Annotated in this window: 54 protein-coding genes (1 of these 54 only partly in view); 25 read left to right on the top strand and 29 right to left on the bottom strand. The window is 64.9% G+C overall.

Features of this window, described 5'->3' with window-relative positions:
* Together ACTEK7_RS24935 and ACTEK7_RS24930 are read left to right on the top strand one after the other, a co-directional pair.
* Positions 1 to 142, top strand: partial view of a hypothetical protein gene (locus ACTEK7_RS24935; protein WP_036039910.1) — the final stretch only. It extends 218 nt beyond the left edge of the window; only the last 142 of its 360 coding nucleotides appear in the window; the start codon falls outside the window, past its left edge; it ends in the stop codon at positions 140 to 142.
* 438 nt (positions 143 to 580) lie between these two features.
* The gene (locus ACTEK7_RS24930; protein WP_036027050.1) at positions 581 to 1,594 is read left to right on the top strand and encodes a TorF family putative porin; all 1,014 of its coding nucleotides are present in this window, start codon (positions 581 to 583) and stop codon (positions 1,592 to 1,594) included.
* Between the two features lie 140 nt (positions 1,595 to 1,734).
* On the opposite strand, the gene ACTEK7_RS24925 is transcribed toward ACTEK7_RS24930, so the two are convergent.
* The gene (locus tag ACTEK7_RS24925) at positions 1,735 to 3,486 is read right to left on the bottom strand and encodes an ABC transporter ATP-binding protein/permease (protein WP_225147335.1); all 1,752 of its coding nucleotides are present in this window, start codon (positions 3,484 to 3,486) and stop codon (positions 1,735 to 1,737) included.
* Between the two features lie 387 nt (positions 3,487 to 3,873).
* Between ACTEK7_RS24925 and ACTEK7_RS24920 the strand changes: the two genes are divergently transcribed.
* The gene (locus ACTEK7_RS24920) at positions 3,874 to 4,272 is read left to right on the top strand and encodes an META domain-containing protein (protein ID WP_057027626.1); all 399 of its coding nucleotides are present in this window, start codon (positions 3,874 to 3,876) and stop codon (positions 4,270 to 4,272) included.
* A 125-nt stretch (positions 4,273 to 4,397) separates the two neighbouring features.
* Here ACTEK7_RS24920 and ACTEK7_RS24915 read toward each other — a convergent pair whose 3' ends face one another.
* From ACTEK7_RS24915 to ACTEK7_RS24905, 3 genes are all read right to left on the bottom strand, one after another.
* Positions 4,398 to 5,603, bottom strand: a complete 1,206-nt coding sequence (locus ACTEK7_RS24915) for a hypothetical protein (RefSeq protein WP_225147336.1) — start codon at positions 5,601 to 5,603, stop codon at positions 4,398 to 4,400.
* A gap of 197 nt (positions 5,604 to 5,800) precedes the next feature.
* Entirely contained in the window at positions 5,801 to 7,432 is a 1,632-nt protein-coding gene (gene groL, locus ACTEK7_RS24910) for a chaperonin GroEL (RefSeq protein WP_036014289.1), read from the bottom strand.
* Positions 7,433 to 7,550: 118 nt separating this feature from the next.
* A complete protein-coding gene (locus ACTEK7_RS24905; protein WP_008544107.1) occupies positions 7,551 to 7,847 on the bottom strand; it encodes a co-chaperone GroES in 297 nt (98 codons plus the stop codon).
* A 313-nt stretch (positions 7,848 to 8,160) separates the two neighbouring features.
* On the opposite strand from ACTEK7_RS24905, the gene ACTEK7_RS24900 reads away from it, so the two are divergent.
* Positions 8,161 to 8,682, top strand: a complete 522-nt coding sequence (locus tag ACTEK7_RS24900; RefSeq protein WP_036014287.1) for a hypothetical protein — start codon at positions 8,161 to 8,163, stop codon at positions 8,680 to 8,682.
* A 234-nt stretch (positions 8,683 to 8,916) separates the two neighbouring features.
* Here the strand turns inward: ACTEK7_RS24900 and ACTEK7_RS24895 are convergent, their stop codons facing one another.
* The gene (locus ACTEK7_RS24895) at positions 8,917 to 9,702 is read right to left on the bottom strand and encodes a protein phosphatase CheZ (RefSeq protein ID WP_225147337.1); all 786 of its coding nucleotides are present in this window, start codon (positions 9,700 to 9,702) and stop codon (positions 8,917 to 8,919) included.
* A 316-nt stretch (positions 9,703 to 10,018) separates the two neighbouring features.
* On the opposite strand from ACTEK7_RS24895, the gene ACTEK7_RS24890 reads away from it, so the two are divergent.
* Positions 10,019 to 10,849, top strand: coding sequence for a L,D-transpeptidase (locus tag ACTEK7_RS24890; RefSeq protein WP_225147338.1), 831 nt, complete (start codon positions 10,019 to 10,021; stop codon positions 10,847 to 10,849).
* Between the two features lie 649 nt (positions 10,850 to 11,498).
* On the opposite strand, the gene ACTEK7_RS24885 is transcribed toward ACTEK7_RS24890, so the two are convergent.
* The 6 genes from ACTEK7_RS24885 to ACTEK7_RS24860 all read right to left on the bottom strand — a co-directional run bounded on the left by ACTEK7_RS24885 (position 11,499) and on the right by ACTEK7_RS24860 (position 17,530).
* Positions 11,499 to 12,314 (bottom strand): DUF2076 domain-containing protein, encoded by an 816-nt coding sequence (locus tag ACTEK7_RS24885; RefSeq protein ID WP_036014279.1) that lies wholly within the window; start codon positions 12,312 to 12,314, stop codon positions 11,499 to 11,501.
* A 124-nt stretch (positions 12,315 to 12,438) separates the two neighbouring features.
* A complete protein-coding gene (locus ACTEK7_RS24880; protein ID WP_225147339.1) occupies positions 12,439 to 13,284 on the bottom strand; it encodes a ChbG/HpnK family deacetylase in 846 nt (281 codons plus the stop codon).
* Positions 13,281 to 14,318 carry a glycosyltransferase family 2 protein gene (locus ACTEK7_RS24875; protein WP_036014274.1) on the bottom strand — a complete coding sequence of 346 codons (1,038 nt, stop codon included), beginning with the start codon at positions 14,316 to 14,318 and terminating at the stop codon, positions 13,281 to 13,283. The genes ACTEK7_RS24880 and ACTEK7_RS24875 overlap by 4 nt, the downstream gene beginning before the upstream one ends.
* Before the next feature lie 86 nt (positions 14,319 to 14,404).
* Positions 14,405 to 15,382 (bottom strand): ATP phosphoribosyltransferase, encoded by a 978-nt coding sequence (gene hisG, locus ACTEK7_RS24870; protein WP_036014272.1) that lies wholly within the window; start codon positions 15,380 to 15,382, stop codon positions 14,405 to 14,407.
* A 3-nt stretch (positions 15,383 to 15,385) separates the two neighbouring features.
* The gene (locus ACTEK7_RS24865) at positions 15,386 to 16,537 is read right to left on the bottom strand and encodes an ATP phosphoribosyltransferase regulatory subunit (RefSeq protein ID WP_225147340.1); all 1,152 of its coding nucleotides are present in this window, start codon (positions 16,535 to 16,537) and stop codon (positions 15,386 to 15,388) included.
* A 237-nt stretch (positions 16,538 to 16,774) separates the two neighbouring features.
* Positions 16,775 to 17,530, bottom strand: coding sequence for a 16S rRNA (uracil(1498)-N(3))-methyltransferase (locus tag ACTEK7_RS24860; protein ID WP_225126875.1), 756 nt, complete (start codon positions 17,528 to 17,530; stop codon positions 16,775 to 16,777).
* A 209-nt stretch (positions 17,531 to 17,739) separates the two neighbouring features.
* Here ACTEK7_RS24860 and ACTEK7_RS24855 point away from each other — a divergent pair, with 209 nt between their 5' ends.
* On the top strand, positions 17,740 to 18,402 hold the full coding sequence (locus tag ACTEK7_RS24855; RefSeq protein WP_057027638.1) for a hypothetical protein: 663 nt from the start codon (positions 17,740 to 17,742) through the stop codon (positions 18,400 to 18,402).
* Complete coding sequence (ubiA, locus tag ACTEK7_RS24850; RefSeq protein ID WP_225147341.1) at positions 18,399 to 19,331, top strand: 4-hydroxybenzoate octaprenyltransferase; 933 nt, start codon at positions 18,399 to 18,401, stop codon at positions 19,329 to 19,331. Before ACTEK7_RS24855 ends, ubiA begins: the two co-directional genes overlap by 4 nt.
* A 119-nt stretch (positions 19,332 to 19,450) precedes the next feature.
* On the opposite strand, the gene ACTEK7_RS24845 is transcribed toward ubiA, so the two are convergent.
* Positions 19,451 to 19,969, bottom strand: a complete 519-nt coding sequence (locus tag ACTEK7_RS24845) for a DUF6101 family protein (RefSeq protein ID WP_074448043.1) — start codon at positions 19,967 to 19,969, stop codon at positions 19,451 to 19,453.
* Positions 19,970 to 20,233: 264 nt separating this feature from the next.
* Here ACTEK7_RS24845 and ACTEK7_RS24840 point away from each other — a divergent pair, with 264 nt between their 5' ends.
* From ACTEK7_RS24840 to lpxK, 6 genes are read left to right on the top strand one after another with little or no spacing between them, the layout of a single operon-like run.
* Positions 20,234 to 21,625 (top strand): TldD/PmbA family protein, encoded by a 1,392-nt coding sequence (locus ACTEK7_RS24840; RefSeq protein WP_036027073.1) that lies wholly within the window; start codon positions 20,234 to 20,236, stop codon positions 21,623 to 21,625.
* On the top strand, positions 21,612 to 22,430 hold the full coding sequence (locus ACTEK7_RS24835; RefSeq protein ID WP_225147342.1) for a 3'(2'),5'-bisphosphate nucleotidase CysQ: 819 nt from the start codon (positions 21,612 to 21,614) through the stop codon (positions 22,428 to 22,430). The genes ACTEK7_RS24840 and ACTEK7_RS24835 overlap by 14 nt, the downstream gene beginning before the upstream one ends.
* Before the next feature lie 60 nt (positions 22,431 to 22,490).
* Positions 22,491 to 22,733, top strand: a complete 243-nt coding sequence (locus ACTEK7_RS24830) for a DUF4170 domain-containing protein (RefSeq protein WP_036039955.1) — start codon at positions 22,491 to 22,493, stop codon at positions 22,731 to 22,733.
* The gene (locus ACTEK7_RS24825; RefSeq protein ID WP_036039958.1) at positions 22,730 to 23,449 is read left to right on the top strand and encodes a lysophospholipid acyltransferase family protein; all 720 of its coding nucleotides are present in this window, start codon (positions 22,730 to 22,732) and stop codon (positions 23,447 to 23,449) included. Before ACTEK7_RS24830 ends, ACTEK7_RS24825 begins: the two co-directional genes overlap by 4 nt.
* A complete protein-coding gene (locus ACTEK7_RS24820; protein WP_225147343.1) occupies positions 23,412 to 24,758 on the top strand; it encodes a 3-deoxy-D-manno-octulosonic acid transferase in 1,347 nt (448 codons plus the stop codon). Before ACTEK7_RS24825 ends, ACTEK7_RS24820 begins: the two co-directional genes overlap by 38 nt.
* On the top strand, positions 24,751 to 25,767 hold the full coding sequence (gene lpxK, locus ACTEK7_RS24815; protein ID WP_225147344.1) for a tetraacyldisaccharide 4'-kinase: 1,017 nt from the start codon (positions 24,751 to 24,753) through the stop codon (positions 25,765 to 25,767). The genes ACTEK7_RS24820 and lpxK overlap by 8 nt, the downstream gene beginning before the upstream one ends.
* A gap of 217 nt (positions 25,768 to 25,984) precedes the next feature.
* Here the strand turns inward: lpxK and ACTEK7_RS24810 are convergent, their stop codons facing one another.
* The 5 genes from ACTEK7_RS24810 to ACTEK7_RS24790 form a co-directional block, all read right to left on the bottom strand.
* Positions 25,985 to 26,182 carry a hypothetical protein gene (locus ACTEK7_RS24810; protein ID WP_036009319.1) on the bottom strand — a complete coding sequence of 66 codons (198 nt, stop codon included), beginning with the start codon at positions 26,180 to 26,182 and terminating at the stop codon, positions 25,985 to 25,987.
* A 339-nt stretch (positions 26,183 to 26,521) separates the two neighbouring features.
* Positions 26,522 to 26,899: a TadE/TadG family type IV pilus assembly protein gene (locus ACTEK7_RS24805; protein WP_225113339.1), complete on the bottom strand. Its 378-nt coding sequence runs from the start codon at positions 26,897 to 26,899 to the stop codon at positions 26,522 to 26,524.
* Complete coding sequence (locus ACTEK7_RS24800) at positions 26,896 to 27,336, bottom strand: TadE/TadG family type IV pilus assembly protein (protein ID WP_225147345.1); 441 nt, start codon at positions 27,334 to 27,336, stop codon at positions 26,896 to 26,898. Before ACTEK7_RS24800 ends, ACTEK7_RS24805 begins: the two co-directional genes overlap by 4 nt.
* A 74-nt stretch (positions 27,337 to 27,410) precedes the next feature.
* Entirely contained in the window at positions 27,411 to 28,706 is a 1,296-nt protein-coding gene (locus tag ACTEK7_RS24795) for a pilus assembly protein TadG-related protein (RefSeq protein ID WP_225147346.1), read from the bottom strand.
* Positions 28,707 to 28,950: 244 nt separating this feature from the next.
* Positions 28,951 to 29,175, bottom strand: coding sequence for a DUF2093 domain-containing protein (locus tag ACTEK7_RS24790; RefSeq protein WP_057027643.1), 225 nt, complete (start codon positions 29,173 to 29,175; stop codon positions 28,951 to 28,953).
* Between the two features lie 194 nt (positions 29,176 to 29,369).
* On the opposite strand from ACTEK7_RS24790, the gene ACTEK7_RS24785 reads away from it, so the two are divergent.
* The gene (locus ACTEK7_RS24785; RefSeq protein WP_225147347.1) at positions 29,370 to 30,164 is read left to right on the top strand and encodes a dienelactone hydrolase family protein; all 795 of its coding nucleotides are present in this window, start codon (positions 29,370 to 29,372) and stop codon (positions 30,162 to 30,164) included.
* 64 nt (positions 30,165 to 30,228) lie between these two features.
* The gene (locus ACTEK7_RS24780; RefSeq protein ID WP_225147348.1) at positions 30,229 to 30,375 is read left to right on the top strand and encodes a hypothetical protein; all 147 of its coding nucleotides are present in this window, start codon (positions 30,229 to 30,231) and stop codon (positions 30,373 to 30,375) included.
* 145 nt (positions 30,376 to 30,520) lie between these two features.
* On the opposite strand, the gene xseA is transcribed toward ACTEK7_RS24780, so the two are convergent.
* Positions 30,521 to 32,140 (bottom strand): exodeoxyribonuclease VII large subunit, encoded by a 1,620-nt coding sequence (xseA, locus tag ACTEK7_RS24775; protein WP_225147349.1) that lies wholly within the window; start codon positions 32,138 to 32,140, stop codon positions 30,521 to 30,523.
* Between the two features lie 130 nt (positions 32,141 to 32,270).
* Here xseA and ACTEK7_RS24770 point away from each other — a divergent pair, with 130 nt between their 5' ends.
* The 4 genes from ACTEK7_RS24770 to ACTEK7_RS24755 are packed head-to-tail and all read left to right on the top strand — an operon-like array spanning position 32,271 to position 34,655.
* Positions 32,271 to 33,281: an alpha/beta hydrolase gene (locus ACTEK7_RS24770; protein ID WP_225147350.1), complete on the top strand. Its 1,011-nt coding sequence runs from the start codon at positions 32,271 to 32,273 to the stop codon at positions 33,279 to 33,281.
* 2 nt (positions 33,282 to 33,283) lie between these two features.
* The gene (locus tag ACTEK7_RS24765) at positions 33,284 to 33,805 is read left to right on the top strand and encodes a DUF2306 domain-containing protein (protein WP_225147351.1); all 522 of its coding nucleotides are present in this window, start codon (positions 33,284 to 33,286) and stop codon (positions 33,803 to 33,805) included.
* Positions 33,802 to 34,353: a hypothetical protein gene (locus ACTEK7_RS24760; protein WP_225147352.1), complete on the top strand. Its 552-nt coding sequence runs from the start codon at positions 33,802 to 33,804 to the stop codon at positions 34,351 to 34,353. The genes ACTEK7_RS24765 and ACTEK7_RS24760 overlap by 4 nt, the downstream gene beginning before the upstream one ends.
* Before the next feature lie 2 nt (positions 34,354 to 34,355).
* Positions 34,356 to 34,655 (top strand): winged helix-turn-helix domain-containing protein, encoded by a 300-nt coding sequence (locus ACTEK7_RS24755; protein ID WP_225147353.1) that lies wholly within the window; start codon positions 34,356 to 34,358, stop codon positions 34,653 to 34,655.
* 194 nt (positions 34,656 to 34,849) lie between these two features.
* Here ACTEK7_RS24755 and ACTEK7_RS24750 read toward each other — a convergent pair whose 3' ends face one another.
* The gene (locus ACTEK7_RS24750) at positions 34,850 to 35,329 is read right to left on the bottom strand and encodes a hypothetical protein (RefSeq protein ID WP_225147354.1); all 480 of its coding nucleotides are present in this window, start codon (positions 35,327 to 35,329) and stop codon (positions 34,850 to 34,852) included.
* A 199-nt stretch (positions 35,330 to 35,528) separates the two neighbouring features.
* Positions 35,529 to 37,448 carry an ATP-binding protein gene (locus ACTEK7_RS24745; protein WP_225147355.1) on the bottom strand — a complete coding sequence of 640 codons (1,920 nt, stop codon included), beginning with the start codon at positions 37,446 to 37,448 and terminating at the stop codon, positions 35,529 to 35,531.
* Between the two features lie 379 nt (positions 37,449 to 37,827).
* On the opposite strand from ACTEK7_RS24745, the gene purD reads away from it, so the two are divergent.
* Both purD and ACTEK7_RS24735 read left to right on the top strand, forming a co-directional pair.
* Positions 37,828 to 39,111 carry a phosphoribosylamine--glycine ligase gene (gene purD / locus ACTEK7_RS24740; RefSeq protein ID WP_225147356.1) on the top strand — a complete coding sequence of 428 codons (1,284 nt, stop codon included), beginning with the start codon at positions 37,828 to 37,830 and terminating at the stop codon, positions 39,109 to 39,111.
* Positions 39,112 to 39,314: 203 nt separating this feature from the next.
* Positions 39,315 to 40,217: an alpha/beta fold hydrolase gene (locus ACTEK7_RS24735; protein ID WP_225147357.1), complete on the top strand. Its 903-nt coding sequence runs from the start codon at positions 39,315 to 39,317 to the stop codon at positions 40,215 to 40,217.
* 104 nt (positions 40,218 to 40,321) lie between these two features.
* Here ACTEK7_RS24735 and tadA read toward each other — a convergent pair whose 3' ends face one another.
* Positions 40,322 to 40,780: a tRNA adenosine(34) deaminase TadA gene (gene tadA, locus ACTEK7_RS24730; RefSeq protein WP_225147358.1), complete on the bottom strand. Its 459-nt coding sequence runs from the start codon at positions 40,778 to 40,780 to the stop codon at positions 40,322 to 40,324.
* A gap of 117 nt (positions 40,781 to 40,897) precedes the next feature.
* Between tadA and ACTEK7_RS24725 the strand changes: the two genes are divergently transcribed.
* The gene (locus ACTEK7_RS24725) at positions 40,898 to 42,904 is read left to right on the top strand and encodes a pseudouridine synthase (protein WP_225147359.1); all 2,007 of its coding nucleotides are present in this window, start codon (positions 40,898 to 40,900) and stop codon (positions 42,902 to 42,904) included.
* A gap of 2 nt (positions 42,905 to 42,906) precedes the next feature.
* On the top strand, positions 42,907 to 43,464 hold the full coding sequence (gene rsmD, locus ACTEK7_RS24720) for a 16S rRNA (guanine(966)-N(2))-methyltransferase RsmD (RefSeq protein WP_225147360.1): 558 nt from the start codon (positions 42,907 to 42,909) through the stop codon (positions 43,462 to 43,464).
* Between the two features lie 82 nt (positions 43,465 to 43,546).
* Here the strand turns inward: rsmD and mutL are convergent, their stop codons facing one another.
* The gene (gene mutL, locus ACTEK7_RS24715) at positions 43,547 to 45,361 is read right to left on the bottom strand and encodes a DNA mismatch repair endonuclease MutL (RefSeq protein ID WP_225147361.1); all 1,815 of its coding nucleotides are present in this window, start codon (positions 45,359 to 45,361) and stop codon (positions 43,547 to 43,549) included.
* A gap of 317 nt (positions 45,362 to 45,678) precedes the next feature.
* On the opposite strand from mutL, the gene ACTEK7_RS24710 reads away from it, so the two are divergent.
* Positions 45,679 to 45,987 (top strand): hypothetical protein, encoded by a 309-nt coding sequence (locus tag ACTEK7_RS24710; RefSeq protein WP_036027161.1) that lies wholly within the window; start codon positions 45,679 to 45,681, stop codon positions 45,985 to 45,987.
* A 56-nt stretch (positions 45,988 to 46,043) separates the two neighbouring features.
* Here the strand turns inward: ACTEK7_RS24710 and arfB are convergent, their stop codons facing one another.
* The 7 genes from arfB to ACTEK7_RS24675 form a co-directional block, all read right to left on the bottom strand.
* Complete coding sequence (arfB, locus tag ACTEK7_RS24705; protein ID WP_027575820.1) at positions 46,044 to 46,460, bottom strand: alternative ribosome rescue aminoacyl-tRNA hydrolase ArfB; 417 nt, start codon at positions 46,458 to 46,460, stop codon at positions 46,044 to 46,046.
* Between the two features lie 99 nt (positions 46,461 to 46,559).
* Positions 46,560 to 47,927, bottom strand: coding sequence for a M16 family metallopeptidase (locus tag ACTEK7_RS24700; protein WP_036009252.1), 1,368 nt, complete (start codon positions 47,925 to 47,927; stop codon positions 46,560 to 46,562).
* Complete coding sequence (locus tag ACTEK7_RS24695) at positions 47,924 to 49,318, bottom strand: M16 family metallopeptidase (protein ID WP_370057809.1); 1,395 nt, start codon at positions 49,316 to 49,318, stop codon at positions 47,924 to 47,926. The genes ACTEK7_RS24700 and ACTEK7_RS24695 overlap by 4 nt, the downstream gene beginning before the upstream one ends.
* 205 nt (positions 49,319 to 49,523) lie before the next feature.
* Positions 49,524 to 50,252 (bottom strand): hypothetical protein, encoded by a 729-nt coding sequence (locus ACTEK7_RS24690; RefSeq protein ID WP_057027658.1) that lies wholly within the window; start codon positions 50,250 to 50,252, stop codon positions 49,524 to 49,526.
* A 96-nt stretch (positions 50,253 to 50,348) separates the two neighbouring features.
* Positions 50,349 to 50,843: a signal peptidase II gene (gene lspA, locus ACTEK7_RS24685; RefSeq protein WP_036027098.1), complete on the bottom strand. Its 495-nt coding sequence runs from the start codon at positions 50,841 to 50,843 to the stop codon at positions 50,349 to 50,351.
* Between the two features lie 10 nt (positions 50,844 to 50,853).
* Complete coding sequence (ileS, locus tag ACTEK7_RS24680) at positions 50,854 to 53,862, bottom strand: isoleucine--tRNA ligase (protein WP_225147362.1); 3,009 nt, start codon at positions 53,860 to 53,862, stop codon at positions 50,854 to 50,856.
* 202 nt (positions 53,863 to 54,064) lie between these two features.
* A complete protein-coding gene (locus ACTEK7_RS24675; protein WP_057027661.1) occupies positions 54,065 to 55,048 on the bottom strand; it encodes a bifunctional riboflavin kinase/FAD synthetase in 984 nt (327 codons plus the stop codon).
* 230 nt (positions 55,049 to 55,278) lie between these two features.
* Here ACTEK7_RS24675 and ACTEK7_RS24670 point away from each other — a divergent pair, with 230 nt between their 5' ends.
* Positions 55,279 to 55,674: a response regulator gene (locus tag ACTEK7_RS24670; RefSeq protein ID WP_008567674.1), complete on the top strand. Its 396-nt coding sequence runs from the start codon at positions 55,279 to 55,281 to the stop codon at positions 55,672 to 55,674.
* Positions 55,675 to 55,791 lie beyond the last annotated feature (117 nt).

The following is a 55,791-nucleotide window of genomic DNA, read 5'->3' as shown; positions in this document are numbered from 1 at the left end:
GAAGAAGGCGGCACCGAAGAAGGCGAAGGCAGCGCCTGCTCCGAAGCCGTCGGCACCGGCGGAGACTCCCGCGCCCGCCGAGACAAGCTGGGCGATGCCTTCGTCTTCTGCGGAAGCGGCGCCGGCCGAGGGGCAGGGCTAGGAAGGCGGTCTCTCATCGCCTTCGGACTGTCACTCGGGATTGTTACTTGGGATTGTTACTTGGGATTGTAACGAGAAGGCCGCGGCACCCCGGTGCTGCGGCCTTTTTGCATCGCGGAAGCCGCCCTTGGCGGCTGGCGCTCCGGGCCCACCCTGATTCGTAGCGAAGGTGTCACGCCGCCTGGCGATCCCCGGGTTTACACGGGTCTGCACTGCACCTTGGAATGCAAATAATGTGATCGAGAAGCCACACAGCCTGACAACCTTTCGTGAATTCGTCAAAACGCCTAAAAAGTCGGCAGATGCCCGTGCTTTTTGCTTCACGGTTCCTGTCCATCGATCCAAATTGCCGCAGTGACGCAATTTTGCAGGTAGGCCGCATGCCCCGGGGGGCTTCCGGGGGCGACTGCTAAGTAAGAACGGGTAGATGGGGATCGAAATGAAAAAAGTGGCTTTGTTGGCAACGGCGCTGGCAATGGTGACGACGGGTTCGGCGTTCGCGGCAGATCTGCGCGTGAAGGCATTGAAAGCCCCGCCGCCCCCGGCGTTCGATCCTTGGGATATCGCCTTCGGCGGCGGCATCATGAGCGATTACGTCTTCCGCGGCATCACCCAGTCGAACCATAAGCCGGCCGTCACGGCCTATTTCGAGCCTCGCTACAACGTCACCAAGGACTTGCAGCTCTACGTCGGTACGTCCGCCTCGAGCATCTCCTTCCCGAACCGCGCTGCGGCGGAAGTCGACTTCTACGGCGGTATCCGCCCGACCTTCGGCATGTTCGCCTTCGACTTCGGTCTTTGGGGCTACCTCTATCCGGGCGGACAATGCTTCGGCTCGCAGTACACATTGGCTCAGGGCAATTGTGGCGGCGACATCGATTACTCGCAGGGGGCAATCGGCCTTCCGATCAACGGCAACTTCGCCAAGAAGGACGCCAGCTTCTTCGAAGCCTACGCCAAGCTGAACGTCGTCATCAACGACCAGTGGACGGTCGGCTTCAACGAGTACTACTCGCCGAACTTCCTGAACCTCGGCGCCTGGGGCAATTACGCCTCGATCACGGCCAAGTGGACCGCCCCGAGCACAATCTTCGGTGCCAGCGGCGTCGGCATGTACGTGTCGGGTGAGTTCGGCCGGCAGTGGTTCGGCACTTCCGACATCTTCTACGGCATCGCGGGCGATCCGGTTTATGCGAACGGCATCAAGGAGCCGAGCTACAACACCTGGAACGTCGGCGTCGGCTTCACCTACAAGGTGTTCACGCTCGATCTGCGCTATCACGACACCGACCTGAACAAGGGCGACTGCAACGCCTTGACCAGCGATCACACCGCGAAGTTCACCGGAAGCTTCACCCCCATCAACCCGGGCGGTTTCGGCTCCAACTGGTGCAGCGCGGCCGGCGTGGCCAAGCTCTCGTTCGACCTGACGGCGATGAGCAATCTGAAGTAAGCTTCTTCCCGAACGACTTCGCGAGGGCGGCAGGGCAACCTGCCGCCCTTTTGCTTTTCTCCACGCCGTCATGGCCGGGCTTGACGCGTGTATGGAGTGACGACTCGAACTTGATGATCAGCGGCTACCCAGCGCTCGCCTCAGCGCGCGGCGCTCGGCTCCGCCGCAGTCCGCTCGCCGCCGACGACGTGGATCGCACCGTCCTTCACCAGCGCCACCTTGCGGGTGTGGAAGACATCGAGCGTCGAGCGGTGGCCGATCGAGACGATGGTGGCCTGCGGCAGTCTCTCCGCCAGCAGCCGGTAGAGCCGGGCTTCCGACGGCTCGTCGAGCGAGGCGGTGGCTTCGTCCAGGAACAGATAGTCCGGCGCATGCAGCAGCGCGCGCGCTAGCCCGAGACGCTGCTGCTCGCCGAGCGAGAGCATCCTGTTCCAGTGGCCGTCCTCGTCCAGCCGCTCGGCGAGATCGGGCAGCCCGACCGCGATCAGGGCCTCGCGGACCTGCGCGGCGTCGAACGCGCCCGGCGCTGCCGGATAGACCACGGCATCGCGCAACACACCGACCGAGAAATAGGGCCGCTGCGGCAGCATCATCAGCTTTGCCTTTTCCGGGACCACAACCGTGCCGGTGCCGAACGGCCAGATGCCGGCGATGGCCCGGAACAGCGTGGACTTGCCGGAGCCGGACGGTCCGGTCACCAGCACGCGCTCCGAGGCCTGAATGGTGAAGGCCTTCGCGGCCACCAGCGGCGTGCCGTTGGGCAGGTTCACGCAGAGCTGCTCGAGGTCGATATGGCGGCCGGCGACCTCCAGCGCGATGGCAGGCTCATGCGCCGGCAGATTGACCGCCGAGGCGACCGACATCTCGAAGCCATCGAGACGGGCAACCACCGCACGCCATTCGGCCAGGGATCGGTAGGCGCTCACGAAGAAGGACAGGGCCTTCTGCACGCTGCCGAAGGCGGAGCCGGTCTGCACCATCCCTCCAAGTTGAATCTTACCGGCAAAATAGGCAGGCGCGGTGAGGATGAAGGGGAAGATCACGGCGGCTTGGGAATAGCTCGCCGTGAAAGCAGTCAGACGCTTGGTCCGGCTCATGATCGCGTACCAATTGCCGACGACATAGCCGTAGCGGTGCAGCAGTCGTTCGCGTTCGGCGCCTTCGCCCTTGAGCAGTGCGATCTGTTCGGAGTTCTCGCGCACGCGGACGAGGTTGAAGCGGAAGTCGGCCTCGTAGCGCTGCTGCTCGAAGTTGAGATTGACCAGAGGCGAACCGATCCAGTGCGTGAGCGCGGTGCCGAAGATCGCGTAGACGAGCGCCGCCCACACCAAATAGCCGGGGATGGGAAAGTCGAGGCCCGAGATATGCAGCGGTGCCGCGTTCGACAGCCCCCACAGAATGACCACGAACGAGAGCAGCGTGACGATCGAGGAGAGCAGCCCGATGCCGATATTGAGAGTCTGCTCGACGAAACTCCTGACGTCGTCGGTGATGCGTTGGTCCGGGTTGTCGGCCGCATCGCCCTTGAGCTGCATCCGATAGTGGGTCGCGCTATTCAGCCATTCGCCCAGATAGTGACGCGTCAGCCATTGCCGCCAGCGAATCTGGAGCCACTGATTGAGATAGAGCTGGTAGACGGAAAGCGCGACGCTGGCGCTCGCGAGCAGTGTGAAGACGCCCAGCTCCCAGACGAAGCCGTTCCAGTCGCGCTCCTGGAGATAGTTGTAGAAGCGGCTGTACCATTGGTTCACGAGCACATCGATGGCGACCAGCAGCAGTTCGATCACGATCACCGCGGCGAGCAGGCCGCGGCCGGCCCATTTGTCCTCTGACCGGAAATAAGGGATGGCGATTCGCCAGACGATCGCGAGCGTGGCGCGGATGTTGTTCACAGAGCTGGATCTCCTCAGGGGATGTGCACGATGCCCAGAGCCAAATAGCTGAGGCGATGGCGGAAATGGGCGCGCTTAGACTAAAGTCGCAAGTTCTGCAATTTGCGTTGGATTGTCGCAGCCAGCAACCCTAGCATGGTGCCCGCCGGTGCGGGGCAGGGTGCTCCGGGATTTCGCGACCTTGTGAGCGGCCGGGAACCGCCGGATGCGCGAGAACTTCGCGCCGCGGCTGCAACTGGCTGCCGATCGCTTTCTCGTTCGGCGTGGTCTTCGAAGGCGCCCCGGGCTTCGCCGTGCCGGTGCGCCTGCATCGACCATGCGCGAACCTTCTCAACGCCCCCGCCGTCTCATAGAAGGTGCGGCAAGTCAGGTCGGTCGAGAGGTCTCATGGTTTCGTTCCAGCGATTGGTGTGTGCGGCGGTTGCAATGTTCGCGATGTCCACACACGCGCGTGCCCAGGAGGGGTTTCCGTTCGGCACCGAGATGACGCTGGAGGCGTTGCCGCAGGCAGGCTCGAAGCGGATTCCCAACATCGAGATCGGCGACAATGGCGAGGTCGTGCTGGAGCTCTGGTGCAAGGGCGGCAAGGGCCAGTTCTCGGTCGCCGGCAACACCGTGATCTTCGTGCCCGGCCAGATCCAGAACCGCAACTGTCCGCCGGCGAGAGCGCAGGCCGACGACGAGCTCGTCGCAGCCCTCGGCAGCGTCGAGACCTGGAAGCGCCAGGGCGACGTCCTGACGCTGATCGGCCCGAAGCCGCTGCGCTTCAGGACGACGGGGAATTAGGCCTCTGTCATTCCCCGCGAAGGCGGGGAATCCAGTACGCCGCAGCCTATCGATTCCATCGCTGCTGTCTCGGAGTACTGGATCGCCCGGTCAAGCCGGGCGATGACAGCGGTGGCTGTCTCAGCCTACTTCCACACCGACTTGTCGGCGTCCCAGCGCTGGCCCTTCAGCTCCTTGACGAGCGCCTCGATCGAGCCGTTGTCGTCGGGCAGATCGCCTTCTTCGTCGAGGCTGGCATCGTCGGACAGATTGAGCCTGGCACCGCTGCCCTCGTCGGCCGTCGTGGTCGCCGGGCTGCCGATCCAGAGCATGAGCTTGTCGGTGGTGCCCGGCTTGTCGGGCGAGACCAGGCCTGCAACCTCGATCGTGTCGGTGAGCTCGAGCGCCGGGAAGTCCTGGTTCGGCCGCTTGAACACCAGCTTGAGCCTGCCGGTGGCCGGGTTGAAGTTTTGCGTGACCGGCTTTGCTGCGAGCGTCCTGCTCAGCACGCTCGCCACCGCCGTTGCAAGCTTGCCCTTGTTGATCTTGTCGCCCTCGCGCCAGTCGGCCGCAGGGAAGCGGATGGTGCGGTCCATCTCGGTCATGCCCGCGGTCCAGCCTGCGGCGGTGACGCCCGGCATTGCCTTGAACTTCGCCAGCAGCGCGCCGGCGCGCTCGGGATCGACCGACATGGTGATGGTCTGCTCGCCCGCGCGCAGCGCGTCGCAGCCGACATTGAGGCTCGCCAGCGTCACCTCGACCTCCTGGCCCTTCAGGCTCTTCAGGAAGTCGGTCGCGGCGTCGAGCTTGACCTTGACCGCGATCGCTTCCGGCGAGACGTCGGTGAAATCCTTCGGCTGCGGCGTGATGCCGTCGTCGGAGGTCTGACTGTCCAGGAATTCCTTTTCGCTGAGATCGGAATTGTCCGGCGAGGTCACTTCGGTCACCGCCTGGCCAATCGCGATCTGGCCGCGGAACTCGAACATGTCGCCGGACTGCTTGCGCGTCAGCTTGACGCTGACCGGCGACTTCTCACTGATGCTCTGCGTCGTTCCGGTCAGCGTTTGGCCGGCGACCTGGAGGTTGACGACGAAGCGGTCCTTGCGGTCGGAGTTCTTCGCGATGGGGTAGCAGACGTCGAGCACCGCCGCGCTCAGCGTCTTGCCCTGGCGCGTCTCCTTCAGGATCACGTCGGCATTGCCGTCCATCAGCCCGTCCATCGCGGTGAAATAGCGCGTCTCGGTTCCCCCCGGCGCGGTCGCCTTCGGCGACAGCTTCATCTGGGCGGAGGCCTGCGGTGGAACGGCGAGCAGGGCCAGAACGGCCGTGGAGCAAACCAGAAGCGCACGCATCGATGACATCCTCGCGCAACGGCCATGATCCGGAAAGCGTGAAGCGGTCTCTAGGATCATGCCCAAACAATCAGAATCGGCGCGCCACCGTAGTGGGTTTTGGCCGCTGGTTGAATCGGAAAGCGAAACGGGCAGGGTCGGCAAAAAAGAAGGCCGCCCGGAGGCGGCCTTCGCAACTCTGTCACGGAACGGAAGGCTTAGAAGCCGCCCATGCCGCCGCCGGGGGGCATCGCGGGCGGAGCTTCCTTCTTCGGCATCTCGGCGACCATGGCTTCGGTAGTCACCAAGAGGCCGGCCACGGAAGAGGCGTCCTGCAGCGCGGTGCGCACCACCTTGGCGGGATCGATGATGCCCTTCTCGACCATGTCGACATAGTCCTCGTTCTGGGCGTCGAAGCCGAAGGTCTCGGACTTGTTCTCCAGGATCTTGCCGACCACGATCGAGCCTTCCACGCCGGCGTTCTCGGAGATCTGGCGGATCGGGGCTTCCAGCGCCTTCAGCACGATGTTGATGCCGGCCTGGACGTCGTCATTGGCGTTGGTGAGACGGCCGACCGCCTTCTTGGCGCGGAGCAGCGCGACGCCGCCGCCCGGGACGATGCCTTCCTGAACCGCGGCGCGGGTGGCGTTGAGCGCGTCCTCGACGCGGTCCTTCTTCTCCTTGACCTCGATCTCGGTGGCGCCGCCGACGCGGATCACCGCGACGCCGCCGGCGAGCTTGGCGAGGCGCTCCTGCAGCTTCTCGCGGTCGTAGTCCGAGGTGGTCTCCTCGATCTGGGCCTTGATTTGGCCGACGCGGGCCTCGATGTCGGGCTTCTTGCCGGCGCCGTTGACGATCGTGGTGTTCTCCTTGTCGATCACCACCTTCTTGGCGCGGCCGAGCATCTTCACCGTGACGTTCTCGAGCTTGATGCCGAGCTCCTCGGAGATCAGCTGGCCGCCGGTCAGGATCGCGATGTCCTCCAGCATGGCCTTGCGGCGGTCACCGAAGCCCGGCGCCTTGACGGCCGCGACCTTGAGGCCGCCGCGGAGCCGGTTGACGACCAGGGTGGCCAGCGCCTCGCCCTCGACGTCCTCGGCGATGATGACGAGCGGCTTGCCCGACTGCACCACGGCTTCCAGCACCGGCAGCATGGCCTGCAGGCCAGAGAGCTTCTTCTCGTGCAGGAGGATGTAGGCGTCCTCGAGCTCGGCGGTCATCTTCTCGGCATTGGTGACGAAGTAGGGGCTGAGATAGCCGCGGTCGAACTTCATGCCCTCGACGATATCAACCTCGGTCTCGAGCGACTTGTTCTCCTCGACGGTGATGACGCCCTCGTTGCCGACCTTCTGCATCGCCTGGGCGATCATCTTGCCGATGGCGGCATCGCCGTTGGCCGAGATGGTGCCGACCTGGGCGACCTCGGAGGAGGCGGCGACCGGCTTGGCGCGCTTCTCGATGTCCTTGATGACGGCGGCAACCGCGGTGTCGATGCCGCGCTTGAGATCCATCGGGTTCATGCCGGCGGCGACCGCCTTGGCGCCTTCGCGCACGATGGCCTGGGCCAGCACGGTCGCGGTGGTGGTGCCGTCGCCGGCGAGGTCGTTGGTCTTGGAGGCGACCTCACGCACCATCTGGGCGCCCATGTTCTCGAACTTGTCCTCGAGCTCGATCTCCTTGGCGACCGTGACGCCGTCCTTAGTGATGCGGGGGGCGCCGAAGCTCTTCTCGATGACGACGTTGCGGCCCTTCGGGCCGAGCGTCACCTTGACGGCGTTGGCGAGAACGTCGACGCCGCGCAGCATGCGATCGCGCGCGTCTCCGGAAAACTTGACGTCTTTGGCAGCCATGGTCTGCAATCCCTCGTGTTATGTGATGTGTGTTGTCTTGTGCCGTGCGGCGGAACGATGGATGCCCGGATCGCCTGGATCCGGGCATGACATTCAGCGGCTGTTCAGGCGGACGGCCTTAGGCCAGCACGCCCATGATGTCCGACTCCTTCATGATCAGGAGCTCTTCGTTGTCGATCTTGACCTCGGTGCCCGACCACTTGCCGAACAGCACGCGGTCGCCGACCTTGAGGTCGATCGGGATCAGCTTGCCGGTCTCGTCGCGGCCGCCGGGGCCGACGGCGACGATCTCGCCCTGGGACGGCTTTTCCTTGGCCGTGTCCGGAATGATGATGCCGCCCTTGGTCTTTTCCTCGGCGTCGATACGTTTGACCACGACACGGTCATGCAGCGGACGAAATTTGGATTTAGCCATGACGTTTCCCTTTGGAGGCTCGCTTCGGAAGTAGTGGGGTCGGTGGGGCGGCGCTTCCGTCCCCCTCTCGTCGAGGATCGAACGGCGCGCTTAGCAATCGGGCTTTCCGAGTGCTAATAGTGGGTCCGGAAATATGGCTTGGCCGCGATCCTGTCAAGCAAAGGTGGTTAAGCGATTGTTGAGGCGGATATAGGATGGTGGCATTGGAAACTCGCTCGGGGCGTCGCCGTAAAGAACGACGTCATTGCTCCGGCAGCGGTTTTGCGCTTGGCTGCGGGAGGGGTGCGGCCATGGTCTTGTTCGGGGGAATGCCATGATCAGTTCGGCTCACGCGCGCACGGTTGCCAATCTGGCGGCCGCCTCTTGTCTGGCGCTGCTGCTGGGCGCCTGCGGGGGCGGCTTCAACCTGCCGTCCCTCACGTCGTCCCCGCCGCCGCCCGAAGCCGAACCTGGCGTCGCTCCGGAAATGCCCGCCAGCATCCGCGCCGACGAGATCGTCGGCCGCTGGGGCCTCGCCTCGTTCCAGAACCCGGCCGATCGCGCCCGCACCGAGAAGATGGCGCGTGAGCAATGCAGGAACCCCTACGTGATCACCGCCGGTTCCTCCGGTGGCGTGATCATGCATCTCGCCGACCAGGCGACGCCGCAGGAGCTGCGGCTGAAGGGCTCGCCGAGCGGCAAGAACTACATCGGGCCGGCCGGCCCGACCCCCGGCGACCAGGACCGCGAAATCGTCTCCTTCGACGGTCGCGTCATGATCACCCGCTTCATCGACAAGGACGCCGGCACCCGCTACGGCAACATGGTCTACGTCCGCTGCGCGCCGAGGGCGTGACGGTCTCTTACCCTCTCCCCTTGGGAGAGGGTGGCTCGCCGCGTAGCGGCGAGACGGGTGAGGGGTCTATCTCCTCACGAACGGTCTTGCGAGTCGAGAGAACCCCTCATCCGGCGCTTCGCGCCACCTTCTCCCACAAGGGGAGAAGGGAAGAAGAGTTCACGATCTGCACCGGCCAAAACAAAAAACGCCGGCCCAACGCCGGCGTTTTTGTTATTCCGATGTCGTCGCCGCTCAGTCGAACAGCGCGTCGATGTCGTCCTGCGAGGCGTGGCCGACGTCGCCGGCGAGCTTGGGGCCGTTGAGGAGCTTCTCGTCCTCGGTGCGGTTGTCGACCGGCGCCGGCACATGGGACTTGATCGCGTCGACGCCGCCCCAGATCTCCATCATCGCGTTGATGTGCTGCTCGATGAACTTCATCGTGCCCATGACCTTGCTGATGCGCTGGCCGGTCAGGTCCTGGAAGTTGCAGGCTTCGAAGATCGAGATGACGCGTTCCTGGATGTCGTCGGCAAGGCGCTTCTGCTGATCGATCGAGTCCACCTTCGACATCGCGCTGGCGGCCTGGTCGATCGATTCCGCGGCTTCGAGGATCTGCTGGGTCGCCTGCTCGGTGCCGCCGACCACCGCGCCGAGCTCGCCGTTGACCTTGGCCATCTCGCCGCCGTCGAAGCTCTTGCCGTGCAGCGTCGCGATCTCGCGCTTGGTGCGGTCGATGGCGTCGTGGATGAGGTCGAGCTCGACCTTCAGCTTCTCGCACTGCTCGATCTGCGCCCGGTAGGTATCGAGCATGGTGCGCGCTTCGGCAAGCTCGTGCGCGGTCGAGGCGTCGATCGCCGCCATGGCAGCGCTGCCGGACAGCGGGGCCGCGACGATGCCCTTCGCCATCTGGGCGCGGATCGCGCGCAGCTCGGCCATGATCTCGCTATGCATCGGGAGTGCCTCTTCAGTTACGTCTACAATGGGCATCTCGCCACCGACGATATCTTCGACGCGAAAACGCTTGCGGTGAACAGCCATCAGGATACTCCCCCCACCTCACTCACGCGTCTTTGTAGGCAGAAGCGATTTAACACGAAGTTCACAGCAGGAACTGCTGATCGGCCGCGCGCGACGCGGCGCAAAGAAGCGATTAACCATCACCGCGCGGCGTTCATCGAAAATAAACGCTGATCGCCAAATTGCAGGCGCGCTCGCGACGTGGTGAATCCAAACGCGCTGTCCGTTTACCAAACAAAACGGCTTTTGCTTTTTATTGACCACGTCGAAGAGCGCGGATCAGCCACCGGCTCTCCACGACGCATGTGATCTAGACGAAACAGTACAGAGTACGTCGATGTTCAAGAAAATGTCTGTCGCGCTGCTCGGCAGCGCTTGCACCTTCATGGCCGGCGCGAACGACGCGGGCGCCTTCGACAACAGCGTGCCGAACGATCCGCCCGCAGTGCTGTACCAGCCGCGCGTGCCGCCGGCGCCGGTGCGCATGGCGTCCCATTCCAACATGGGCGGCGGCTTCATCGAATTCCTGTTCGGCGATGGCCCCGGCCGCGGCCCGGCCTACGCGCCGGAGCAGCCGGTGTATCAGCAGCAGCCGGGCTATTACGACCAGCGGCGCCTGCCGCCGATGGGCGAGCCGCAGATGCAAGGCGGGTATCAACAGGGCGGATATCAGCAGGGCGCGTCTCTCCAGCAGGAGCCGGTCGATCCGCGGCAGCGTCCGTTCGATCCGAAATTCGAGAAACAACTCGTTGACTATAGCGGCAAGGAAAGTCCCGGCACGATCGTGGTCGATACGCCGAACAAGTTCCTCTATCTCGTCGAGGGCAACGGCCGGGCATTGCGCTACGGCATCGGCGTCGGCCGTCCCGGCTTCACCTGGTCCGGCGTGAAATCGATCACCGCCAAGCGCGAATGGCCGGACTGGACGCCGCCGGCGGAAATGCTCGCGCGCCGGCCCGATCTGCCCAGGCACATGGAAGGCGGCCCGGAAAATCCGCTCGGTGCCCGTGCGATGTATCTGGGATCGACGCTCTATCGCATCCACGGCTCCAACGAGCCCTGGACCATCGGCACCAACGTCTCCTCCGGCTGCATCCGCATGCGCAACGAGGACGTCATCGATCTCTACGGCCGCGTCAATGTCGGCACCAAGGTCGTGGTGATGTGAAGCGTCATGCGCTCGATGGAGCGATCAAGTCCGGGTGCCGCGTCGGCTCGAAATGCGCGGCGTCGAAGGGACGCTGCCGCCGCCAAACGTCCGCCTGAATAGTCCTACGTCCGCTGACGGTGCCTCGACCCGCGACGAGGGACAGCGGAGCGGCGAGGACGAGCTGATGAAGCCGAATGCGGTGCGCGAGCCGAGCGGTTCAGCCGCCGCACCGACAGCTCTGCCTTCCTGAGGCGCTCGTGCAGTCCCTCCAACTCGTACAATTCGGTGATGAGATGGGTCGTGACGTCGCTCAGGGTCGCGATGCGCTGTTGAAGTGAACTCATTCTTAAAACCCCCGACTGTAGCCAAGAGAGGCAGCCACGATGTGTGGCAGAAGCAGTGTGTTCTTCCAATTGAACACCCATGTCCAAATTTGGAAATCCGGGAGTCTACGGCGGCGTGTGTCGGAGGACGATTTCGCCCGGCATGGTGAAGTCAGGCGCACCTCGTGACGTTCTGCACGGTGCTGTCCGACAACGCACGTACTAGTCATATTATATCGAATGGCATCATGGCGTGTGGTGGCAGAGCAGAACTGCGTTGAGCTCTGCTTGAACAGAAATCGGCCGCCCGGAGGCGGCCGTTCCACATCTGTCGGTCGAATGGCCTACGCGTAATCGCTGCCGCCGTCGTCGTCGCCGCCGAAATCGCTGTTGTCGGCCGTGTCGAAGCTGTCGTCGTGATCGTTGCCGTAGTTCTGGTCGTAGTTGTCGCGCTCGTTCGACGCCTGGTCGAAGAAGCCCTGGCGGGATTCCCGGTTCGAGCCGATGTCATCGAGGCCGGCCTCGCGCGCCAGCGACCCGCCGGACTGATCGCCGCCGCCCCAAGGACTTCCACCAGCGCTGCGGTCGCCGAGCGCGTTGCTGTCGCCAAAACCCTGCTGGTGCGATCCGCCCATCATGCCGCGGATGCTCGAGAGCAGCAGCGAGCCGCCGACGACGCCGGCTGCGGCCGCCGCCGCCGTGCCGAGGAACGAGCCGCCGCCACCGCCGATCGGCGGAGCGCCCTGACCCGGACCTTGGCCGTAAGCCTGTCCGTAAGGCGGCGCGCCGTAACCCGGCTGGCCTTGCGGCATCGCCTGGCCGGTGTTCCAAGCCGGACGCTGCTCACGCTGCGGCACATTCGGCACCGAGCCGCGGGACGGGCCGCCGCCAAACAATGTGTCGCGCATGGTGTCGAGGAAGCCGCCGGACTGCGCCTGCTCGGGCGCGTGGGCCGCTTCCAGCTCCTGGATGCGGGCATTGGCGCGCTTCAGCGCTTCGTCCTGGACCAGCGTGGTCTGCACCAGCGCGTAGATGGCGCCGGGCGCCTTGCGCAGCCCGTCGGAGATCGCGGCGATCGCATCGGGATCGCGCTGTGCATTCTCCAGCTTAGAAAGCCGGTCAAAAAGGTCGTCGACGAGCTGGCGTTCCTGCGGCGTCATGATCTGTCTCCTTCGCGCCAAACCAAGCGCGAGAGGAGATGTAGGGTTCCATTATGGCCCCAACAGTGCCGGCCGGATTAAATTTCGGTATGCGACAAGCTGCCTCTGGGCCGCTTTTCGCCGTTCATTCCAGTGTCACCTTGCTGTCGGCCAGCAGGTGCGCGAACGCATCGCCCGCGAGATAGGCGTGCTCGCGCTCGCGCACGTCGGTCATCGGATCGAGGCCCCTGAGAACATCATCGACGAAGCCGGGATGGCACATCACGAGGCCGCCATCGGGGAGGCCCTCCAGGAATTGCCGCATCAGCGCGCCGAAATCGGCGGCGCGTGTGAAATCATAGGCGCCGGCGAAGCCGGGGTTGAAGCTGAGGCCGGCACTGCCGGCGCGGCGGCGGAATTGCGCGCTGAGGATATCGAGCACCATGGCCTTTGGGGAGGCCAGCCGTTGCTTCAGCGGCAGGTCGCGGCCGCCTTGGCGTACCCAGGCGTTCGGCGCGACTTCGTTGACCGCATCGACAAAACCGTCGCGCACCTGCGGGAAGAGCTGCACATGCTGGTGACCGTCGACGAAGTCGGGGGCGCGTCCGAACGCGTCCATGAAGGCGGCCAGCTGTGCCTTCACCTCGTTGCGGATGAATTCACGGTCGAGCCGGCGCATCAGTCCGGCGCGCAGCAGCTTGGGAAAGGCGAAGAACATGTCGCCGTCCAAGGGGCGGAAATGCATGGTGAGCGGCCGGAACGGCGCCGACAGCGTCACGTGCAATCCGATCGCGCAACGCGGGCTTTGCGTTGCCGAAGCCTGCAGCGCCTCGACGTCGCCGCGCGCGATCGCGGGCCCCACCATCATCACCGACGTCGCATTGAGGCGGCCGCGTTCGATCAGGTCGCGAATGGCGCGGTTGACGCCCGGGCTGATGCCGTAATCGTCGGCGCAGAGCCAGATCCGCCGCGGGCTCGCGGCCACGCTCATTCGGCTGCCGTCCTGCTCGCGGCATCATCAGCTTCGGAATGCTTCTCGCTGTGCTCGGCGACGAAGTAGATCGGGCGCGCCTTCAGCTCGGAGAGGATCTTGCCGATATATTCGCCGACGATGCCGATCATGATGAGCTGCACGCCGCCGATCGTCATCAGTCCGATCACGAGCGAGGGATAGCCGGGCACCTGCTTGCCGGTCGTGAACACTTCCCAGAGGATCGAAAGGCCGAACAGGAAGGCGCCTCCTGCGAGAATGACGCCGAGCAGGCTGGCGAAGCGCAAGGGCGCCACTGAAAAGGACGTCAGGCCCTCGATCGACAGGCCAAGCAGGCTCGCGGCGTTGAAGGTGGTGACGCCATGGGCACGCGCTGCGGGCTCGTAGTCGACGCGGATCTGGCGGAAACCGATCCAGCTGGCGAGGCCCTTGAAGAAGCGGTTGCGTTCCGGCAGCTGCCTCAGCGCCGCGACCGCGCGCGGCGACAGCAGGCGGAAATCGCCGGCGTCCTCCGGAATCTTCTGACGGGCGCCCCAATTGATCAGCGCGTAGAAGCCGTGCACCGCGACCCGGCGCAGGAAGGACTCGTTGTCGCGATGCGCCTTGGCGGTATAGACGACGTCATAGCCGTCATCGATCCAGTGCCGCACCAGCTGTTCGACCAGCGCCGGCGGATGCTGGCCGTCGCCGTCCATGAACATCACCGCGCCGAGGCGGGCATGGTCGAGCCCCGCCATCAGCGCGGCCTCCTTGCCGAAATTGCGCGACAGCGACACCACCTGGACGTCGATGGCGTCGGCCGGCAATGACCGCGCGATCGACAGCGTCGCATCCTTGCTGCCGTCGTCGACATAGACGACTTCGCAGGACAGGCGATAGCGCTGCCGCAGGGTCTTGGCGAGCTCGCAGATGCGCTGATGCAGGCCGGCAAGGCCAGCCGCCTCGTTGTAGACGGGGATGACGATCGACAGCCCCTTCGCGGCTGCGCTGGCTGCGGTGGTCGTCATGCCGGATACGTCAGAGCCCAGCGTCATCGATCAAGGTTCCAGAGGTGTTTAGGTCTTCTCAACCGCATATGGTAGCTGCCGTTTGCTGTCGCAAAGCTGAACAAACCTTGGGCTCACCGCCGCAGGAACGCCTCCAGCCTGGCGAACAGCGGATTCTCGCGGTCGAACACGTAGTCGAGCGACACCACCGAGACGGTCTCGGCGCCATGCTCGCGCAGGAAGCTCGCCAGCGCGTAGAGCTGCCCCGGTGGGCAGTGCAGGGTCAGCATGCCTGACGAGGTCGGACCGCCGAACGGGGCCTCCACGCCGAACCGGCTGTGGGCTTCCCCGAGCAGGGCGGCATCGCATTGGCGGAAGCGGGTGCGGACTTCGCGGTACTTGTTGGCCCGCGCCCGTGCTGCGATGTGATCGAGGATGACACGCGCCGTCTCGCGCGCCTGCGGCGACCAGTCGGCCTCCTTGGCGGCCACCAGATTGGCCTGGCTGCGCAGGATCACGCCGTCATCGAGCACCCGCAGGCCGTTGGCCGCGAGCGTCGCGCCGGTCGTGGTGATATCGACGATCAGCTCGGCGCTGCCGGCCGCCGGCGCGCCTTCGGTGGCGCCCGCGCTTTCGACGATGCGGTAATCGCTGATGCCGTGAGCCTGGAAGAAGCCGCGGGTGAGGTTGACGAATTTGGTCGCGACCCGCATCCGCATGTGATGCTGCTCGCGGAAGCCGGTGGTGACGTCGTCAAGGTCGGCCATGGTGCGGACGTCGATCCAGGCCTGCGGCACCGCGACGACGACGTCGGCATAGCCGAAGCCGAGCCCGTCGATCAGCGACACGCGCTTGTCGGCATCGGCGATGTTCTCGCGCACCAGGTCTTCGCCGGTGACGCCGAGATGCGCGAAGCCGCGCGACAATTGCGCGGCGATCTCGCTCGCCGAGAGATAGGCGACCTCGACATTGTCGAGGCCTGCGATGGTGCCGCGGTAGTCGCGGGCGCCGCCGGCCTTCGACAGTTTGAGGCCGGCACGGGCAAAGAAGGCCTCAGTGTTCTCCTGCAGGCGGCCCTTGGAGGGAACGGCCAGAACGAATGGCGCGCTCATGACTTAAGCTCCCACCTTGCGGCCGATCCGGTTCAGCGCCTCCACCCAGACCGAGAAGCCGACCGCCGGAATCGGCTCAGCTGATCCGAGCTGGGTCATCAGCCCGTCGTAGCGGCCGCCGGCGACCAGCGGCTCGGTGCCGTTGCCGCTGTGATGCAGCTCGAACTCGAAGCCGGTGTAATAATCGAGCCCGCGCCCGAACGCGGTCGAGAAACGAATCTGCCTCACGTTGATGCCGCGCGCGGCCATGAAGCCGACCCGGCTTTCGAACTGATCGATCGCAGATGCGAGATCGAGCTTCGCGTCCGTCGTGAGTGCGCGCAGCTCGGCGATGGCGTCGTCTGGATTGCCCGAAATCGACAGGAAGCGCTTGAGCACGGCGATCGCCTCGCGCGGCAGCGCGCCGCCCTTCAGCGTCGATTGCTCAAGGAAGCGATCGGCGATCTCTGCCGTGGTGCGGCCGCCGACATTGGTGGTGCCGGCGATCGACATCAGATCGGTGACGAAGGCGAGCGCCGCCTTGCGGTCGGAGCCGGCAAGGGCCGCCAGCACGCCCTCATACTCGCTGCGCGTCGCGGTGGTCGCGGCCGCCAGCCGCTCCAGATCCTGCTCCAGGCTGATCTTGCGGTTGAAATCCTTGACCAGGCGGCGCCGCCAGACCGGATAGAGATTGAGGGCGTCGAGCAGCGCATTGAACAAGGCGACATCGCCGGTGCGGATCTCGACTTCGCGGACGCCGAAGGCGGCCGTCGCCTCCAGCCCCAGCGCCAGCATCTCGGCATCGGCCGCGGCGCGATCCTGACGGGCGAACGATTCGATGCCGGCCTGGAGGAATTCACGGGCCTGGCCGCTACGGTAGCGGAACACCGGACCGAGATAGCTGAACCCCGCCGGCTGGCCGGCGCGCCCCGAGGCCAGATAGTCGCGCGCGACAGGAATGGTCAGGTCCGGGCGCAGGCAGAGCTCCTCGCCGGAGAGGTCGGTGGTCAGGTACAGGCTCTTGCGGATGTCCTCGCCGGAGAGGTCCAGGAACGGCTCGGCCGGCTGCAGGATGGCGGGTTCGGCCCTCACATAGCCGGCCTGCGCAAACGACAAGAGCAGCGTATCCGCCCAGGCGGCGGAGCCGGCAGCATTTGAGGTGGCAGTCGCGGTCATCTCTGCGGTCCATCGCCCGGCGGAACCGGGCAGGCAAGGGGAGGCGAATTGGCGCAGCCCTTAGCATGGCCCGACAGCGGTTTCGACCTCCAAAGGATCAATCGCTTAACGGGTGGGCAATTCGTCATGGCCGGGCTTGTCCCGGCCGTCCACGCCTTGCCCACCGGCGCAAAAGGACGTGGATGCCCGGGACAAGCCCGGGCATGACGACGCCATGCGTTTGCACCGCTGACGAAGTTAGCTGGCCTTTCCGCTCCAATCCCCCAGCACCGCTTGCACCAGCGCCAGAGCGGCGACCGCGGCGGTGTCCGCCCGCATGATGCGGGGGCCGAGCGCCAGCCGCAGGATTTTGGGCTGGCGCAGCAACAGCGCCCGCTCTTCCTCGGCAAAACCGCCCTCGGGGCCGATCAGCACGTCGATACCGCGTCCGACCTCGCGCGCGCCTTGCAGGCTCTGAACGGGATTCTGGACCTCCGCCGCCTCGTCGCAGAAGATCAGCAGGCGGTCGGCGGGCCGCTGGCTCAGGAAGCGCTCCAGCGGCACCGGCTCGGCCACGCTGGCGATGCTGAGGATGCCGCATTGCTCGGCCGCCTCGACCACATTGGCGCGCATCCGCTCGGTGTTCACCCGGGACGCCTGGGTGAACCGGGTCAGCACCGGCTGCAGGGCGGCGGCGCCCATCTCGATGGCCTTCTGCACCATGTAGTCCAGCCGGGCATGTTTGAGCGGGGCAAAGACGTAAGTGAGGTCGGCGAGATGGTCCTGGGGCCGGGTCTGCTGCAGGATCACGAGGCCGTCCGGCCGCTTGCGGCCCTCGATGGCGGCCTGCCACTCGCCATCCCTGCCGTTGAAGGCCAGGACCTCGGCCCCGGCCGCCAGCCGCAGCACATTGCCGAGATAGTTGCTCTGGTCGCGGTCGAGCGGCACCCTGGCGTCCTGGGCCAGGGTGGCATCGACGAACAGGCGGGGGGCGCGAAAATCGTGGGAAGGCATCGCTTGGGATCCGATTACCGGCCGTTCTTAACCGAAAGGCGCCATTTCGGGGGTAAATATTGCCGAACTGGTGCGTCCCAGCGCCGCGCTCTCGCCCTATTCCACGGGTTGTTAAGCGCCGGCGGGAATCGTAAAAACGCGAACACGCTGGTCGCGCTTCAATTGGGAAGCCCTGAACCCCGTAAGCTCCTGCCGGAGAGACTGTCTTGATGATCCGCCATTTGATGGTTCCGATCACTACCGCCATGGTGGCCATGGGTGCTGCGGGCGCGTCTGCGCAAAGCGCGTTCCCGGCGCCGCTGCCCAACCAGGCTGCCGCCAATTCCCCATTTCCTCCGGTCAACGGGTCGGCACCCGCAGCTTCGCTCGGTGCGGCGCCGCAATCGTCCTTTCCCGTGAACGGTGCTGCCCCGATCGGTGGCGCCGGCGCTTTCAGCGCGGCTCCCCCGACGCAGGCCGGTCCCGGTGAGGACTGCATGAAGGCTTTCATTCCGCTGCGCGAGGAAGCCGAGAAGCGCGGCAAGCTGATCAAGGCCGCGAGCGATCGTCGCGCGCAGCCGGACGAGGCCTGCAAGCTGATCCGCAATTTCAGCCAGGCTGAAGTCAAGATGATCAAGTACATCGAGACCAATGCCGCCAAATGCGGAATCCCGCCCCAGATCGGTGCGCAGCTGAAGGAAGGTCACAAGAACACCGAGGCCATGGCGACGAAGGTCTGCAACGTCGCGCAACAGATGCAGAACCAGCCGCGCGGTCCGGCCGGTCCGTCGCTGAGCGAGGTGCTGGGCTCTGGCTCCGCGCCCGAGGCCAATGCCGGCAGGAAGGGTGGCAGCACCTTCGATACGCTCAACGGCAACGTCCTGACCCGATGAGCGATACATCCGCCCGCGTTGCCGATTCCACCGGCAACTGGGTCGATACGCTCGCGCCGCATTGGGCGCGGCCTTACCTGCGCCTGTCCCGCTTCGATCGCCCGATCGGCTCCTGGCTTCTCCTGATGCCATGCTGGTGGTCGGCGGCGCTGGCCGCCGGCATGGCGCATGACGTTCGCGGCCTGCCGCTCACCATCGTGCTGTTCTTCATCGGCGCTTTCGTCATGCGCGGGGCCGGCTGCACCTGGAACGACATCACCGATCGCGACCTCGACGGCAAGGTCGAGCGCACGCGCTCGCGGCCGCTGCCGTCGGGGCAGGTGACCACCAGACAGGCGCTGGTCTTCATGGTCGCGCAGGCGCTGGTCGGTCTTGCGGTGCTGCTGCAGTTCAACCGCTTCGCGATTGCAACGGGCATCGCCTCACTCCTGATCGTCGCGATCTATCCCTTTATGAAGCGCATCACCTGGTGGCCGCAGATCGTGCTCGGGCTCGCCTTCTCCTGGGGCGCGTTGATGGGGTTTGCCGTCACCTTCGGCCGCATCGACGCCACCGCGCTCGTGCTCTATGCCGGCGCGATCTCCTGGGTGATCGGCTATGACACCATCTACGCGCATCAGGACACTGAGGACGACGCGTTGATCGGCATCAAGTCGACCGCGCGCCTGTTCGGCGCGCATACGCGCCAGGCGCTGGTCCTGTTCTACGGGCTCGCGGTGATGCTGATCGGCGTCGCGCTGGCATCTGGCGAAGCGCGCTGGCCGGCCTGGCTTGGGCTTGCCGCCTTCGCCGCGCATCTGGTGTGGCAGATCGTGCGGCTGCGCATCAACGATCCCGAGCTGTGCCTGCGCCTGTTCAAGTCGAACCGCGATGCCGGCTTGCTGTTGTTTGCGGGATTGCTCGCCGACGCGGTGCTGCGGGCGGCGTGACGCGAAATGCGTAGGGTGGATTAGCGAAGCGTAATCCACCAACTCCTATCTGCGCGGAAAGCAAAGAGGTGGGTTACGCCCTTCGGGCTAACCCACCCTACGACACCTGTGATTGCCGCCTAATTCCTCGCGATGATCTCGCGCTCGCCCTGATGAACCGGCAGCTCGCGCGCCATTGCGGTGCGCCGGCGCATCAAGAATTTCGGACGGCGGGCGCGGATCGCATTGGCGCGGCGGCGGCGCGGTGCGGGTTTGCGCGCGCCTTCGTCGAGCTGCGGCAGCGCAAAGATCTCGCTCCAGATCGCCCAGGCCTGCGCGATCTCGTCCGCGTCCGCGCTGATCAGTAGCGGGATGGACAGCGAAGGATCGCGATGCACGAGGACGAGCGTCTGCGTCTCGTCATTGCCGCGGAGCGCAACGCCGGTGAAGTCGGCGACGCGCACGTTGATCGCCATCTGCATGCCGCGCACGGCACGGCGCAGCACGACACGCTCGCGATGAAGCTCGATCTGCCTGACATGTCCGTCGGCGCGCGGATCATGCGCATCGAAGCGGACCGGAAGGGAAAGAGGGTCGAGCCGCAGGGAGCGGCTCGACCCGGCGGGGTGGACCCCGCATGTTGCTGTTTGACGCCTCACGGCTTCGTTCTCCCCGCCAGGATTATGTTCCCGGTCGATGCGAGGACCTTAGCGCCGGGCGGTCCGAAACCGCTTAAAAAGGCTGGTTAACCCACCGTCACTCGCTCCTCATGATTGACAAGACCTTGGCGTGCATGATTGACGAGACGTTGCGCCGACGTCGCGAATCTGAGCTTTTGGCGGGCTGAAAATGCTTGAAGTCCGCGCTATCAGGGCACATCTGTGGGTTCCGGTCCCGAACCCCGCCCCAACAGGATTTCGTTCGTGAACTCTTCACCAAGCCCGACGCTTTCGCCTTCCGCCAATCGCGACCTGTTCGATCAGTCCGCGCTCTCCGATCTCGCGCAGCGGCTGGTCGAGGCGGCCAAGCGCGCCGGCGCGGATGCGGCCGACGCGGTCGCGGTGCGCGGCGTCTCGCAGGGCGTCGAGGTCCGCGACGGACGCGTCGAGGAATCCGAGCGGTCCGAGGGCGACGATGTCGGTCTGCGCGTGCTGGTCGGTCAGCGTCAGGCGGTGGTCTCCACCAACGACGTCAGCGGCGATGCCGTCACCAAGCTCGCCGAGCGCGCGGTTGCGATGGCGCGCGTCGCGCCCGACGATAAATATGTCGGCCTCGCCGATCCCGCGCTGCTCGCGCGCGACTTTCCCGATCTCGACCTGCTCGATCCCGCCGTGCCCACGACGACCGAGCTCGAGCGCCGCGCGCTCGCGGCCGAAGCTGCCGCGCTCGGCGTCAAGGGCGTGACCAAGTCCGGCGGCGCCTCGGCCTCATCCGGCATCGGCGGCATGGTGCTCGTCACCTCGACCGGCTTCCACGGCTCCTATCTGCGCTCCAGCCAGGGCATCTCCGCCACCGCCATATCGGGCGAAGGCACCGGCATGGAGCGCGACTACGACTTCACCTCGGCGCCGCATGGCGCCGATCTGCTGTCGCCGGAGGTCGTCGGCCGCTCCGCCGGCGAGCGCACCGTGGCGCGCTACAATCCGCGCAAGGTCGAGACCTGCAAGGTCCCGGTGGTGTTCGATCCGCGCGTCGCCGGCTCGCTGGTCGGCCATCTCGTCGGCGCCATCAACGGCGCCTCGATCGCGCGCAAGACCAGCTTCCTGAAGGACAAGCTCGGCCAGCAGCTGTTTGCGAAGAACATCCGCATCATCGACGATCCCCTGCGCAAGCGCGGGCTGCGCTCGCAGACCTTCGATGCCGAAGGCGTCGCGGTGAAGCGGACCGCGCTGGTCGACGACGGCGTGTTGACGACTTGGCTGCTCGACTGTGCCACCGCGCGCGAGCTCGGCCTCACCACCACCGGTCACGCCCATCGCGGCGTGTCCTCCTCGCCTTCGCCGGGGCCGTACAATCTGCATCTCGAGCCCGGCTCTGCAACGCCGGCCGAGCTGATCGCCGACATCAAGCAGGGCTTCTACGTCACCGACCTGATCGGCTCCGGCGTCAACGGCGTCACCGGCGATTACAGCCGCGGCGCCTCCGGCTTCTGGATCGAGAACGGCGAGATCACCTATCCCGTCAGCGAGGTGACGATCGCCGGCCATCTGTTCGAGATCTTCAGGTCGATGCAGCCTGCGAACAATCTCGAATTCCGCTACGGCATCAATGCGCCGACGGTGCGCATCGAGGGTTTGACGCTTGGCGGACGCTGACGCGCATTCTCTCGACCACACCCTCCTGACCCGCGACGCGGCGCTGCTGAAGGACACGGTGCGGGAGGCGGGCGCGCTGGCGCAGTCGATGTTCCGCACCGAGCTGAGGAAGTGGACCAAGGGCGCGTCCTCGCCGGTGTCGGAGGCCGACATCGCCGTCAACGATCTGCTCGAATCGCGCCTGCGTGCCGCGACGCCCGATTATGGCTGGCTGTCCGAGGAGAGCGCCGACGATGCGGCGCGGCTGTCGCGGCGGCTGACCTGGATCGTCGATCCCATCGACGGCACGCGCAATTATCTCGGCGGCCATGACGAATGGTGCGTCAGCGTCGCACTGGTGGCGGACGCTTCGCCGGTGCTCGCCGCCGTATTCGCCCCGGCCAGCGACGAATTCTTCTTCGCGGTGCGCGGCAAGGGCACGACGCTCAACGACAAGCCGGTGCGCGCGACAGGCGGATCCGAACTCGACTTCGCCCGCGTCGCCGGCCCGAAGCCGCTGGTCGAGCGGCTGAAGCCGTCACTCGGCGAGATCAAGCTGCACCGGCGGATCGGCTCGCTGGCGCTGCGGCTGTGCCGGGTCGCCGATGGCGCGCTGGATGCGGCATTTGCGGGCGGCAACAGCCATGATTGGGATCTTGCGGCGGCCGATTTGATCGTGCAGGAAGCGGATGGTAGGATGAGCGACCTCTCCGGAGAACCCATCCTCTATAACCGCCGGGAAGTGGCGCACGGGGTGCTGGTGGCAGCGGGACGCGAACGTCATGCGGGCATTGTCGCGCATTTTCGCAACCGTCCGATAGCCTAAGGCGCATTCGTGGTGCTTCTCGAACACTGCTTTGCGGGCAGCCCCTTAGGAACAGAACTCATGCCAGATAGCGCCCCGCAACAACTGCTCCACCTCGTCATCGGCGGCGAGCTCGTCGATCTCGAGCACAACACCTTCAAGAATCTGGACGAGGTCGACATCGTCGGCCTGTATCCGAACTATGCCAGCGCCCACGCCGCCTGGCGGGCCAAGGCGCAGAGCACGGTCGACAATGCGCAGATGCGCTACTTCATCGTCCACCTGCATCGGCTGCTCGATCCGAATCAAGAACCGGCGCGTTGAAGAAACTGCTTCGCAATACGCTGCGAAGCAGCTGGTTTCAGCGTGCCGTCGGGGTCCTGGCGGCCGAATATCTGCGTCTGGTCTGGCGGACCAACACCTTCACCTTCGATCCGCCCGACGTCTACGAGCGCGTCGAGCCGCAGCTCCCTGCGATCTTCGCGTTCTGGCACGGCCAGCATTTCCTGACGCCCTTCATCAAGAACCAGAACAAGGCCTCCTATCGGGCCAAGGTGCTGATCTCCCGGCACCGCGACGGCGAGTTCAATGCCATCGCCGCCGAGCGGCTCGGGATCGGCACGATCCGCGGTTCCGGCGACCATGGCGGCGCGTTCCACCGCAAAGGTGGCGTCGGCGCCTTCAAGGAAATGGTGCGGACGCTCCAGGCCGGTTGTAATGTCGCGTTGACCGCCGATGTCCCCAAGCGCTCGCGCGTGGTCGGGCTCGGCATTATCATGCTGGCACGGGAATCGGGACGGCCGATCATGCCTTTCGCGATGGCGACCAGCCGCTTCGTCCGGCTCAAGAACTGGGATCGCACCACCATCAATTTGCCATTCGGGCGGGGCGCTTTGGTCGGCATCAAGGAAATCCACGTTCCCGCAGATGCCGACGCCGCCATGATGGAGACGTTGCGGCAGGAGCTGGAAGACACGTTGAACGAGGCGACCCGTCGCGCCTATGCGCAGCTCGGCCGTCCGGGACCGGAAGATGCCTAAGTCGCTGCCCATTGCGCTGCCGATCACGCTGCGGATGTATCGGCGCCTGGCCGCCGGCCTGGTGCCACTCGCGCCTGCGCTGATCAAGCGGCGGCTGAAGCAGGGCAAGGAGGATCCCGCCCGCGTCGGCGAGCGGCGCGGCCTGTCCGCCGACGTGCGGCCGCACGGCCCGTTGGTCTGGATTCATGGTGCCAGCGTTGGCGAGGTCCTGGCGGCGGCCGCCCTGATCGAGCGCCTGCGCGATCTCAATCTGCGCATCCTGCTCACCTCGGGCACGGTCACCTCGGCCGCGGTCGTCGCAAAACGCTTTCCCCCCGACGTCATCCATCAATACGTGCCGTATGACTCGCCGCGCTACGTCGCGCGCTTCCTCGATCATTGGAAGCCGTCGCTGGCGCTGTTCATCGAATCCGATTTGTGGCCGAACCTGATCCTCACCGGCGCGGCGCGCCGGGTGCCGATGGTGCTGATCAACGGGCGGATGTCGCCGCGTTCCTTCCCGCGCTGGCGCCGCATGCACGGCACCATCTCGGCGCTGCTGTCGCGGTTCGACATCTGTCTTGCGCAGTCGAAGAAAGATGCCGAGCGCTTTGCCGCGCTCGGCGGCCGCGACGTCGCGACGACGGGCAATCTCAAGCTCGACGTGCCCGCGCCGCCGGCCGATCCCGCCAAGCTCGAACGGCTGATGGCGATGACGCGGGGGCGGCCGATCATCGTCGCCGCCTCGACCCATCCGGGCGAGGACGAGATGCTGGTCGCGGCGCATCGCAGCCTGGTCGGCTTCTTCCCGCAGCTTCTCACCGTGATCGTGCCGCGGCACCCGGATCGCGGCTCATCGATCGCAGGCCTCGTCACGGCGTCGGGCCTGAAGCCCAGCTTGCGCTCGCGCGAGGAGCTGCCGACCGCGACGACCGACGTCTATGTCGCCGACACCATGGGCGAGCTCGGCCTGTTCTATCGGCTCTCGGGAATCGTGTTCATGGGCGGATCGCTGATCCACCATGGCGGGCAGAACCCGATCGAGGCGATCAAGCTGGGCGCCGCGATCGTCCACGGTCCGCACGTGTTCAACTTTGCCGACGTCTATGAAGCGCTCGATACCAGCGGCGGGGCGCGGCAAGCCGACACGCAGGAGGCGCTCGTCAAGCAGCTCGGCCAGTTGCTGGCCGATCCCACCATGCGCGACAAGATGCAGCGCGCAGGCACGGGCGTGGTCGAGCAGCTTGGCGGTGCGCTCGATCGCACCATGACCGCGCTCGAGCCGTATCTGCTGCAATTGCGGATCGAGATGGGGGCCGCCAATGCGTGAGCCGGCCTTTTGGTACCGGCCACGCTCCCTTCAATCGTACGCGCTATGGCCGCTCGGTGCGCTTTACGGCGCGTTCACTGCACGGCGCATGCTGCGCCAGGGCGTGGACGCCGGCATCCCCGTGATCTGTGTCGGCAACTACCATGTCGGCGGTGCCGGCAAGACCCCGACCGTGCTGGCCTTGACCAAGCTCTTGCGCGAGCTCGGCGAGACGCCGGTCGTGCTCAGCCGCGGCTATGGCGGGCGCCTGAAGGGTCCGGTGATGGTGGACCGCGAGCGTCACGATGCGGCCGACGTCGGCGATGAGCCCCTGATGATGTCGCGTGACGTCCCGGTCGTGGTCGCGCGCGACCGCCTCGACGGCGTCGCGCTGGCGAAGTCGCAAGGTGCCACAATGATCCTGATGGATGACGGCTTCCAGAATCCTGCTCTGTTCAAGGATGCCTCGTTGATCGTGATTGACGGCGAGCGCGGCCTCGGCAACGGCGAGGTGTTTCCCGCAGGGCCCCTGCGCGCACCGCTCGCGGCGCAGCTCGCGCGCACCGATGCGCTGGTGCTGATCGGCGACGGCAATGCCGCCAACGACGTCGCGGCGGAGATCGCCAAGCGGAACAAGCCCGAGCTGCGCGCGCGCCTGAAGCCGGATGCGGCCTCGCTCGCGCAGCTGCTCGGCAAGCGGGTGTTCGCCTTCGCCGGCATCGGCGATCCAGAGCGTTTCTTCCGTACCCTGCGTGCGAGCGGGATCGACGTCGTGCGCACGCGCGCCTTCGCCGACCACCACATGTTTTCGGACGGCGAGATCGCAGCGCTCGCAGCCGAGGCGCAGCGCGAGCAGCTCACGCTGGTGACCACGGAAAAGGATCTTGCACGCTTGCGCGGCCGCGCAGGCGTGCCTGACGGCATCGTGCCGTTCGCCGTTCAGCTCGAGTTCGATGACTTGGCGAAGCTGCGGCAATTGATCAGCGATCATCTATACAGAGCGCGCGAGCGAAGGTTCAGTGCGCGCTGAGACGACGCGGCGGCTGTACTCATGTCGAAGTCGGAATCATGTCTGCAACGAGCCATGCTCACCACGCGCCGGCGGCCATCAATCCGATGATGGTGAGGCACGACATGCAGGCGACGACGACGGTGTAGCATTCGGGTGTATTCATTGCCGTCTCCCAAACTGTTGCCAATTGCTTGGTCGCTGCTACGCGGGAGTGATCGCCGGTCTTGGAGCCGCTTCAATTCGGCAGGCCGAGACCGGTCTTGCGGTGCGGGTCCGTTCTCTCATCGTCACTCAGCGTCGCGGGATAATGATCCGCTGCGACAGCTTCAGCGCGCTCAGCTGCGATCAGAAGCTGTTTGCGCATCTCAGCGAGACGGGCGCGGCAATATTCACGATAGAGCAGGTCGAAAATGGCGGGCATGATCACCCCCATCGCTTGATTGTCGATTTACAGATATTCCACCGCGAATTTTCAAGGTGATCGTCGCCCGTCAGATGGCTCTTCGATATGAGCCCGTTCACAGACCGCGCCAATTCCAACGCTCGATGGCTGTTTGGTTGACCTGATCGTCTGTGCGATAAAAAGAACAGGGCCAATTACCTAACCTGCACTATAGCAGTGCTTTGTTTCAGCAGAACTTCATCAAACAACTCTAGGGCGCGGAATTGCAACAAAGAATCCAACCACAGGGCGAAACGACTCACCCACGGCTGCAAGGAATGTAGAACGCAAGCGATTGGCATGGCAGAATCCATTTTTCTGTCGGCGACCTCAACTCGGGAAGCAGGCTCGCGCGGTCAGCGTGATCGGAGACAGGTTGATGATCTGCGGAAACTCGAATGAATAGCTCGCGCTGACCTGGTTGCCGCATGCGGCCGTGGCAAAGGTGAATGTCCCCGGGGGGAGCGTGAGGCCGTAGGCCTGCTGGGCAGCGTAGGTCGTGATCGCGCTGCTGCTCGGGCAGAGCGTGTTGTTGACGCTCGCGCAGCGCGCCGCCATTTCGCTGCCATGCTGGATTCCGAGCTGAGTCCAGAACAGCAGCCCGCATTCGATGATCCCGAATATGAACAGGAAGAACACGGGAGCGGTCAGCGCGAATTCCAGCGCCGTGGTGCCGCGCGTGTCCCGCCATAATGCGGTGAGCTTCACTGCAGCCTCGTGGTGGACTGCGCGGTGTACGTGTATGTGGCCGCCACGATCTGATAGTCGATGATCGTATAGTACGTCGCTTTCGCCGAGACCGTCGTATATGTCCCGGCCGGCGCACCGCCGGTGCAGACCGTTCCGCAGCTGGTGGCGCTCACGCCCGCACTCGTTGGACATCCGCAGAACTGGACCGGCGGAGGTGAAGCGGTGATGTTCGTCGCGCTGGTGGCACTTGCGACGGCGTTCGCGATGCCGCTCGTGTCGAAGCCGCGCGCAATCGCGTACTGGGCTCCCGCTTGCGCGGCATTTTCGACCTGCATCTTGCGATAGAGGGCAAGCCCGATGTCGGTGACCGAGACGACCATCAGGGACAGCAGGGGAACCAGGATGGCGAATTCGGCTGCCGCGACGCCCCGTTGATCGCCGGCAGCGATTCGCACATGCCGCGCCAGAGAACCAAGCAATCGACGGCCAAGCTTAAATGAGAACCTCCGGATCTGCATCGCTCCAAACCTCATTCGACGAGCTGCGCGGTTTGCGAACCGATCGTCGCGGTGCCGAGCGCGGTGCAATTGACCTGCAGGTTCGACGTGCCGCTGAACGTCAGCGTATCCGCGATGATCTTGGTGCAGGATGTGCTGGTGCCGTTGCCGCCGCTGAAGCTGAGATTGGCCTTTGGCAGGTAGATGGCACCGCCGAAATTCTGCGTAGCACCGCCGGTGAGATTGAAATTGGTCCCGGCCGGCATGTTGCGGTCGCCGTACATGACGATGCCCTTCGTCGGGCCGCTGGTCGGCCCGGTCAGGTCGACGGTCGCGTTGCTGCCGATTGAGGCGGTGCCCCAGTCGCTGCCGGAGCCCGTGAACACCAGGGTGACGCCGCTGCCGGTGATGGTGGCATTTCCGGCGACGCTCAAGCTGGCGCCGTCCAGATAGTAGATGCCGGGATTGAGGTTCAGGACTGCGCCGGCGTTGACCGTGATGCTGCCCATGTAGCAGCCGGGGTCGAGCGAGTTCGTCTTTCCGTTGGCGTTGACCGTGATCTTGGCATTGCTGCAGCTCGGCCGCGTCGGCGGAGAGACGTCGGCATAGGGATCGGCGACAGGCGTGATGTGCGTCTTGATGCCGTTGGCCGCCGTGATGCTGCTCGCGCCGGAGACGTCGCCAACCACGCCGACCTGGTTCGCCGCGACCGAGGCGCTGCCGGCGACGTTGAGCGAGGGGCTTGCGCTCGAGTTGCTGTAGAGATTGCACTTGATCAGGTTGAGCTGGTTGCCGCCGCTGACATTGACGGCGGGGCTTGCGCTCCTGTTGAGCGCAAGGACGCAGCCCGTCCCGGAATTGGGCAGGGCGACCGAGCGCGCGGTGATTGGTACGCGATCCGAGCCGAACAAGGCCGATAGCAGCCGCCGCTGCGGTTGACTGACGATGACTTCGATGGCCTGTGCGTTCGACGCCTGACTGCCTGTTTTCGGTGGCTGGTTCACCGTAACAGTGACGTCGTTCGCGCCGTCGGTGTAACCATAATTTGCCGCGACCGCCTTGGCTTCGGACCGGGGGTCGCCGCCTGCACTGGCAGCCGTCGCAGCGCTGACTGCGCCGGAATCTGCAACGCTCTGCATGTTCTTGTGCTTGTAGTACCACCAGCCCACTTCCGTTCCGAGGCCGGCGGTGCCGACCAGGACCGGCATGAGCAGCGCAGAAATGAGCACGTAGCTGCCCTGCTCGTCGCGGATGAACCGTTCGAGCAAATGATCCCTTGCGCTCGAAGGTACACCGAACGAACGGCTGAAAATTCTCCGGAGGTCCATGCTTCCTGCCCGCTTGCCACTTTATCCCGAGGCAATGTGGTGCGGGCCGGCTTAAATGGGCCCCAATGGAAGCCTGACAATTTTAGATATCGGCGAACATTCAGCCGGCATTCATGGCCGCAATCTTATTGAATGAAGCCGCATCCAGGAGAAGTCAGATGGAATTGCACCCTGCAATTGTTACCGCCAGCATTATAGGTCTGCCGGTTTTGCCCGTGCTACGGGAGTTACGAGGGCCGAAGAATCACGGCTGCTTCAGCGTGCCGGGAAAATGCCGCTGCAGCACCGCGGTGGGCGTGGCATAGGCCTCCTGCAGATCGACGCTCCAGTACTTCAGCTCGTCGAGCGGGATGCGGACGTCGGTGATCGCGCAGCGCACGAAGGTCCCCGGCGAGATCACGCGGAAATCGCCGTCGAGATATTGCACCTGCGCTTCGCCATGGCCCGAGGGGCCGAACTTGTTCAGCACGGTCGAAAGTCTCCGTGGGAGGCCTCTCCATGGAAAACCGTGGAAGGCACGATGTGTTGGACGGGATGTAGCATAGATGGGGTGGCTTGTCCGCCCGTTAAACCCACCGGTTCGTGATGATTTGCCGCCGTTTTCGCATGATAAGGCTTCGGTCGAAGGGGCGCCGGTTCCGGCAGCTCCTGCCGCAGAGTCCGATGCGCCTTCGCCTCGCCGCTTTGTTCCTGACGCTGCTGATGTCGGCCGCGCACGCCGCCCCGGCGCCGCAGCCGGTCGAGATTCCGCTCGCCTCCGGGGTGCTCCATGCGCAGCTCTACAAGCCCGCGGGCGAGGGACCGTTTCCGGCCGTGATCGCGCTGCACGGCTGCGGCGGGCTGAGTAGCCATTCCGAGCCCGTGCTGCCGCGCTATCGCGACTGGGCCGAGCGCCTGCTCAAGGCCGGCAATGCCGTGCTGCTGCCCGACAGCTACGGCTCGCGCGAGCTCGGCCCGCAATGCCGCGTCAAGGAGATGCACGTCAAGGCGCGGCGCGAACGCGTCGCCGACATCGCGGCCTCGCGCGCCTGGCTGATGCAGCAGGCTTGGGTGGCGCGGGACCGTGTCAGCGTGATCGGCTGGGCCAATGGTGCGAGCGCGCTGCTCTGGGCCGTGCGTCCGCAGAGCGCGGGGCGCGATCCCGGTCCGGATTTCCGCGCCGCGATTGCGTTCTATCCGGATTGCCGGATCTCGGCGGGCCTCGGCTGGAGCACGCGGGTGCCGACGCTGGTCTTGATCGGCGCCGATGACGAGGTGTCGTCGCCGCCGGCCTGCCGCCAGATGGTGGACGGCGCGCGCGGCCGCAGCGCGCTGGCGCGCATCGTGGTCTATCCCGGCGCCGATCACGATTTCGACCGCGCCGGCGCGCCGGTGCACGCAGCCGCCGCGCCCGAGCACGGAGATGCCGAAGCCCGCGCCGCCTCGCAGAAGGACGTCGCGCAATGGTTGGCGCGGTGATGGTGGTGCCGTAGCACGTGCCCGCGCCATCATTCGACCACGATGTCGATTAAACGCATCTCACATGCATGGCCGCATCACGCTCTTCGCCTCCGCCCTGGTCGTCTTCACCGTCGCGATCCTGCTGTTCGAGGCCCACGCCGGCCCCCACCGCGCGCCGGACCATTGCGGCTTCTGGACCACGATCGAGGCGGGATTGTCGTGCCGCTGAAGTAGATTTGAATGGGCGACGCGCTGTCGCCACATCGTCATTGCGAGCGCAGCGAAGCAATCCAGAATCCCTCCGCGGAAGCAGTTTGGATTGCTTCGTCGCAAGGGCTCCTCGCAATGACGCGGATAGAGCCTGTCCTCCCTCCTCAGAACAAGCTGCCCTGATCCACCGGCTTGGCCACGCGCCTCGGCGCCGGCTTGGTCTCCGCAGCCGGCTTCGGCTGCGCCGGCGCGCGCCTCTCCGCGGGCGCCGGCCGATCCGCATCCGCGGTCGCGCCGACACGGCCGTCCGCGAACTCGATCTCGACCCGCGCGCCAGGACCGACGCTATCTGCCGCATGCACGGGATGGCCGGCCTCGTCGCGCACCAGGGCAAAGCCGCGCGCGAGCACGCTGCGATAGGACAGCGCGGAAAGCAGCTTGCCGCTGTTCTCGACCCGCGCCTCCAGCCGGTGCAGCAGCGTCACAAGCGCGCGCTGCGCCCGCTCAGTCAGACGATGGGTGCGCTCGCGCTGGCGGGCAATCGCATTGCGCTGGGCCTGCGCATTCGCAAGCTTCGAGGCGCGCAGGCGCACCTCCAATCCCGCAAAGCGGTCGCGCCGCTGCCGCAGCAGCGAGCGCGTGGAGAGACCAAGCCGCTCGCCGCACACGGTGAGGCGATGATCGGCCTGCGAGATCTGGCCGTGCAGCACGCGCAGCGTCAGCTTCGCGCTTGCGGCGGTGAACCTGCGGAAATGCGCATGCGTGTTGGCCTTGAGGCAGCGGGGCAGGGACGCGCCCGCCGAATCCAGCCGCTGCCGCGGGATCGCCAAGAGATCGCCCGCCGCCGGCAGCGCGCGCGCCGCGGCACGCAGCTCGCTGCGGCGGCTCTCCTGGGCACGTTGCCAATAGGCGCGGGTGCGGCGGGCGAGATCGCCCACCTCGACGAACAAGTCGCTGCGCACCGGCACCGCCATCTCGGCCGCCGCCGTCGGCGTCGGCGCGCGCTTGTCGGCGACGAAATCGATCAGCGTGATGTCGGTCTCGTGCCCCACCGCCGAGATCAGCGGGATCATGCTCTCGGCGGCTGCCCGCACCACGATCTCCTCGTTGAACGACCAGAGGTCCTCCAGCGAGCCGCCGCCGCGCGCGACGATCAAGACGTCGGGCCGCGGAATCCGGCCGCCCTCGGAGAGCGCGTTGAAGCCGCGGATCGCGGCCGCGACCTGCTCGGCCGAGCCGTCGCCCTGCACCTTGACCGGCCACACCAGCACGCGGCGGGGGAAGCGGTCCTCCAGCCGATGCAGGATGTCGCGGATGACGGCACCGGTCGGCGAGGTCACGACGCCGATCACCTCCGGCAGCCAGGGCAGGAGCTGCTTGCGCGCCTCGTCGAACAGGCCCTCGGCGGCGAGCTTCTTCTTGCGCTCCTCCATCAGCGCCATCAGCGCGCCGATGCCGGCCGGCTCCAGCGCCTCGATCACGATCTGGTATTTCGAGGAGCCCGGATAGGTCGTCAGCTTGCCGGTAGCGATGACCTCGAGCCCCTCCTGGGGCTTGAAGCGCATGCGGCTATGCACGCCCTTCCAGATCACCGCCTCGATCTTGGCGCTCTCGTCCTTGAGCGCGAAATAGCAATGGCCGGAGGAATGGGCCCCGCGAAAGCCGGAGATCTCGCCGCGTACGCGGACATGGCCGAAGGCGTCCTCGACCGTCCGCTTCAGGGACAGGGACAGTTCGGAGACGGTGAATTCGGGCGCGTTGAGCAGTTGTTCCGCAGGCGGCATAGCAAACGATTCGGCATTTCGGGGTCAGGCCCGACGTTAAGGATTTTCGCCGGCAAGCGCCAATCCCGGGATTGATTGGAAGAGTACTCTGTAATATAGAGTTCTCTGAGGTTGGTTGAAGGGGTGGGTCATGGCGAGGCAATTGTTGCGTGGTGCGCTGAGCTTGCTGAAATGGGGCCTCTGTGCGGTTGGCGCCGTGGCGCTGCTTCTGACCGCCTTGATCGCGACGCCGCTGCAGCGGCCAGCCGAGCTGCGCTCGGTCTCGGACTCCGCCAAGGGCATCGACTGGTCCACGCTGCCGCCGCTCGAGCGCTTTCAGGCCCGTGACGGCACCTGGCTCGGCTTCCGGCACTATGCGGCCAAGGGGACCGCGACGGACCGCGGCGCCATCTTCATCCATGGCTCCTCCGGCTCCTCGGGCACGGTCAATCACGCTCTGACCGCAGCGTTCGCAGCCCGCGGCGTCGAGACCTGGGCGCTCGACATCCGCGGCCATGGCGGCTCCGGCACGCGCGGTGATATCGGCCATGTCGGCCAGCTCGAGGACGATCTCGTCGATTTCGTCGCGCATGTCCGCAAGAACGCGCCGGACCTAGCGCTGACCTTGGTCGGCCATTCCGCCGGCGCCGGCTTCTCGCTGCGGGTTGCCGCAACGCCGATCATGCAGGACATGTTCGTGCGCACCGTGCTGGTTGCGCCCTATCTCGGCTATGACGCGCCGACCAACAAGCCGAATTCCGGCGGCTGGGCCAATCCCGATATTCCGCGCCTGCTGGGCCTTGCGGCGCTGCGCAAGCTCGGCATCGATTGCTGCGCGCAGCTTCCGGTGCTGGCCTTCGCGGTGCCGCCGAATTCGGAGCGAATTTTGACGGCGACCTATTCCGACCGTCTGATGCGCAATTTTGCAACACGCGGCTACCGGCTCGATCTGCCCGGTGTGACGCATCCGATGACGATCTTCGGCGGCGCTGAGGACGAGATGATGATCTCGGACAAATATACGGACACCGTGCACGCGGTGAAGCCGTCGATCGACGTGAAGATCATCGATGGCGTCAACCACATGGGCATGGTCGCCAACCCGAAGGCGGTCAATGCGATCGCCGAGGACGTCGCAACGCGCGGCATAGCCGGGAGCTGATCATGATAGCGCATTTAACCCCCGCCGGTGCGATCCACGTGGTGCTGGCGCTGATGTGTCTCGTTGCCGGGCTAATTCAGTTTCTGCGGCCGAAGCGCGGTGCAGGCCATCGCGCGCGCGGATACTTCTATGTCTACGCGATGCTGGCCTCCGACGCCGCAACCTTGCTGGTCTACCGGTTCACCGGTCATTTCAACGCGTTCCATGTCGCCGCAATCGTGAACTTCACCCTGATCGTCCTCGCCATCGTGCCGCTGCTGCGAACGCCGCGACCGGCGAACTGGCGAAGGGCTCACTATAATTTCATCGCCTGGTCCTATGTCGCTCCCGTGTCGGCGGCGATCACGAACATCGCGTCACGATTGCTGCCCGTGACGACGCGGGAGCAGGTCGCATTGATCGCGCTCGCCGCGTCGCTTGTGACGATGATGGTCGCCTATATTCTGATCCGGAAGCATCAGCCTCCAGTGGATGCACCAGCGATATCCACCGGGTTGGTCGAGCGGAGCGGAGCGCCATCGTGATCGACAGCAAGCAGGCCTCCGAAGCGCTGACCGATATCGAGGACACCGTCCGCCGCGTGCGGCAGTCGCGGATTTATGAAGTCTCCAGTCTCGCACTCTTGATGTGGGGCGTGTTGGCGTTCGTCGGCAACATCTCTGGTTGGTTCTGGCCGCGCTACGGGCTCTATGTCTGGTTCGCGGTGTACGGGGTGTCGGCCGTAGGCTTTGTCGCTCTCGGCGCCTATCACCGCGCGAAGAGCCGCGTTCGCGTGTTCGACGGGCGCTATTTTCTGACATTTCTGCTGATAGTCGCCTTTGGCATCTTCGTCTGCTATTTCGGTCAATTCACGCCCCGCCAGCAGACGGCGTTCTGGCCGATCTACATCATGCTGTTCTACATGATGGCAGGCGTCTGGTTCGGCACTGCCTTCCTCGTCATCGGTGCCACCATCGTTGCGCTAACGCTGATCGGCTATTTCTACATCCCCGGCCCATCGCTGCTGTTGTGGATGGCTGCCGTCAACGGCGGCGGGCTGACCCTCGGCGGGCTCTGGATGCGGTGGAGCTAGCAATGGCCGAGCTCGACGACATCATCCACCAGCCGCTGCGCCTGAAGATCATGGCCGCGCTGAACGCCCTGCCTGCGGAGGTGGGGCTGGAATTCGTCCGCCTGAAGAAGCTCACCGGCGCCACGGACGGCAATCTCGGCGCGCATATCGAGACGCTTGCGAAGGCGGGATACGTGTCGGTGGACAAGGCTTTCGTCGGCAAGAAGCCGCAGACCACGGTGACCGCCACAGCAGCGGGCCGCGGGGCGTTTGCGCGGCATGTGGCGACGTTGCAGGAGATCATCGCGGGGAGGCAGGTGTAGGCTGCGCCGTGATTTCCGGGCATGCTGCTTCACCCTCTCCATATCGGTGTCAACGGATGGGCTTTCCTATCATCCATTGGGGCGGGATTGTATTCGTATTCAGAGTAAAGAAGTCGGACTGCGATTGTGTGCGGCCTCCCCATGGTAAGTGGGAATCGTATCTTGTTATAAAGCTGATGGTCGCCTCTTCGAACTTAGTCGCCCCGGCGAAGGAGAACATTCTCTTCAGTGGACATGTGTATGACGTTGACTCGAGTGGTCCAAGCGTCGCTTTTGCCGTTTGACGCCGTGATCGACAGTTGCTCAAGGCCCGATTTCGCATCGGTCTTCATTTTTTCGAATCCGCAAAGAATCTCCAAATGGCTAAGGGAAAAGAACGCGCTCTTATTTGTCACCGTGAAAGGAACGTCAAACGCGTTGCCTGAGGATGGAAAACCCGGAACGAAAACTGGCGCAACTGGCCAAGGCGGCCCTCCCTCAATCTGGTACACAGAGGCAACAAAACCGACAGTTCCGACAATTAACGTTCCGACTAAGTATTCGGTCACTCGAATCCAAGTCGGACGATCTTTTCTCAAGCCTCCCGATCGGATCGGGGGCTGAGCTCGTGCTGCTTGGGCTACAGCACGTTTTGCAGCCTTCTTAGCAAGATATGCTTCGCTTCTCTTTTTCACTGAGCGCTCCTCCGCGGATTACAGCTCGCAGGATGGGTTGAGCCATTGCGAAACCCATCGCTTTCGCATTCCCGCTCTCTGTCTTCGCGGCTATCGTACGGCTGCAAGTGACGATGAAGTGCGGATGGCGTCCAGTCGGCTAGCATTACGGACGCTTCGAGAGATAGGTGTGATGGGTTTCGCAATGGCTGAACCCGTCCTACGGGCTACGGGCTGATTGCGCCACAGCAGCAATGTCAAACTCAGAAAACCGAGCGAAAATTTCTTCAATCTCAGCGAACGGCGAATATGCCATTCGTTGGGCAGCTTTGACGAAAGCGTTTTTGAAGCGCCCGAAATCCAGGCCGCAGTGCTTGGTTGAACAGAATATCTGCAAGATCGGTCGCCCCGGCACCTTATTCTTCCAGCTACCGTCTGCAAGACTGTTTTCCAAATCCGCCATGGTCTGGCGAACGAAGACGGCAATGTCGTCGGCAAAGAGAGCTTCGTTGATCCTCAATCTTTCTGACGCAGCTTCCGCCTCAAAGAGGACTACAAGTTCCTCTGTCGTCTTCCCCTGGCTGCCCTTGGGCATCAAATCGACGTTTCCTGCCCGGTCACGGAAATGAGCGCTCACCACCAGCGCCGCAGCGTAAGACAAGATCTCTCGCGCTATCGACTTTAGACGTTCGTCTATGGCGGCTGGATCACGGAGCCAAGAGCGCTCCGATGCTTCTGTCTCGAAAGGCTCAAACATGTGGGCGATCACTTCCGCATCCAAGAAATAGTTCTCCAAGTGATAACGTTTCAACACCTGCATACGGCCACCGGACAGTTCGATGAGTCTTTCCAAATCTCGGCTAGGAGGCACCGCATCCGCGTCGCAAAGCATGAAGAAACTCACGCCCCAAATCGTTTTCTTAAGAATCAAGTCATTCAGTGATCCAAACGATTGAATGAACCCCTTTCCTCCACTTGGGACTAGCACGAGGTCGGGAAACCTTCCCCTCAGCATTGCTCCATACGTCTGCTTGTCCAAGCTGCCATGCTGCCCCTCGATAAGGACGATTTTCTTACCAAGCGCCACAATGCCGATGGATTGCCCGACCAACCGCAATGCTTGGTGAGTATCATCGTTCTCGGTGACGCGGATCGCTTGATTGATCGGAGGCTGTTTTGGTGGGGCGATGAAGATCACTGAATTATCGAGAGAGGCAGAGATGATCTCAGCTGAGTGGGTGCAGAAAATGAACTGATTGCGAGTACCCGCAGTGCGCAGTGTCTGGATCAAGCGATAGCTAAGTTCTGGGTGCAAATGTAGCTCGGGTTCGTCAAAAACGACAATGCAATCAGATGGATTCCGCAGCAGAAAATCGAAGACGATATTGACGACCTCTCGCTCTCCGGAGCTAAGAGATGTTATTGGAAAGCTCTGCCCTTCGTGTTCGTAAAACAACTGCGACTTTTTCGGGTCGGGCTCTTCTAATTGCTTCGGTGACAAGAGGCGAGCGAACGCCTCTTTGAAAGGCACCAAGGGATCAGGAAACTCGTCCGGGTTGACCAGGATGCCGTTTATCGGACCATGCTGCTCGGCAGGTGCAGACCCAAGGAGCCGAGCACGCATTTGCTCTTCAACGTAAAGAGAAATGTTTTCTCGTCGGCTACGCACCTTTCTGAAAATTGAATGCACTGTGTCGTTAAATCGGTTGCTCAGTGTATTGAAGCCGTAGTTCCAGCCAACATCCTCAAGAAAAGGATCAGCGAAGTCCCAACTAAATTGATAGGGTTGAATGTTTGTTATCTTTCTGTCGCTTTCAAAATTGAGCAAGCTGCTCTTGGTGTCAGCCCGCTTTCGTCCACTGCGCTGCAGGAATATTCGAAGTCGGTCGGCATCGTGCGAGCTTCTTGTATCGAGGTGTGTTTTGCCCCATTCGGCGCGCTCAGTTTCGGAAGTGGCCTCAACTACAATCCAATTCTGGTCGTTGGATGAGGGGTTCTGAAATTGATTTAACAGCCATTGGAGGAAACGACTCTTTCCGACGCCGTTCGGACCTGCGAGGACCACCACATCAGAAAGACTATCTGCTTCAACTAACTTGACGGGTTGAATGTTCTCCGCGTGAAACGCGATTAGTCTCATGATCTCTCCCCAAATCTTGCTTCAGTATGCTTGATTCGACGTGCAATGGGGATGATTATACACTTATTGCGAGTGCTCGCCTCCGTTATCGCAAGCTGTTTGCTCACGGCGACCAACGTAAGGAATCCCCGCGATTTTGCGGTATGCATGGTGGCTAGATAACGGCCTCTGTTACAAATTGATCTAACGTTCGTTGGCTGCGTTGAGCATCGGCAAGGTCGCGATTCCGCCGAAGGCACTTGTAGCCCGAGTGAATGCCGGCTCCTTCCTAGGTCGGTGGGCCTTGAATCACGGGGAGTTCGGGGCAACACCCCCTTCACACCCACCCCGATTCGTGCGACCTCCGCCCCCAGCAAAAACCCCTCATCCTGAGCCTTCGATGCACATTCTCCTGCTCGGTTCCGGCGGCCGCGAACATGCTCTGGCGTGGAAGATCGCGGCCTCTCCCCTGGTGACCAAATTCTGGTGCGCGCCCGGCAATGCCGGCATCGCCAGGGAGGCGGAATGCGTGGCGCTCGATGTCGCCGACCATGGCGCCGTGATCGACTTCTGCAAGCAGAACGTGGTCGAGCTCGTGGTGGTCGGGCCGGAGACGCCGCTGGCGGCCGGCATCGTCGATGATCTCACCAAAGCCGGCATCAAGGCGTTCGGCCCGAGCAAGGTGGCGGCCCAGCTCGAAAGCTCCAAGGGGTTCACCAAGGCGCTGTGCACCGAGTTCGGCATTCCGACCGGCGCCTACAAGCGATTCACCAATGCCGATGACGCGCGCGCCTATGTGCAGAGCCAGGGCGCGCCGATCGTGGTCAAGGCCGACGGCCTTGCCGCCGGCAAGGGCGTCGTCGTTGCGAAAACCGTGCGCGAGGCCGAGGACGCCATCGCCATGATGTTCGAGGGCGCCTTCGGCGAGGCCGGCGCTGAGGTCGTGATCGAGGAGTTTCTGCCCGGCCGCGAGATCAGCTTCTTTGCGCTGTGCGACGGCGAGACGGCGATCCCGCTCGCCTCCGCCCAGGACCACAAGCGCGTGTTCGACCACGACGTCGGCCCGAACACCGGCGGCATGGGCGCCTATTCGCCGACGCCGCTGGTCACGCCCGCCATCCACGACGCGATCATGGCCAAAATCATCCTGCCGACGGTCGCTGGCATGAAGCAGCGCGGCACGCCGTTCCGCGGCGTGCTCTATGCCGGCATCATGCTGACGACACAGGGGCCAAAGCTGTTCGAGTTCAACGTGCGCTTCGGCGATCCCGAGTGCCAGGTCTTGATGCTGCGCATGATGAGCGACATCGTGCCGGCGCTGCTCGCCGCCTGCGACGGGGAGCTGAAGCATTTCGACCTGCGCTGGCACAAGGAATCCGCGCTGACCGTGGTGATGGCGGCGAAGGGCTATCCCGGCGACTATCAGAAGGGCACGCGCATTGGCGGGCTGGAGGAGGCGGCCAAGGTCGACACCGTCGAGATCTTCCACGCCGGCACGGTGGCCAAGGACGGCGCGATCCTCGCCAATGGCGGCCGCGTGCTCAATGTCTGCGCGCTGGGGGCGACCGTGACGGAAGCGCAGGCGCGCGCCTATCAGGCCGTCGACCGCATCGACTGGCCGGACGGCTTCTGCCGCCGCGACATCGGCTGGCAGGCGGTGGAGGCGGAAAAGGCCAAAAATTAGCGCGTCATTCCCGGGACGGCGCGTAAAAGCGCCGATCCGGAATCGCGAGGTTCGCGTCACCGCGCCGCCACATCTACACTCCAGAATATGCAATCGTCTGTTGGGGTTAGTTGCCCCGATGATAATACCGGTACTGTGCATGGGGTTGTTTTCGACACTTTTTGTCGAGCGGCCCCGCGACCGGCCAACAAGGATGCAAAAAGATGTCCGATCTCGCCGACCTCTATCCGGGCTTTGCCGCCGAATGGATCGACACCTCGTTCGGCCGCATCTTCGCCCGCGTCGGCGGCAAGGGCCCGCCGCTGCTGCTCCTGCACGGCTTCTCCGAGACCCACGTGATGTGGCACCAGGTGGCGCCCGAGCTCGCGGAAGCGTTCACGCTGATCATCGCCGATCTGCCGGGCTACGGTTGGTCCGACATGCCCGCGAGCGATGCGCTGCACATCCCCTACTCTAAGCGCGCCATGGCGAAAGCCATGGTCGAGGTGATGGAGCGCCTCGGCCACGTGCACTTCGCGCTCGCCGGCCACGACCGCGGCGGCCGCGTGTCGTATCGCCTCGCGCTCGACCATCCCGGCCGGCTGTCGAAGCTCGCCGTGCTCGATATCCTGCCGACCTATAATTACTGGGAGCGGATGAACCGCGCCTACGCCTTGAAGATCTATCACTGGACCTTCCTGGCGCAGCCCTATCCGCTGCCGGAGACGCTGATCGCAGGCCAAGGCGAGTTCTTCCTGCGCTTCAAGATGGCGAGCCAGACCAAGTCGAAGACGCTGGACGCGATCGACCCGCGCGCGCTCGAGCACTACCTCGCCCCGTTCCGCGATCCCGCCCGCATCCACGCGATGTGCGAGGATTACCGCGCCGGCGCCTATTTCGACTACGACCTCGACAAGGCCGATTTCGAGGCCGGCAAGAAGATCACCATTCCGATGCTGGCGCTGTGGGGCAATGCCGGCATCGCCCAGGCCGCCGCGACGCCGCTGGAGACGTGGACACAATGGGCCACCAACGTCGACGGCATGCCGGTGGATTCGGGGCACTTCCTCACGGAGGAGAATCCCGATGTGACAGCGAGGGCGCTGCGCGAGTTCTTCTTGGCCTGACGATCTTGTAGCCCGGATGGAGCGCAGCGAAATCCGGGATTCTCTCCTCGCCGCGAGACTGTCCCGGATTGCGCTTCGCTCCATCCGGGCTACGCGACTCCAACCTACCGCCGCTCGCGAAAGAACTCCTTCAGCAGCCGCGCCGCCTCGCTCTCGCCGACGCCGGAATAGACGTCCGGCGCGTGGTGGCAGGTCGGCGAGGCAAAGAACCGCACACCCGAGTCCACCGCGCCGCCCTTGGGGTCGGCCGCGCCGTAATAGAGCCGCCTCACCCTTGCAAACGAGATCGCGCCCGCACACATGGTGCAGGGCTCCAGCGTCACGTAGAGGTCGCAGTCGACCAGGCGCTCGCTGCCGATCTTCGCGGCGGCCGCGCGCAGCGCGATGATCTCGGCATGGGCGGTCGGATCATGGTCGGTCAGCGTCCGGTTGGCGCCGGTGGCGATCACCTCGTGATCGCGGACCACCACGCAGCCAACAGGAACTTCGCCCGATTTTCCGGCAGTTTCAGCCGCCAGAAGCGCCAAATCCATGAAAGAAGGGGCTTTCATGCCTCGTATCATCGCCAGAAACCTGCTACTAGCTCCGCCTTCAGCAAGAGTGGATACCGATTTTGCCTGAGCATGCGGCTCGCAGCGAGCGCGCACAATGCTCGCGCCACCCCTTAAGTGAGATTAGTCATGCCTCGCGACAGCGACAAAGACAACGATTCCCGCGGCCGGCGAGGCCCGGCCAAAGGCCGTAGCGGCAAGCCGCGCGGGCCAGAGAAGAAATTCGCCAAGCGCGGCTTCGAGGGCAAGGGCGAGGGTAAGCGCGAGCGCGACAGCCGCCCGCCCCGTGGCGACCGTGACAGCCGTCCATTCCGCCGCCGCGAGGAAGGTGACGCACCGCGCCGCGATTTCAGTGACCGTCCCCGCTTCAAGCGCGACGACCGCGGCAGCGAGGGGCGCGGCGAGCGCAGCTTCAAGCCGCGCGGCGATCGTCCGTCATTTGGTCGTGACGATCGTCCGCCGCGCAGGGATCGCGACGATGCACGCTCGGCCGGCCGCTCCAGCGACAGGAAGTTCGGCGACAAGAAGCCCTACGCGCCGCGCGGCGACCGTCCAGAGCGCAAGTTCGACGGCGAACGGAAATTTTCGCGAGGCGGGCCGGATCGCGGACGCGACCGTGGGGATCGCCAACGCGACCGCGGGCCGCGCGAGGACCGTGGCGAACGCAGCTTCAAGCCGCGCGGCGACCGCCCGAATTTCGATCGCGGTGATCGCGCACCACGCGGTGATCGCCCGCGCAAGAGCTTCGACAAGGATTTCGGCGGCCGTGATCGCGGCGACGAGAAGCCCTGGCGTCAGCGCGACGATCGCCGTGAGGGCGGCCGTGGCGATGACCGTCCGCGTTTCTCTCGTTCGCGCGACGACCGCGCATCCGGTGACCGCCCGTTCCGCGAGCGGCCGACATTCGATCGGCCCCGTGACCGCGACAGCGAACGCGGTGACCGTCCGAAGTTCGATCGCCCACGCCAGCGCCCCGAAGGCCGCATGGACTGGCAGGAGCATCCGCGCAATGAGGGCCGCTTCCGCGATCGTCCGCGCCGCGACAACGAGGACGACAGCAGGATTTTCGAGAAGCGTCCCGCCTTCGGCGGCCGCGGCGCCTATCGCGAGCGCGATCGTGATTTCGGGGGCCGGCCGCGCCGCGACGAGGCGCCGAAGCCGAAGAAGGCCGGCGAGCGCATCGCCAAGGTGCTGGCTCGCGCCGGGCTTGCCTCGCGCCGCGATGCCGAGGAGATGGTCACGCAGGGCCGCGTCACCGTGAATGGCCGCGTGATCAACTCGCCGGCGCTCGACGTCACCAAGAACGACGTCGTCATGGTCGACGGCAAGCCGTTGCCGGAGCGCGAGCGCACGCGGCTTTTCCTCTACCACAAGCCGCGCGGGCTGATGACGACGCATGACGACCCCGAGGGCCGTCCGACCGTGTTCGACAATCTGCCCGAAGGCCTGCCGCGCCTGATCAGCGTCGGCCGGCTCGACTTCAACACCGAGGGCTTGCTGCTGCTCACCAACGATGGCGGCCTCGCGCGCACGCTCGAGCTGCCCGACACCGGCTGGCTGCGCCGCTACCGCGTCCGCGCCCATGGCGACGTCACCCAGGCGCAGCTCGACCAGCTCAAGAACGGCATCGAGATCGAGGGCGTCAAGTATGGTCCGATCGAGGCCACGCTGGAGCGCGACCAGGGCGCCAATGTCTGGCTGGTGTTCGCGATCCGCGAGGGCAAGAACCGCGAGGTGCGCAATGTCTGCGCCCATCTCGGCCTCGAGGTGAACCGGCTGATCCGCGTCTCCTACGGCCCGTTCCAGCTCGGCGAGATTCCGGAAGGCCAGGTCGAGGAGATCCGCGCGCGCGTGCTGCGCGAGCAGCTCGGCGACAAGGTGATCGAGAAGTCGGGCGCGCAGTTCGACGCGCCCTCGAAGTCATCTTCGCGCGTCGACGACGCGACCAGCGAGAAGAAGCCCGCCAGCAAGCGCGCGGTGATCAGCGACCGCAAGGGCCGCCGCGTACTGGTGCAGCGCACCGGCAGCGAGGAGGCGCGCGAGCGCAACGAGATGGAGGCGAGCGGCTACGGCCCGCCGCGCCGTCCCAAGCGCGGCTATCACGGCAAGCGTGACCTGACGCCGCGGGAGGATTGACGTTGCGCGTCGTCGGCGGTCGTTTGAAGGGGCGCAATCTCGCCTCACCGTCTTCGCGTGACATCCGCCCGACGGCGGACCGGTTGCGCGAGTCCGTGTTCAACATCCTCGTTCACGCCTATGACGATCCGATTGCGGATGCGCGCGTGCTCGATCTCTTCGCCGGCACCGGCGCGCTCGGCATCGAGGCGGCCTCGCGCGGGGCGAAGTTCACGCTGTTCGTGGACAACGGCGCGGAGGCGCGTGCGCTGTTGCGCAACAATGTCGAGGCGCTCGGCCTCGGCGGCGTCACCAAGGTGTATCGCCGCGATGCGACCGATCTCGGCCCCGCGCATCCCGTCGAGCCGTTCTCGCTGGTGTTCCTCGATCCGCCCTATGGCAAGGGCTTTGCCGAGAAGGCGCTCGCGAGCCTTCGCGACGGCGGCTGGCTCACGCCCGGCGCGCTGCTCGTGGTGGAAGAGGCGAAGGCCGCGCAGTTCGTGACGCCTGAAGGTTTCGAGGAGCTGGAGCGGCGCGCCTATGACGACACGGAGTTTGTGTTCTTGCGTAGGGCGGATTAGCAAAGCGTAATCCGCCACTGTCTCTCACTGCGGACGCAGAAGAGGTGGATTACGCCTTCGGCTAATCCACCCTACGGCACCGTCACCGCCGCCCGAACAGCTTCTCCACGTCGCTCAGCTTCAGCTCGACATAGGTCGGCCGGCCGTGATTGCACTGGCCGGAGTTCGGCGTGTCCTCCATCTCGCGGAGCAGCGCGTTCATCTCCTCCGGCCGCAGCCGGCGGCCGGCGCGCACCGAGCCGTGGCAGGCCATGGTGGCGGCGACGTGCATCAGGCGGCGTTCGAGCGGCAGCGCCTCGTCCCATTCGGCCATGTGCTCGGAAAGATCGCGCAACAGGCCGCCGGCATTGGTCTTGCCGAGCAGCGACGGCGTCTCGCGCACCGCGACCGCGCCGGGGCCGAAGGATTCGATGGCAAGGCCGAACGATGCCAGCTCCTCGCTGCGCTCCAGCAGGCGCTCCACAGTGGCCTCATCCATCTCGACGATCTCGGGGATCAGCAGGATCTGCCGCTGCACGCCGTTGGCGGCGAGCGAGGCCTTCAGCCGCTCGTAGACGATGCGCTCATGCGCGGCGTGCTGGTCGACGATGATCAGGCCGTCGCGGGTCTGCGAGACGATGTAGGTCTCGTGGATCTGCGTGCGCGCCGCGCCGAGCGGGCGATCGACGAGATCGCCGGCGGGTTGGCTCTCGATCCGCACGTCAGCACTGGGCGCGCCGACGTCGAAGGCAGCCTGCGCACGCTCGGCGAAGGCGGGCGCGGCGGCGCCTTCGAACGACGGCATCGGCGCCACCGGGGCGGCTGGCGAGGCGCGCCAGTCCCAGCTTGCCGGACGTGGCGGCGTGAAGGCTGGGCGGAACGAGGACAGCGCGCTCTCGCCGCTATTGGCGGCGGTGCGGCGGCCCTCGCGCGCCAGCGCTTCCTTCAAGCCATGCACGATCAGCGCGCGGACGAGGCCGGCATTGCGGAAGCGCACCTCGGTCTTGGCCGGATGCACATTGGCATCGACCTCGCGCGGATCGAGCGTGACGAACAGCGCAAGCACCGGATGGCGGTCGCGCGGCAGATAGTCGGAATAGGCCGCGCGCACGGCGCCGAGAATGAGCTTGTCGCGCACCGGCCGGCCGTTGACGAAGAGATATTGGCCGAGTGCGTTGGCCTTGGTCAGCGCGGGAGCCGCAGCATAGCCGGCGACCACGACGCCCTCGCGCTCGGCATGGACCTCGATGGCGTGGCTGCGGAACTCGGCGCCGAGGATGTCGCCAAGCCGAGTCAGCCGTCCGGCCGCGCCGGGCAGCGCCGCGGTCCAGGTCACCGGTGCGCGCTCCTCGCCGGCGAGCGTGAAGGCGATGTCGGGCCGCGCCATCGCGAGGCGCCGTACCACTTCGCGGATGGCTTCCGCTTCGGTGCGGTCAGTTTTCAGAAACTTGAGCCGCGCCGGCGTCGCGTAGAAGAGGTCGCCAACCTCGACGCGCGTGCCATGCGCCAGCGCCGCCGGCATGATCCCGGACTTCTCGCCGCCCTCGACCGACAACGCCCAGGCGTGCGGCTCGCTGGCGTGCCGCGTGGTGATGGAGAGGCGCGCCACCGAGCCGATTGAGGGCAGGGCCTCGCCGCGAAACCCGAGGGTGCGGATCTGCAGCAGGTCCTCGTCGTCGAGCTTGGAGGTGGCATGGCGCTCGACGGCGAGCGCAAGGTCTTTTGCGATCATGCCGCTGCCGTCGTCGGTGATGCCGATTCGCCGCCGCCCGCCGCCGTCGGTGAAGACGTCGATGCGGCTCGCGCCGGCATCGATAGCGTTCTCGACCAGCTCCTTGACCACGCTCGCCGGACGTTCGACCACCTCGCCGGCGGCGATGCGGTTGACGACCTGTTCTGGCAGCTGGCGGACGGGCATGAGGCTCACTCGGCGAATATTCTCAAGTCTAATGCCGCGCAGCGACAAATGCATGGGTCAGGTCGAGCTTCCCACACCCGAAATGGGGGACATTTTCGGCGCGCGTCGTCCGTCGGGAATGCTTGGCATGTTCCGCGCCGCCGCATATGAGGAGCACAATTCCGCGAAAGCGCCGCGAAAACCCTAAACGATCACCACACGACGCGGCTTGCATCACACCGCGCCGTTCGAACTCTCTTCGCGATGAACCGGTCCGGTGCAGGCGAACGGTGCAGAAGGCAGCCGAACGGTTCATCGCGACATTCCAGGAGAAATGGATGAAGTTGGTGAAGACCTCTGCGATCGCTTGCGCTCTCGCGGCCCTCGTTGCAACGCCCGTTCTCGCCCAAGGCACCTCGTCTGGGACGAGGCCTGGCGGCACCGTACAAAGCAAGCCCATGCAAGGCGGCGCGTCAGGCAGCGAGGATGAGGATCTCGGTGCACAGCAGGGCGCAGCCGGCGAGAAGGTCGGCATGAAGTCGGGCAAAGGCACGAAGGGGTCCGTCGGGACCACCGGCAGCGCGACGCGCAAGGGCACCGCAGACGATGCGGCGACCGGCGGTGCTGCCGCCGGCAAGCGCTACTGACGCCAGCTCGCGAACGGCAAATCTCCGGTCGCTCGCGCGACCGGAGGTTTTTCGCATCAATCGTCGAAGCTCCGGCCGCGGCCGGCCTTGATGTCGCTGCGGCGTTTCTTGCCCTCGAGCCGGCGCTGCTTGGAGGCGAAGGTCGGCCGCGTCGCACGGCGAGGCGTCGGCCGGACCATGGCCTCCTTGAGGATCTCGACGAGACGGTCGATGGCATCCTGACGGTTGCGCTCCTGAGTGCGAAAGCGCTGAGCGTGGATCACGATCACGCCGTCCTTGGTCATGCGCTGGCCGGCAATGCGGGCAAGGCGCAGCGCCGCGTCCTCGGGCAAGGTCAGCTTGCGCGTGTCGAAGCGCAGCTGCGCGGAGGTCGCGACCTTGTTGACGTTCTGCCCGCCCGGGCCGGAGGCGCGGACAAAGCCGATCTCGATGTCGTCCTCGTCGATGACGAGATCGCGGGATATCCGCAGCATGCTGGCACCATTCGTGATGTCAGGACATACCGCGGACATCCGTCGTCAGCAATGGCGCTGCCGTGAAACGCAAATGGCCGGAAACGTCGAGAAAAGAGATCAGTTCGACTTCGTCGCCGGTGCAGCCGCCGGTTGCACGGCGGCCTGCGGGGCCCGGCCGACGACGACGGTCAGCAGCCCCTGGCCCCAGAGCCGCTTGGCGGCCGCCTTGGCATCGTCCAGCGTCACGGCGTCGACGATGGCGTTGCGCTTCTCGATATAGTCGATCGGCAGCTTGTCTTGCTGATATTGCAGCAGCGCCTGTGCCAGCTTGGACGAGGTGTCGAGCGCCAGCATCTGCGAGCCCTTGAGATAGGACTTGGCCTCATCGAGCTCCTTCTGCGTCGGGCCCTCCTCGGCGATGCGGCGCACCTCCTGTTCGATGGCCTCGATGGTGTCGCCGGCGCGGTCGGCGCGGGTGCCGGTATTGCCGATGAAAATCGCCGAGTGCTGCATCCAGAGCAGCGACTCGTACACCGAATAGGCCAGTCCGCGCTTCTCGCGCACCTCGCGATAGAGCCGGGACGATAGGCCGCCGCCGCCGAGGATGTGGTTGACGACGTAGGCCGCCATGAAGCTCGGATCACTCCGCTTCACGCCGGGTCCGCCGAAGGTGATCACCGTCTGCGGCACGTCGAGGGTCACGAAGGCGCGTTGCGGCGGCTTTGCAGCCTCGACGTCGGGAACTGGCGTCAGATTGGCTTTGGCGGGCAGGCTGCCGAAGGTGTGGTCGAGCAGCTTTCCGAGCGTAGCCGGATCGACGTCGCCGACGACCGCAATCTTGAGGCCATCCCTGGCGAGGACACGGCCGACATAATTCCTCAGGTCGGCAATTGTGATGGTCGGCACGCTGTCGAGGTTGCCGTTGCTCTGCCGGCTGTAGGGGTGATCGCCGAACGCGAGCTCCAGAAACTTGCGGCTCGCCAGCGAGGTCGGATTGGTGGTCTCGCGGCGCAGGCCCGAGATGACCTGCGAGCGGATGCGTTCGACGTCGGCCGTGTCGAAATGCGGCGAGGTCAGCGCCATCCTGAGCAGGTCGAAGGCCTCGTCCTTGTTGTCGCGCAGCATGCGAAGGCTGCCCCGGAGGGTGTCGCGGGTGGCGTTGAAGGACAGCTCGATGGCGCGGCGGTCGAGCCGTTCATGGAACGTCTTGGAATCGAGATCGCCTGAGCCTTCGTCGAGGAGAGAGCCGACCAGATTGGCAACGCCCGGCTTGTCCTTGGGGTCCTCCGCCGAGCCCCCGGCGAAGGAATATTCCATGGCAATCAGCGGCACGGTTGCGTCCTGCACGAACCAGGCTTCGATGCCGCCCGGCGAGATCAGGTGCTGGATCTTTGCGGCGGCCTGCGACGGCGAGACCGCAGAGAATGCGAGGACCGCGCCGGCGGCAACGGAGAATGCAATGCGGCGAACGAAGGAATAGGTCACGAGCGCTTCTCCTCGCGCTTGGCGGTTGCAGTGTCCTTGATCAGGTAGCCCGTCACCGAGCGCTTCTTCTCGAGCCATTTCTGCGCAACGGCGCGAACCTGCTCGGCGGTGACGGCGCGGATGCGATCGGGCCAGCTCCTGATGTCCTCGATCGACAGGCCGGTGGTCAGCGCGCCGCCGTACCAGCGCGCCAGCACAGCCTGGTTGTCCTGGGCGTAGATCGCTTCGGCAATGAGCTGGGTTTTGACCCGCTCCAGATCCTCGGCGCGGATCGGGTTCTGCGCGACGTTGGCGAGGACCCCGTCGACCGCCTGCTCGACCTCCGAAAAACTGACGCCGGGTTTCGGTGCAGCCGAGATCGCGAACTGGGTCGGGTCGAGCGAGATGCTCGAATAGCTGGCGCTGGCGGAGACCGCGAGCGGCTTGTCGACCACGAGGGCACGGTAGAGATAGGAATTGCTGCCGCTGCCGATCAGCTGCGCCAGCACATCGAGGGCCGCGCTCTCGCCGGCCGCGGCCGTGGTCGCCGAGGGCACGAGATAATAGCGCCGCATGTTCGGCTGCTCGACGCGCGGGTCGGCCAGCGTGACGGTGCGCGGGGCGGCGGGCTCCGGCTCCTGCGGACGAACGCGCCGCGCCGGGATCGCGGGCTGCGCGGGGATCGAGCCGAAATTGCGCTCGACCAGCGGGCGGATTTCGGCGGCGTCGACGTCGCCGGCGATCACCAGGATCGCGTTGTTCGGCGCGTAGAAGCGACGATAGAAGGCGAGCGCATCCTCGCGATCGAGCTTCTCGATCTCCTGATGCCAGCCGATCACCGGCCGCCCGTAGGGATGGTTGAGATAGAGCGCGGCCATGATCTGCTCGTTCAACCGCGCATCCGGATTGTTGGCGACGCGCATGTTGTACTCTTCGAGCACGACGTCGCGCTCGGGCAGCACGTTCTCGTCCTTGAGGACGAGGCCTGTCATGCGGTCGGCCTCGAACTCCATCATGGTCGGCAGCTGCTCTTTCGGCACGCGCTGATAGTAGTTGGTGTAGTCGACCGAGGTCGAAGCGTTCTCGTTGCCGCCGACACGCAGCACGGTCTGGGAGAATTCGCCTGCCGGATGCTTCGCGGTGCCCTTGAACATCAGGTGCTCGAGGAAGTGCGCGAGGCCGGACTTGCCGGGCGTCTCATCGGCCGAGCCGACTTTGTACCAGATCATCTCGGTGACAACGGGGGTGCGGCGGTCCGGGATCACCACGACCTGCATGCCGTTGGCGAGCGTGAAGCTGGCGGGCGGAGCCGATGTCACCGTGGTCTGGGCAAGGGCGGCGCCGGCCGAAAGGACACTCGTCGAAAGCAGCGCGGCAAGGAGGCAGGCAGCCGATCGGTAAGAGGACATCATGATCCCTGGTTGTGAGGTGCCGAGCCCGGATCTCCGGCTCGGAGGGCACGGCAGGCTACACCGTGCGGCTGAGGCTTCGCGTCACGAAGCAGAGAACTCAACGCTTAGGCAAGTTACTGATAAGCAATTTTGAACGAGGTGGGCGGACATGCGCCGCCCGACCCTCGCTTCGCGTGGGTCAGAATGTCGCGACAGGACAGGAACGCTATTGTTCCTTTTCCTTGCCGGATCGGACGTCGAAATAGGTCCGCTTCGAATTATCCGGGCCGGCGCCGTAGGCGTAGTTCGGCGACGGCGTCTGATATCCCGGCGGCGGCTCCACCAGCGATTGGCGTGGCGGTTCCGACGTAAACTGCTTGGACTCGGGCCCGTTCCCTTTGAAGAGTTTCCACAGCCCTCCGGTATATCCGAGTTCGGCAGGGCTCATCGTCGGATTGGCCACGTTGGTGCCCGGCTGGACCGGGTCATTGCCGGTCTTTTCGGCGGCGGCCGTCCTATGGGCGTTCAACTCGGCGGGCGACAGCGGCTGGGCGTTCTTCCAGTACTCCGTTGCCTTGTTACCGGACTTCTTCCGCTGGGCGATGGCCTCCTTGCGGCGCTTCTCGTCGGGGTCCTTCGGCCAGTTCGGCGCAGCCGCGGCTTCGGCGGCGGCAGGCGGCGGCAGGTCGAGCTTGGGCGGCACGACCAGCGGCGAACGCTCGCGGTATTCGATGCCGGGTTTTTCCATGCTCCGGGCGCCAAGGCCGGTCATCAGGTTGTCGATGAGCTTCTCTTCGAAGGTCATGTCGTCGTCGTCGTCATCGTCGGCAGCACGGGCGCCACCGGTCGACATGACGAGGCCGATGCCGAGCGCGACGGCGGCCAATTTCAGTGCCCGCCAGCCCCCCGATTGGGAGCCCCGAACCATCGAACCGCTGGTCTTCGAGCTGCGCATCACCGTACCTGTTTCATATTGTAGCAGATTGCCGCCCACACGCGGCTTGACCCTTGCAAAAGCCGGGTTCCAGCTGCCGGTCCGTATCGGCCGGGATCAGGGCGCTTTTGCGGCGGGTACCCCCAGGAAGGAATCATACAATAGCGCTGCCACCCCAGCAACGATGGCCACGTCCGCGAGGTTAAACACATACCAATTATAGGTATTTCCGGCGATCTCGATGTGGAACAGGGCGAAATCCACCACCGCGCCATAGGCCAGGCGGTCGATGCCGTTGCCGATGGCGCCGCCGATGATCAGACCGAGCGCGACGGTCGCGAGCATGGTGTGCGAGCGGGCCATCCAGATCGCCAGCGCAACCACCGCGATCACTTTGACGGCCATCAGCGCGAGCTGCGCGGCCTGGCTGTCGTTCTGGAGCCAGCCGAAGCTGATGCCGATATTCCAGGCCAGCACCAGGTCGAAGAACGGCGTCACCCGCACTGCGCCGCGACGGGCGAGGTCGAACACGTTCAACAGCCAGAGCTTCGAGGCCTGGTCGGCCACGAGCGTGACCATGGCCGCGAGGATGCCGGCGCGGAGCGGGGTCATGGCGGACCGATCAGATGCTCACCCCCAGCGCCTTCCATTCGCGCAGCGCCTTGGCGTCGCGCGGGGTGACGTCGGGGTATTCGGCGTCTTCGCCGACCATCGGCGAGATCTTCCAGGAGCGGGCGCATTTGGTGCCGACCGCCTTCTCCACCACGACCGCGACGCCGGGGACGGCATCGAGGCGGAACGCCGAGGCCGGCGCCTCGCCCTCCCGCACCTCGTAGTTCGAGGTGATGCAGACTTCAGCCAGATCGATGTCGAACAAGGTCGCCAGCATGGCGCGATCGACGACATAGATTACCGGCGATGCCTCGAGCGAGGAGCCGATGTTCTTGGCGGCGCGTTCCAGCTCGAGTGCGCCGGTGACGACGCGACGCACGTTGCGGATCGTCTCCCATTTCGCGGCGAGCTTGTCGTCGCGCAAGGCTTCGAGATCGGTCGGGAACAGCGTTAGGTGCACGGACGATTCGGCGTCGGGCCGGTACATGCGCCACGCCTCCTCAGCAGTGAAGCTGAGGATCGGAGCCAGCCATTTCAGGATCGAAGCGCACAACAGGTCGATGGTCGTCAGCGCCGCCTTGCGCGTCAGTGACGAGGGCGGATCGCAATACAGCGTATCCTTGCGGATGTCGAAGTAGAAGGCGGAGAGCTCGCTGTTCAGGAAGGCCGACAGGATCGCGACCACGGTCTTGTAGTCGAACTCCCGGTAGGCCTTGCCGATCGCGGCGGCGCGACCTGAGAGCTCGTGCAGCATCAAGCGCTCGAGCTCGGGCATCTCGGCCGGCGCGATTGCATCGGCCGGCTTGTAATGATGCAGCGTCCCCAGCATCCAGCGCACGGTGTTGCGCAGCTTGCGATAAGTCTCGACGGTGTTCTTCAGGATCTCGGGGCCGATGCGCTGGTCGTCGGTATAGTCGCTCGACGCGACCCAGAGCCTTAAGATGTCGGCGCCAGATTCCTTGATGACGGCCTGCGGCTCGATGGTGTTGCCGAGCGACTTCGACATCTTGCGGCCGTCCTCGGCCTGGGTGAAGCCGTGGGTCAGCACGATGTCGTAAGGCGCGCGGCCACGCGTGCCGCAGCTTTCCAGCAGCGAGGAGTGGAACCAGCCGCGATGCTGGTCCGAGCCTTCCAGATACATCACCGTGTCGGCGCCGCCGTCGACCTTGCGCTTGATGCCGGCGAGCCCGGGAAACTGCACGGGATCTTCGAGCACGAAAGCGTGGGTGGAGCCGGAATCGAACCAAACGTCGAGAATGTCGTCGACCTTCTGCCAGTCTTCGTTCGCGCGGGGCCCGAGGAAGCGCTCGCGCGCGCCGGTCGCGTACCAGGCGTCGGCGCCCTCCTTCTCGAAGGCTTCATCGATGCGCGCATTGACGGCCTCGTCCTGGAGGATCTCGGCGGAGCCGTCGCCCTTCTCGCGCACGAACACGGCGATCGGCACCCCCCAGGCGCGCTGGCGCGAGATCACCCAGTCGGGGCGTGCCTCGATCATGCCGTTGATGCGGTTCTCGCCGGACGGCGGCACCCATTGCGTCACCGAGATCGCCTGCAGCGCGCGGGCGCGCAGCGTGTCGCCGCTCTTCGTCTTGCCGCCCACCGCGATGTCCTTGTCCATCGCAATGAACCATTGCGGTGTGTTGCGGAAGATCACCGGCTTCTTGGAGCGCCAGGAGTGCGGATATTGATGCTTCAGCCGGCCGCGGGCGAGCAGCATGCCTTTCTCGACGAGCGCCTTGATCACGGCCTCGTTGGCATCGCCCTTCTCGCCCTTGTCGGTGATGACGCGCTTGCCGGCAAAGCCCGGCGCATGATCGGTGTAGGCGCCGTTCTCGTCGACGGTGTAGGGGATGGCGGTGTTGATGCCGCGCGCGTCGAGATCGCGCGCCTCTGCCATCCAGACATCGAAGTCCTCGCGGCCATGGCCGGGCGCCGTGTGCACGAAGCCGGTGCCGGTGTCGTCGGTGACATGGTCGCCAGGCAGCAGCGGCACGATGAAGTCGTAGCCACCGCCGACGCCCTTGAGCGGATGGGCACACTCGATCGCGTCCATGGTGTCGCCGGGGACATCGCGGACCTTCTCATAAGCCGTCACGCGCGCCTGCTTGAAGACGTCTTGCGCGAGCGCATCGGCGAGGATGAGGAGGTCGCCGTTCCTGGCCCAATTGTCGGCGGGGGCGTCCGTCACCTTGTAGAGGCCATAAGCGATCTTCGGCGAGAACGAGATGGCGCGATTGCCCGGCAGCGTCCAGGGCGTGGTGGTCCAGATCACGACGCTCGCCGAGGCGAGCGCACCGTGCGCGGGCGAGGTCACCGGGAATTTCACCCAGACCGTATCGGACGTGTGGTCCTCGTACTCCACCTCGGCTTCGGCCAGCGCGGTCTTCTCGACCACGCTCCACATCACCGGCTTGGAGCCGCGATAGAGCGTGCCGTTTGCGGCAAACTTCATCAGCTCGCGCGCGATCTGGGCTTCGGCCGGATAGCTCATGGTGGCGTAGGGATGGTCCCAATCGCCGATCACGCCGAGGCGCTTGAACTCCTCGCGCTGCACGCCGAGCCAGTGCGTGGCATAGGCGCGGCACTCCCGACGGAAATCGATCATCGCGGCGCTGTCGCGGAAGTCGGGCTTCTGCTTGCCCTTCTTGCGATAATGCTCCTCCTCGACCTTCCACTCGATCGGCAGGCCGTGGCAGTCCCAGCCCGGCACGTAGTTGGAATCGAAGCCGAGCATCTGCTGGCTCTTGGTGACGAGATCCTTCAGGATCTTGTTCAGCGCCGTGCCGATATGGATGTTGCCGTTGGCGTAGGGCGGGCCGTCATGCAACACGAACTTGGCGCGGCCCTTCGCACTCTGGCGCAGCTTCTCGTAGAGGCCGATCTCGTACCAGCGCTTGAGGATCTCCGGCTCGCGCTGCGGCAGCCCGGCGCGCATCGGGAATTCGGTCTGCGGCAGGAACAGGGTCTTCGAATAGTCCTTGGCTTCAGACTTTTGGGACTTTTGCGGCTTTTCGGACATGAGGCTGACTGGCTCGGAAGGGCGCGGGAACGGATGGCGATGCAAAATCGCGGGTGAAACGACGAAATCCCGGTCTTGCGCCGAGCCTTCAGGCTCAGGCGGAAGCCGGGCCGCTAATCCCTATGATGCGCCGCGCAAACATGGGCTCTCCATAGCAGGGGGGCGGAGGAAGCGCAAAGGTCCGGGGGCCCGGTTTCGCCTCTCAATCGATCACGCCCAGGCGCGGAAACGCGTCCGGGGCGGCGGCGAGCATGGCGCGGGCGCGGGCGGAATCGTCGTCCATCTGGTGAATCAGGGCCTCTAGACCATCGAATTTCAGCTCATCGCGGATGAAGCCGATGAAGGCGCAGTCGAGCGCCTGCCCGTAGAGGTCGCCCTTGAAGTCGAACAGGAAGATTTCGAGCAGCGGGGCGCCATTGTCGAAGGTCGGGCGACGGCCGAAGCTGGCCACGCCATCCAGACGCACCTGAGCCTTTCCCTGGCCGCGGCCGACCCGGACCGCGTAGATGCCGTGCTTGAGGCCGCAATTGGCGTCCAGGCGGATGTTGGCGGTGGGATAGCCGAGCTCGCGGCCGCGCTTCTCGCCGTGGATGACCTCGCCGGTGATGAACCAGGGCGCGCCCAGCATGGTCGTGGCCTCGTCGAGCTGGCCCTCGGCGAGGGCGATCCGGATCGCGCTGGAGGAGACCGGCCGCTCGTCGATATCGACATGCGGCTGGACGTCGACTTCGATGCCGAGCCGGGGCGCCTCGTTGACCAGGAGGCTCGGGGAGCCGACGCGACCCTTGCCGAAATGGAAGTCGTAGCCGACCGCGATGCCGCTGACGCCGAGCCGCCCGATCAGGTCATGGTGAATGAAATCTTGCGCGCTGGTTCCGGCACGGGCCTTGTCAAAGGTCATGACAACGGCGCCGGCAAGCCCGGTACCGGCCAGAAGCCGCAGCTTGGCCCGCTCGTCCGTCAGGCGGAATTGCGGGGTGTTGGGGCTGAAGAACCGTCGCGGATGCGGCTCGAAGGTCAAGGCCAGCGCAGGCCGGCCATGCGCCCTGCCCATCTCCAGGGCAGCCGCGATGACGGCGCGATGGCCGAGATGCACGCCGTCGAAATTGCCCATGGCAACCACGGCGCCCCTCGGAATCGCGGAATCCGGCGTTGTATCGCGGATGACGGTAAAAGGCGGAGCCATCAGGGGAATTCTCGAACCGGGCAGGACCGGCCCGGACCGTGGCGCGACCGGCACCGCGAAGTCAAGCGGCGGGGCGGGCAGACATTGAACACGATTTCAAGCCTTCGGAGCTGACCGCAGTTAACGCGCTGTTTAAGGCCTTGGTGCTAGTCCTTGAGGCGTGGAACTGCCGGGCGCCGGCCTGGCAGGTCCGATCGTAATATTCCTGGGTTTGCGTTGGGGGAGTCGAGATGGCGGTTGATTTGTCGATGCCGGTTCTGGTGGTGGATGACTACAGCACCATGATCCGTATCATCCGGAATCTGCTGAAGCAGCTTGGCTTCGAGAATATCGATGATGCCAGCGACGGTTCGGCAGCGCTGAACAAGATGCGCGGCAAGAAGTACGGGCTCGTGATCTCCGACTGGAACATGGAGCCGATGACGGGCTACGACCTCTTGCGCGAAGTCCGCGCGGATCCGAACCTCGCCACCACGCCCTTCATCATGATCACGGCCGAATCCAAGACCGAGAACGTGATCGCGGCCAAGAAGGCCGGCGTGAACAACTACATCGTCAAGCCATTCAATGCGGCGACGCTGAAGACCAAGATCGAGGCGGTCTTCCCGGACATGGCGAGCGCGTAAGGGCGCTCTTCGCCGGACAACAATTTTCCGTTTGGAACGTCATGCCCGGGCTTGTCCCGGGCATCCACGTTCTTGGATGCAAAAAAAGGAAGACGTGGATGGCCGGGTCATAGGCGA

This window comes from Bradyrhizobium sp. JHI2711, assembly GCF_056156565.1.
This window is presented reverse-complemented; position numbering and strand designations above follow the sequence as displayed.

Coding starts and splice junctions, on each gene's coding strand:
- ubiA (WP_225147341.1), top strand. CDS start 18,399: ATGAGCGATACATCCGCCCGCGTTGCCGATTCCACCGGCAACTGGGTC.
- ACTEK7_RS24820 (WP_225147343.1), top strand. CDS start 23,412: ATGCGCAGCTCGGCCGTCCGGGACCGGAAGATGCCTAAGTCGCTGCCC.
- ACTEK7_RS24875 (WP_036014274.1), bottom strand. CDS start 14,318: ATGACGCTGGGCTCTGACGTATCCGGCATGACGACCACCGCAGCCAGC.
- ACTEK7_RS24855 (WP_057027638.1), top strand. CDS start 17,740: ATGATCCGCCATTTGATGGTTCCGATCACTACCGCCATGGTGGCCATG.
- ACTEK7_RS24895 (WP_225147337.1), bottom strand. CDS start 9,702: ATGGCTGTTCACCGCAAGCGTTTTCGCGTCGAAGATATCGTCGGTGGC.
- ACTEK7_RS24890 (WP_225147338.1), top strand. CDS start 10,019: ATGTTCAAGAAAATGTCTGTCGCGCTGCTCGGCAGCGCTTGCACCTTC.
- lspA (WP_036027098.1), bottom strand. CDS start 50,843: ATGACCCCGCTCCGCGCCGGCATCCTCGCGGCCATGGTCACGCTCGTG.
- ACTEK7_RS24695 (WP_370057809.1), bottom strand. CDS start 49,318: ATGATGTCCTCTTACCGATCGGCTGCCTGCCTCCTTGCCGCGCTGCTT.
- ACTEK7_RS24900 (WP_036014287.1), top strand. CDS start 8,161: ATGATCAGTTCGGCTCACGCGCGCACGGTTGCCAATCTGGCGGCCGCC.
- xseA (WP_225147349.1), bottom strand. CDS start 32,140: ATGCCGCCTGCGGAACAACTGCTCAACGCGCCCGAATTCACCGTCTCC.
- arfB (WP_027575820.1), bottom strand. CDS start 46,460: ATGCTGCGGATATCCCGCGATCTCGTCATCGACGAGGACGACATCGAG.
- ACTEK7_RS24745 (WP_225147355.1), bottom strand. CDS start 37,448: ATGAGACTAATCGCGTTTCACGCGGAGAACATTCAACCCGTCAAGTTA.
- ACTEK7_RS24770 (WP_225147350.1), top strand. CDS start 32,271: ATGGCGAGGCAATTGTTGCGTGGTGCGCTGAGCTTGCTGAAATGGGGC.
- ACTEK7_RS24765 (WP_225147351.1), top strand. CDS start 33,284: ATGATAGCGCATTTAACCCCCGCCGGTGCGATCCACGTGGTGCTGGCG.
- ACTEK7_RS24670 (WP_008567674.1), top strand. CDS start 55,279: ATGGCGGTTGATTTGTCGATGCCGGTTCTGGTGGTGGATGACTACAGC.
- ACTEK7_RS24880 (WP_225147339.1), bottom strand. CDS start 13,284: ATGAGCGTGGCCGCGAGCCCGCGGCGGATCTGGCTCTGCGCCGACGAT.
- ileS (WP_225147362.1), bottom strand. CDS start 53,862: ATGTCCGAAAAGCCGCAAAAGTCCCAAAAGTCTGAAGCCAAGGACTAT.
- ACTEK7_RS24755 (WP_225147353.1), top strand. CDS start 34,356: ATGGCCGAGCTCGACGACATCATCCACCAGCCGCTGCGCCTGAAGATC.
- ACTEK7_RS24690 (WP_057027658.1), bottom strand. CDS start 50,252: ATGCGCAGCTCGAAGACCAGCGGTTCGATGGTTCGGGGCTCCCAATCG.
- ACTEK7_RS24830 (WP_036039955.1), top strand. CDS start 22,491: ATGCCAGATAGCGCCCCGCAACAACTGCTCCACCTCGTCATCGGCGGC.
- purD (WP_225147356.1), top strand. CDS start 37,828: ATGCACATTCTCCTGCTCGGTTCCGGCGGCCGCGAACATGCTCTGGCG.
- groL (WP_036014289.1), bottom strand. CDS start 7,432: ATGGCTGCCAAAGACGTCAAGTTTTCCGGAGACGCGCGCGATCGCATG.
- ACTEK7_RS24675 (WP_057027661.1), bottom strand. CDS start 55,048: ATGGCTCCGCCTTTTACCGTCATCCGCGATACAACGCCGGATTCCGCG.
- ACTEK7_RS24795 (WP_225147346.1), bottom strand. CDS start 28,706: ATGGACCTCCGGAGAATTTTCAGCCGTTCGTTCGGTGTACCTTCGAGC.
- ACTEK7_RS24930 (WP_036027050.1), top strand. CDS start 581: ATGAAAAAAGTGGCTTTGTTGGCAACGGCGCTGGCAATGGTGACGACG.
- hisG (WP_036014272.1), bottom strand. CDS start 15,382: ATGAGCGCGCCATTCGTTCTGGCCGTTCCCTCCAAGGGCCGCCTGCAG.
- ACTEK7_RS24725 (WP_225147359.1), top strand. CDS start 40,898: ATGCCTCGCGACAGCGACAAAGACAACGATTCCCGCGGCCGGCGAGGC.
- ACTEK7_RS24810 (WP_036009319.1), bottom strand. CDS start 26,182: ATGGGGGTGATCATGCCCGCCATTTTCGACCTGCTCTATCGTGAATAT.
- ACTEK7_RS24915 (WP_225147336.1), bottom strand. CDS start 5,603: ATGCGTGCGCTTCTGGTTTGCTCCACGGCCGTTCTGGCCCTGCTCGCC.
- ACTEK7_RS24735 (WP_225147357.1), top strand. CDS start 39,315: ATGTCCGATCTCGCCGACCTCTATCCGGGCTTTGCCGCCGAATGGATC.
- ACTEK7_RS24865 (WP_225147340.1), bottom strand. CDS start 16,537: ATGACCGCGACTGCCACCTCAAATGCTGCCGGCTCCGCCGCCTGGGCG.
- ACTEK7_RS24785 (WP_225147347.1), top strand. CDS start 29,370: ATGCGCCTTCGCCTCGCCGCTTTGTTCCTGACGCTGCTGATGTCGGCC.
- mutL (WP_225147361.1), bottom strand. CDS start 45,361: ATGCCCGTCCGCCAGCTGCCAGAACAGGTCGTCAACCGCATCGCCGCC.
- ACTEK7_RS24860 (WP_225126875.1), bottom strand. CDS start 17,530: ATGCCTTCCCACGATTTTCGCGCCCCCCGCCTGTTCGTCGATGCCACC.
- ACTEK7_RS24885 (WP_036014279.1), bottom strand. CDS start 12,314: ATGACGCCGCAGGAACGCCAGCTCGTCGACGACCTTTTTGACCGGCTT.
- ACTEK7_RS24780 (WP_225147348.1), top strand. CDS start 30,229: ATGCATGGCCGCATCACGCTCTTCGCCTCCGCCCTGGTCGTCTTCACC.
- ACTEK7_RS24905 (WP_008544107.1), bottom strand. CDS start 7,847: ATGGCTAAATCCAAATTTCGTCCGCTGCATGACCGTGTCGTGGTCAAA.
- lpxK (WP_225147344.1), top strand. CDS start 24,751: ATGCGTGAGCCGGCCTTTTGGTACCGGCCACGCTCCCTTCAATCGTAC.
- ACTEK7_RS24920 (WP_057027626.1), top strand. CDS start 3,874: ATGGTTTCGTTCCAGCGATTGGTGTGTGCGGCGGTTGCAATGTTCGCG.
- tadA (WP_225147358.1), bottom strand. CDS start 40,780: ATGATACGAGGCATGAAAGCCCCTTCTTTCATGGATTTGGCGCTTCTG.
- ACTEK7_RS24710 (WP_036027161.1), top strand. CDS start 45,679: ATGAAGTTGGTGAAGACCTCTGCGATCGCTTGCGCTCTCGCGGCCCTC.